Below are 57,671 nucleotides of genomic sequence, written 5' to 3'. Positions count from 1 at the left end.
CTTTGTCTCTCAACCGTATATACTTTTGCACCTAAAGCAAACAAAACAGCAGTCTGATAGCCAGAGCCTGTTCCTATTTCTAAAACTTTGTGATCCTTTTTAACTTCGAGCAATTGTGACTGAAAAGCCACCGTATAAGGCTGAGAAATGGTCTGTCCCGCACCAATAGGAAAAGCTTTATCCTGATAAGCGAAATCTTCAAAACTGGAATTCAAAAAAAGGTGTCTCGGGATTTTTTTTATCGCATCTAGAACCGCTCTATCAGTAATTCCTTTTTGCTCTAAAGTGGTTACTAATTGATTACGAAGTCCTTGATGTTTGGCAGTGTCTTTCAAAATAGGTAGGTTTTATTTTCGCAAAAATAAGAAACAAAACAGGATTTCAAATATTGATTTTTAAATAATAAATTAATACAGTCGAAAGTCATAAAGTCGAAAGTCATAAAGTCAAAAGTGAAATGTGAAATGTGAAAAGCCGAATGATATAATTAGAAACTCGCATTTAAATTTTTACAACTCACAATTCACAACTTACATTTCACAATTCACAATTCGTTAAATTCATTTTCACGTTAAACAAATAAATTATATTTTTGTTTAAAATACATTCTCATGTTAAAAGTAGGAGTTTTAGGTGCTGGTCATCTTGGTAAAATACATTTACGCTTATTACAACAATCTGACAAATACGAATTAGTTGGATTTTACGACGAAAATCAAGAAAATGCCGAAAAAATCTCAAAAGAATTTGGCTATAAAAATTTCAGCACAATTGCCAAACTCATTCACGCTGTCGACGTGATTGATATTGTAACTCCAACACTTTCGCACTACAAATGTGCAAAAGTTGCCATAAAATCAGGAAAACATATCTTTATCGAAAAACCAATTGCCAATACCGTTGAAGAAGCTGAAGAAATTATTGCTTTGGCCAAAGAGCATAACGTAAAAGGACAAGTAGGTCACGTAGAGCGCTTTAATCCAGCTTTTATCGCTACTAAGGAAATGATCGAAAATCCGATGTTTATAGAAACGCATCGTTTAGCAGAGTTTAATCCTCGCGGTACAGATGTTCCTGTAGTTTTGGATTTAATGATTCACGATATCGACGCTATTTTAAGTGTTGTAAAATCTAAAGTTAAAAGCATCAATGCAAGTGGTGTTTCGGTTATCAGCGAAACTCCGGATATTGCCAACGCCAGAATTGAATTTGAAAACGGATGTGTTGCTAATTTAACAGCCAGCAGAATTTCAATGAAAAACATGCGTAAGTCACGTTTCTTTCAAAAAGATGCCTACATTTCTGTTGACTTTTTAGAGAAAAAATGTGAAGTGGTTCGTATGAAAGATGCACCAGAAGTTCCTGGAGATTTTGATATGATTCTTCAAAATGCTGAAGGTGTAAAAAAACAAATCTATTTCACAAATCCTGATGTAGAGCAAAACAACGCCATCTTAGATGAGTTAAATTCGTTTGCAGATGCTATCAATAACGATACAACTCCAGTTGTAACACTTGAGCAGGCAACTGATGCATTACGCGTGGCTTATCAAATTATTGATTGTTTCAAAAAATAATAAAATTTAAAAAAATAAATTAGCCACGAATTCACGAATTATTTGGTGAATTCGTGGCTAAATCATAAAAAAATATCTAGCATAAAATGAAAACAATAGCTGTAATTGGAGCAGGAACAATGGGTAACGGAATTGCTCATACTTTTGCACAAAGCGGATTTACCGTAAAATTAATCGATGTTTCTGAAAAATCATTAGATAAAGGAATGGCAACTATTGCTGCCAACTTAGACCGTATGCTGTCTAAAGGAACAATCACTCAGGAAGATGTTGCTAAAACCATAACTAATATTATTACTTATACAGATTTAAAAGACGGAGTTGTTGGCGTTGATTTAGTAGTTGAGGCCGCAACTGAAAATGTTGAATTAAAACTGAACATCTTCAAACAATTAAATGAATATTGCTCGCATAATACAATTTTAGCAACTAATACATCTTCAATCTCAATTACACAAATTGGAGCTGTTGTAGCACATCCAGAACGCGTTATCGGAATGCACTTTATGAATCCGGTGCCGATTATGAAATTGGTTGAAATCATTCGCGGATACAATACAAGCGATGAAGTAACTAAAATCATCATGGATTTATCTGAAAAATTAGGAAAAGTTCCTGTAGAAGTAAATGATTATCCAGGTTTTGTGGCAAACAGAATTTTAATGCCAATGCTAAATGAGGCAATTGAAACATTATATAATGGTGTTGCTGGAGTTTACGAAATCGATACGGTAATGAAATTAGGAATGGGGCACCCAATGGGACCACTTCAATTAGCTGATTTTATTGGTCTTGATGTTTGTCTTGCCATTCTAAATGTAATGTACGACGGATTCAAAAATCCTAAATATGCTCCTTGCCCACTTTTAGTAAATATGGTGAGAGCTGGAAAACTGGGAGTGAAATCTGGCGAAGGTTTTTACGATTATAGCGAAAGCAAAAAGGCAGAGAAAATCTCTAAGCAGTTTTTATAAAAAGAAATACCATGTCGATTCAATCGAATTTAAATACAATTAAAGCAACTTTACCTGAACATGTAACTCTAGTTGCCGTTTCAAAAACCAAACCTGTATCCGATTTGATGCAGGCTTATGAAGCTGGGCAACGCATTTTTGGAGAAAACAAAATTCAGGAAATGACTGAAAAATGGGAACAAATGCCAAAAGATATCCAATGGCATATGATTGGTCATGTTCAGTCCAATAAAGTCAAATTTATGGCGCCTTATGTTACTTTGATTCACGGCGTTGACAGTTTGAAATTATTGCAAGAAATCAATAAACAAGCTTTAAAAAACAACAGAACAATAGATTGCCTTCTTCAAATTTATATTGCCGAAGAAGAATCTAAATTTGGTTTGGACGAAAATGAACTAAATGAACTTTTAACTTCCGCGGAGTTTAAAGAATTGAAAAATATTCGTATCTTAGGTTTAATGGGAATGGCCACTTTCACCGAAGACCAAAATCAGATTAAAAAAGAATTTACCCATTTAAAATCTATTTTTGATTCTATCCAAAAACTACAGATTGTTGATTTGAAAACAATTTCAATGGGAATGTCTGGAGATTATCAATTGGCAATAGAATGCGGAAGTACAATGGTTCGCATTGGAAGCAGCATTTTTGGCGGTCGTTAATTTTTTCAATATCAATTACAATTGCAAAAATCAATGTCAATTTAAAAAATGGGGAAAAATTAAATGGAAAAAATATTCAATTTTGAAGATCGATTAGTGCGATTTGCTGGAGAATGTATTTTTTTTCACTCGACAATTAGAAAGGTTATTTGAAAATGAATATTACAAAAATCAATTAATTCATTCATCTGGAAGTGCCTCTTTAAATTTTGGAGAAGCACAAGGAACGATAAGTGATAAAAATTTTGTCTTCAAAGTTTCATTAGTCGTGAAGGAGTTAAAAGAATCTAGAAACTCATTAAAAATTTTAGATTATATTAAAGAAGGCGATGACAGTAAAAGAAATAAACTTCTAATCGAAGTGGAGCAATTAATCGCAATTTCATCAAAAATGATAATAAATAAAAGATAACTTTTCAATGACAATTACAATAACAATTGCAAATTTCAATTTTCACTATTGATTTTTGAAATTGACATTGATTTTTGAAATTGACATTGACATTGAATATGTACGCAATACTTGACATAGAAACCACTGGGGGACAGTTTAATGAAGAGGGAATTACCGAAATCGCTATCTACAAATTTGATGGGCATGAAGTAGTTGATCAATTCATTAGCCTTGTCAATCCTGAAATTCCGATTCAGCCTTTCGTAGTAAAACTGACTGGAATTAACAATGCGATGTTGCGTTCTGCTCCAAAATTCTACGAAGTTGCGAAACGAATTATAGAAATCACTCAAGATTGTGTTATTGTAGCACATAATGCTTCTTTCGATTATAGAATCCTTCGCACAGAATTCCGTCGTTTAGGCTACGATTTTGAAGCCAAAACACTTTGTACAGTAGAATTAGCCAAAAAACTAATTCCAGAACAGCCTTCATATAGTTTAGGAAAACTAGTTCGTTCACTCGGAATTCCAATGGCCGACAGACATCGCGCGAGTGGAGACGCTATGGCTACGACTAAGCTTTTCAAAATGCTTTTGGAAAAAGATGTTGAGAAAACCATCGTAAAAGACTTTATAAAACTCGAAGTAGAAAAAGGTATTTCTCCGAAATTCTTGGATATTTTAAATCAAATGCCAGCTAAAACAGGCGTTTATTATATCTACAAAGAAGATGGGACTTTAATTTACATTGGAAAAAGCCAAAATATCAAAAAAAGAGTCAATCAGCATTTTACAGGAATTACAACCAAAAGCAAACGAATTCAGGCAGAAGTTTTCACCATTACTTACGATGAAACCGGAAGCGAATTAATTGCACTTTTAAAAGAAAGTCAAGAAGTTAAAGTAAATCGTCCGCGATACAATCGTTCGCAGAAAAAAACTGTATTTCCCGTCGCTTTATATTCAGAAATAGATTCAAACGGTTACATCAATTTAATACTTGAAAAAGCAGACGGACGTAAAAAAGAAATTACTTCTTATACTTCTTTACAGGAAGGCAAAAATGCGCTTTTTAAAATTACGGCAAAATATCATTTGTGCCAAAAATTAACAGGTTTATACCAAACCAAAAAAGAATGTTTTCAATATAAAATCAAAGAATGTGACGGCGCATGCATTGGTGAAGTCACTTCCGAAATTTATAATTTACGAGTGCAGCAATTTATTTCAGAAAACAGTTTCGAAAACAAAAGCATGGTATTGATAGACAGGGGAAGAAATGTAAACGAACGTAGCGCAATCCTGATCGAAAACGGAATTTACAAAGGTTATGCCTATTATGATCTAAATTATCAAATCACGAATATCGATATCTTAAAAAATATTCTGGTTCCGATGCAGCATAATCGCGACGTAAAAAACATCATTCAGAGTTATATCCGCAAAAGCAAATCATTAAAAATACTTCATTTTTAACAAAACGAAACTTTTCATTATCTTTAAGGATATGAAAAACAAAAAATCACAATACGAAATCTTTAGAGAAAAAGTCAAAATCGTCCTATATGGCACCAACACCATTCTAGGACGAATGTTCGATTTAGTGTTGCTGGGTTTAATCTTATTGAGCGTTCTTCTTATAATGTTGGATACTGTTGAAGGCGTAAGCTCAAAATATCATGAACAATTATTGATCTGCGAATGGGTAATTACAGTATTTTTCAGCATTGAATATATACTAAGAATTATCTCCATTCAAAAACCAGTCAAATACATTTTTAGCTTTTATGGGATCATCGATTTGCTGGCCGTTTTGCCCATGTATTTGTCCATCTTTTTTCCTGGCGCAAGCATTTTATCGATCGTAAGGGCCTTACGTTTTCTTCGATTATTCAAAATTTTGCATATTCCGCAAATCAACCATCAATCACTCCAATTAAAAGAAGCCATAGAAGCCAGTAAAGAAAAAATTTTGGTTTTCATTTATTTTGTTCTCGTTAGTACCGTAATCATTGGTACTATTATGTATTTAGTCGAAGGCAAAGAATCAGGATTTACCAGCATTCCAATGGCAATTTACTGGACAATTGTAACCTTAACAACAGTAGGCTACGGAGACATTTCGCCACAAACTCCGCTAGGACAGTTTATTGCGGCACTTGTAATGATTTTAGGTTATGGCATCATTGCTGTCCCAACTGGAATCGTAACTGCCGAATTTGCCAAAAGCAGTCTAAAAAACAATTCAGTAAGCGGTAAAAAAACATGCAAGAAATGCCAGTCCCAAGTCCATTTTGACAACGCTAAATATTGTTATGAATGCGGAACCGAACTGCCAAATAATTAATTTTAGAAGCTAATCCAGCTGTACATTCCAACTCCTCCTTATATTTGTAATTTTTTAAGGCATAAAAGGAGCTTCCGCTGGTCGCTCTTTTATACCAAAAAAAATTCAACAAATATAAGTCCGGGGTTTCCATTTCCATCTGGGCTAAAAAATATGAAATACCTAATTACCATTGTCGGACCAACAGCCATAGGCAAAACAGCCTTGAGCATTGCTTTGGCACAACATTTTAAATGCGAAATCGTTTCTTGTGACAGCCGTCAGTTTTTCAAGGAAATGACAATAGGAACCGCAGTTCCAAGCCAAGAAGAATTGAATTCGGCCAAACATCATTTTATTCAAAACAAATCTATTTTTGAAAATTATACAGTTGGCGATTACGAAAAAGAAGCTTTAGCCAAAATCGAAGAATTATTTCAAACCAATGATTTCGTAATTCTCATTGGCGGTTCAGGATTATATGTTGATGCCATTTTAAAAGGTTTCGACGAATTTCCCGAAATTGATCCAAAAGTTCGTGCTGAAGTAAATTCAAACTATGAAAAACTTGGAATTGAATATCTTCAAGAACAACTGAAAAATTTAGATCCAGAATATTATCAAAAAATAACAGCCGAAAATCCACAAACTTTACAAAACCCACAACGAATGATGCGTTTTGTAGAAGTTTGTATCGGAGCTCAAAAACCATATTCTTCCTTTTTAAATCAAAAGAAAAACAATAGAGACTTCACTCCTATTTTAATTGGCTTAGACGCCGACAGAGAAATCATTTACAGCAGAATCAACCAGCGTGTTAACATCATGATGAACGAAGGACTGCTAAAAGAAGCCGAAACACTTTATCCTAATAAAGCGTTAAATGCACTTCAAACGGTCGGTTATAGAGAATTATTTAGTTATTTTGAAGGAGAATTCACTTTGCCTTTTGCAATAGAAGAAATCAAAAAGAACACCAGAAGATTTTCTAAAAGACAATTAACGTGGTTCAAACGAAACGAAAACACCAAATGGTTTGATTACGCAACAAATAGAAAAGAAATCATACATTACATAGAAAATCTTACAAAGTAAGAAAGTCTTTTATCTATCCTCTTTACTCTATTTCCTAAAAAAAATAAAAAATGCCAATATCTCCCAATTTTACATCAGTTTTAAGCAAGGACTGGGAAATCAATTTCACGCAATGTACGCCAAACGGCTACTTAAAATATACAGATTTGTGTAATCTTTTACAATTAACCGCTGCAGCACATTCTGAAGTTGGCGGAATCAGTTTTTCTGATATGCAGGAATTTGATCAAGCATGGGTTTTAAGCCGAATGCGCGTTGAAATTACAGCATTACCAAAATGGCAAGATGTTGTAACCGTAAAAACATGGATTAACAGTTTAGAAAATTCACGTTCTGTCCGTGCCTTGGAAATGTATGTAAACGGAAAAAAGATTGTGGGAAGCGAAACCTATTGGGCCGTTTTCAATACCAAAGCACGTCGTCCAGAAGCTTTAGCATTGCCTTTTGAACATTTCGAATTATTTCCAGAAAAAAGAGCAACAGAAGAAGGATTTTCAAAAATCAATATCAATCACGAAAAAGAAGCCGTTTTTGAAAAAACAGTCTATTTATCAGATTTAGATATTGTAAATCACGTAAATAACGTAAAATACTTGGAATGGTGCCTTGATCATGTTGATCCAAAACGGATCATGAAACAAGAAGTTAAAAGCTTTGAAATGAATTTTATGAAAGAGCTTTCCCTCAATGATAATGTTGTAATTCACGAAAGTGAAGATGATGATCATACAACCGCAACTTTCAGCATTACAAAAGGTGAAAAAACGTGTTTTGCTTTGGAATTGCATTGGAAATAACTTTTCTTTAATCTCACAATACTATCCACAATATTGTCATTTCGACGAAGGAGAAATCTCCACAAGTAAATCCGCAACGAAAATCAAATCTTTGTCGAGCTTCTCGCGAAGATTTCTCCTTCGTCGAAATGACAAACTTGATGTATATTAAAAAAACGATGCAAATTTTGCATCGTTTTTTTATCATAATCATTTCGATTTCTTTTTAGAACCTTTCTTAGATTTCTTCACCTTCTTCTTTTTCAGCAAATCAATTTTATTTTCAATCCTCTTTTCAACATCTATAATATCAGACTCATAATTAAATTGCAACAAATGAAGTTTCGCATTTTTTATTTCTTCTAATGCTTTTTTAAACTCATTTTGCGCTTCTAAAAGAATGGCTTTCTTGACATAAATTTCTGATTTGTTTATTCCTTTAACAGTCAGAGCAAAATCAATTAATTTTTGTGCTTCTTCGTAATCCTCATTTAAAATCAACGTTTTCAAATAATACGGATATACTTCAAGAGCATGAATATTAATCGCTAAAGCTTGCTGAAAATAAGATTTTGCTTCTTCATAATTCATTAAGTGCTCCGCCTGAATTCTTCCGTACAAACACAAAACCATTGTATTTTTATCATCATAAGAAAAAGCATAATCCAAAGATTCTATTGTTCCTTCCAACCAAAACGGATAATTATCCAAGGCCTGAAAAAGGTATTTATCAGTTGTTTTCATTTCGTAAATCGTTTTTTAATTTCTGACGAGTTCCTTTGTAGCTTTTCTCCACTTTGTTCTTTTTAAAATCACTTCCTGTAAAAACTCTCACGGGATTTCCACGCTCTACATGGAGCTGATTTTCCCATTGTTTTCCAACATGATTTTTAAGCTGAATTAATTTCTCGTCTTCTATTTTTTTTAATAATCTTTCTGTTGCTAGTTTTTTGTTTTGGTGTTGCGAACGGCTGTCCATTGCTACAACAGCAATTCCAGTCGGAATATGAGTTGCACGAATTGCCGAACTCACTTTATTCACATGCTGTCCTCCTGCCCCAGAACTTCGCATTGCCTGATATTGAATATCATTTTCTGAAACTGAAGCATTCTTCTGTGGTTCAATTTCAAAAATTCCAATAAACCAGTTTTTTCTTTTATGCATTTTCCTAAACTGACTCTGGCCAATCCACTGAATTGTTCCAATCCAAGATTTCACAAACTCATCGGCATTTTTTCCTTTTACAGAAATTGAGGCAGTTTCAATAGTTCCATTTTCTTCTCCTTTCTCTCTCTGAAGTAAAACCACATCTAAATTCTGATCCTGCGCTTCTTCCAAAACTTTTTTAAGCACTTGGGCAACTACCCAAGTGCATTCTGCAGGTCCGCGACCCGCTGTTATTTGAATTATTCTTTCCATTTTAAATTTCTTCTTAACGATCCATTCTAACAATCTTTGGCGTAAAAGTTCCGAGAACTTCAACTAAGTCAGTTTGATTTGCCATTACTTTTGTGATGTCTTTGTACGCCATCGGAGCTTCGTCAATATTTCCGCCAATCAAAGTCACATCATGTTTCTTCAACTCTTTATTGATCTGACTTTGCGTAAAACTGCTTTTACATTTTGCTCTCGAGAACAAGCGTCCCGCACCGTGGGAAGCCGAGTTTAAGCTTTCAATATTTCCTTTACCTTTTACAATAAAGCCTGGAGCAGTCATCGAACCTGGAATAATTCCCAATTGCCCGTCCCCGGCAGGCGTTGCTCCTTTTCTATGTACAATACATTCCTGACCGTTTACGATTTCTTTCCAAGCAAAATTGTGATGGTTTTCAATCGTTACCACAACTCTTTTTCCAATTGCTTTAGCAATTCTTCTATGAATATCGTCGTGACAAGCTTTTGCATATTCTCCAGCCAAATTCATCGCTAGCCAGTATTCCTGACCATCATGCGTACTCAAATCCAGCCAAGCTAAATGCTGTACATTTTTTGGCAACGGACATTGTTTTGTTGCCAAATAAGTATAATGCTTTGCAATATTTGCACCTAAACCTCGAGAACCGCTATGCGAAAGAACAGCAAAATACTCTCCTTTCTCCAGTTTCCATTCGTTCTCAGGATTATCAATTTTAGCAATCCCAAATTCTACGAAATGATTTCCTCCGCCTGAGCTTCCCAATTGCTTATAAGCTTTTGGCAAAAGATTCTTTAACAACGGAATATCTTGAAATTCACTTTTATGAAAAACCTCATGATCTACACGAGAAGCGTGCGTTTCATACATTCCAAACTTTGTATTGTCTTTTAAAATGGCTTCCAATTGATGTTCTTTTCCTTTAAAATGAGAACCGGGCAAATCAAAAATCGAAAGACTCATTCGGCACCCAATATCAACTCCAACTCCGTACGGAATCACAGCATTATCAGTTGCTAATACGCCGCCAATTGGCAATCCGTAACCCGAATGCGCATCTGGCATTAAAGCTCCTGCAACCGAAATTGGCAGTTTTAATGAATCGTACAATTGAAATTTTGCCTGTTCATCAATTTCATTTTCGCCAAAAATTTTAAACGGCGCTCTGGTGCTTTTAAGCTGATGCATTCGTACTTGAACAGGTTTAATCAGCCCTTCAGCCACTTTTCCCCAAGTTCCATGTCCTTCAAATTTTTCAGGGTTCAGCAAAACCTCTTTTGCTTCTGTTAGAATAGATTCTTTTTTTTCTCTTTTTCTATATCTGTTTATCTGCCCTAAGGCGATGTTTATTGAATTATTCTTTGGAAAGCCTAACTTTATTAGGTCTTTTCCAGATAATTTATTTCCCATAAATTGTTTAATTTTTTTTATTGTGCAGAATAAATCAGATGAAATCTGGAAGAAATCAAAATGAAAAAACATGCGGAATCATTTATCTTTTTGGATAAATACTATTTTTTTTCGGGAAAATTTTGAAGTGTCTAGAATAAAAAAAGCCCGAAACTTATTGTCTTCGGGCTTTTTTATATATCTAAAAATGTATTTCTAAGATTGAAATAAGCCACGAAGAATTGCTGCACCAAATTCGTTTGGTGTGAAGCTTTGTGATGTAGATGTAAGTACAAACATTTTTTCTTCGTTTTAAAGGGTTATTATTTTTTTTCGTGTGCAAATATTCAGAATTGTTTTTTGAATTTCCAAATTTATTTTAAAGAAAATTCTTTAAACAATTCAAATCAGAAATAACATAATAAGCAAAACTAACATATTACTTTAACAATCAAAAGATTAGACTGATAAAAGCATTTCATTTTGGAGCAATAAAAAAGCTCTGAAAATCAGAGCTTAAATTTTATTTAAATGAATTTAATTATTCAGAAACTTTGCTTTTTACAACTAATCTGAAACCTTCTCCGTGAATGTTTAAGATTTCAACATCTTCATCCGCTTTTAGATATTTTCTCAATTTAGCGATGTAAACATCCATACTTCTTGAAGTAAAGTAGTTGTCATCTCTCCAGATTTTTGTTAAAGCTAATTCTCTTGGCATTAAGTCATTTTCATGAAGAATTAGCATTTTAAGCAATTCATTTTCTTTTGGAGATAATTTAATCGGTTCCTCATCTTGGAAAGTAAGGAATCTCAATTTTGAATTTAAATGGAATTTACCAATGTTAAATTCAAATTGTACTTGCTCTGCTTTTGTATCAGCTGATTTTCTTTGAATGATTGCTTTAATTTTCATTAAAAGAACTTCAGAATCAAAAGGTTTATTTAAATAGTCGTCAGCACCAGCTTTGTATCCTTTTAAGACATCTTCTTTCATAGATTTTGCTGTCAAGAATATAATTGGCACCTCACTGTTCTTCTCTCTAATTTCTTTGGCTAAAGTGTAACCATCTTTATAAGGCATCATTACATCAAGAATGCATAAATCATATACGTCCTTCTTGAATTTCTCGAAACCTTCCATACCGTTTTTAGCTAAAGTAACTTCAAAGTCATTTAACATTAGATAATCTTTAAGAACCGCCCCAAAATTTAGGTCATCTTCTACTAAAAGTATTCTTTTGTTAGTATTTTCCATATTTTAATTTATTAATGGTATTTTTATTATAAAGGTGCTACCTTTTCCTTTTTCGCTTTCTACATATACTTGACCATTGTGATCCTCCACTATTCTTTTTACGTATGCCAATCCTAAACCATGACCTTTTACATTATGAAGGTCACCGGTATGCTCTCTGTAAAACTTCTCAAAAACTCGTTTCTGAGCTATCTTACTCATTCCCAAACCATGATCTTTTACTTTTATCAGAATCATGTCCTTCACATTTTCTGTAAAAATTTCAATCTTAGGCGCATCTGGAGAATATTTAATTGCATTTTCTAAAATATTAACCAATACGTTTGTAAAATGAACTTCATTTATCAAAACTGTTGTTCTGGCTGCATTATAATGCTTTTCGACAGTTCCTTGTCTGTCTTCTAAAATTAAATTAACATGCTCTATGGCATCGTCGATTATATCAGTAACTACTGTAGGCTCTTTGGTGATATCAAGCTCCCTTTTTTCTAGTTTAGAAATACGCAATACATTTTCGACTTGAGCATGCATTCTCTTATTTTCATCCCGAATCATTTGAAGATATCGATAAACCTTTTCTTTATCTTCAATAACCTTTGGACTTCTTATCGCATCTAGTGCTAAATTTATTGTAGCGATCGGAGTTTTAAACTCATGTGTCATGTTGTTAATAAAATCTGTTTTAATTTCAGAAATATGTTTCTGACGCAACAGCTGATTTAATGCACTCGTGTAGGCCACAATTATGATTAAAGTAAAAACTATCGATAAAATAGTAATACTTAACAATTCGGATAATAAGAACTTCTTTTTATGAGGAAACGTAACCGAAAGTTCATATCTGCTGTTTCCTTCATTATCTGTATAAATTGGAATATTGTATGTAGCTTCTTTATCATAATGAAATCCGTCAGATTTTATCTTTGTCGGATTACCGCTACTATATATTCCGAATTCAAATTTGGTTTTTACACCGTATTCTTCGAGCTCTTTCTTCAATAATTTAAAAAGCTTATCTTTTGTGATCCTTCCTTCAATCGGAGTCAAAGAAGCAATATCTTTATATTGAATCTGCTGCTGAACTTTATTTAATATATCTAAGCTTCCTGATTTTTCAATTTTCAGATCAGGAATTATACTCTGTCCTAAACTATTATTATCAATTCCGTTGTTGTTATTATAAACTTCAGTTACTCTTTTTGAACTAAAATTTTTAAAACGTTCACTGCTGAATTTTTTGTTAAATACTGAACCATTGATATCATAATCTTCAGATGTCAAGGTATTAGAATAAACAATTGTTTTATTTGTTTTTGTGTTTCTCTGTACATAAAGTACTTCTAGTAAATCTTCTTTTTTTGGAATTTTACCCGTACTGTCTTTAATACGGTTGTATTTGTCGTAGAAACTGTACTCTTCTTGTTGTTCCAGCTTATCTGCAACATTTCCAATTACTTGAGTAACGTGGTATTTAAACTGCTCTTCATTATTTTTGAACGAAGAATTGAACCAAAATACTTGAACCAGAATTATCCCTATCAAGGACAGACTCATCAATAAAACAAGTATTCTAAAAAATAATTTATTCATCGAAACAAAATTAATATTTTAACAATATACTAAATAATACATTAACCAAATATTAACATTTAAGACTGTTTTTGTTTTATATTTAAAATTTTAAGAATTTTAACAACTTCTTCTCTAGCATTTTTAAGATTATTGTTATTAATCACGAAATTGCTCTTAGAAATTCGTTTTTCATCATCCCACTGCATTTTCATTCTGCTTAAAACTTGTTCGCGGGTCGTTTTATCTCGTTTTATCACTCGTTCAATTCTCACTTCTTCTGGAGCTGTAACGGTTATAATTACGTCGCATTCTTTATATCGGCCACTTTCAAATAAAATCGCGGCTTCATAAATCACATAATCAAAATTTTTATATTTTTCTAGCCAAGCTTCAAAATCTAGTTTTACTGCCGGATGCACAATGGCATTCAATTTTGCCAATTGTTCCTTATCATTAAAAACTATCTGTGCTAATTTAGCACGATTCAAAATATCACCATCAAAAATATTGCCACCAAAAGCAGATTTTACTTCATCGAGTATATTTTTTGACTGCATTACTCTTTTAGCACCGTCATCAGCGATATAAACAGGAACGCCCATTTCTTCAAAATAGTTTGCAACAGTTGTTTTACCGCTGCCAATTCCTCCTGTAAGACCAATAACTTTTGTCATTCTTATAATTTAAAAAACATACGCGGAAAAGCTTCTTGTGGTTTTTTCTTTAACAGAATAACTTTCACATATGATTTCAAAAATCCTGTTCCGTAACCATAAAACTGTTTCCAAACAGCTATTACAGACAAGTATCCAATTTTGATGCTTTTGTTTTGCACACTGGCTGTAAGAAAAATTATAACGAAATATACGAAATATAATTGTAATAAAATATCGATATTAAAAATTAACAATAAAAAAGCTAATAATAATCCGAGTATAAAAAATGTTGGAAAGAAAAAAGTAAGCTTATTATGTTCTGGGTACCAGCTATTTAAAATTGGTCTTGCAATACCAAATTTATTCACTTGAATAGAAAACTTCTCCCAATCAATTCTTCTTTTATGATACACATAAGCATCTTTAAACAGTCTTGTTTCGAAACCTAAATTCCACAAACGAATTGACAAATCTGGATCTTCTCCAGGGTGTATGTTTCCAAAACCTTTTGAAGCCTCAAAAGCTTTTTTAGAAATCCCCATATTAAAACTACGGGGCTGAAATTTATTGATTTTCTCAGAACCGCCTCTAATTCCGCCTGTTGTCAAAAAAGAAGTCATAGCAAAATTGATTGCTTTTTGAATATCTGAAAAACTATCAAGCGCTTTATCTGGCCCACCAAAACAGTCCACATAATTTGCATCTAGTTCTTTACGAACTTCTGTCAAATATTGTGAGGGAATAATACAGTCTGAGTCGAAAATGATGAAATAATCACCTCTAGCTCTCTGCATTCCGAAATTTCTAGAATCTCCAGGACCTGAGTTTTCTTTAAAATAATATGATATGTTTAATTTTCCTTGATAATTCATCACCACATCTCGACATGGAATTGAAGATCCATCTTCGACAAGAACAATTTCAAAAGCTTCATTATAATCAGATTTTGAGAGACTTTCCAAAAGCTCATCAACTTCATCCGGACGATTATACACGGGTATAATTAAAGAAAAAATCATAGCAGAATGCGCGTTATTAAGGGTATGTTTTATTGTTTTAAAATTTTAACAAAGATATGGTATATTCACAAAAAAACCATCAACTTTTGGCTGATGGTTTTTCGTTTTCCTGAGTAAATCAGTATTATTTGATGCTTTCTATCTCAACAACTTCGTTAGTGTCTGCGTTATAATCAACACCAGGAACTTCGAAACCAAATAAGTTTAAGAAATCATTTCTGTATCCTGCTAAATCACCAATTTCAGGCAATGTTTCAGTTGTAGCTTCCAACCAAAGTTTAGCCACTTTTTCTTGAACGTCTTCACGCATTTCCCAGTCATCAATTCTGATTCTTCCTTTTTCATCAACTGGAACTTCAGAACCATTGTATAATCTGTCTTGGAATAAACGTTGGATTTGCTCGATACAACCTTCGTGAATTCCTTCTTCTTTCATGATTTTGTATAAAAGAGAAATATATAACGGAATTACTGGAATTGCAGAACTTGCCTGAGTAACCAAAGCTTTATTTACAGAAACATACGCTTTTCCTCCGATAGCTTTTAAAGAATCTCCGATAGTAAATGCAGTAGCTTCTAAATGATCTTTTGCACGACCAATTGTTCCTTTACGGTAAACTGCTTCAGTCAATGCTGGCCCGATGTATGAATAAGCAACTGTTACAGCTCCTTCTGCCAATAAATCTTCATTTTTTAAAGCTTCAATCCACATTGCCCAATCTTCTCCACCCATAACAGCAACTGTGTTTTCAATATCTTCCTCATTTGCAGGAGCAATAGAAACATCAGAAACTTTTCCTGTATGGAAATCGACTGTTTTGTTTGTAAACGTCTGGCCGATTGGTTTTAAAACTGAACGGTGCGTAACTCCTGTATTTGGATTTGTACGCACTGGAGAAGCTAAACTATAAATTACAAGATCTACCTGACCTAAATCTGCTTTAATTAAATCCAGAGTTTCTCTCTTAATTTCGTTTGAGAAGGCATCTCCATTAATACTTTTTGCATATAAACCTGCTTTATGAGCCTCTTTTTCAAATGCTGCAGAATTATACCATCCTGGAGAAGCAGTTTTTCCTTCAACTGGCGGTTTTTCGAAAAACACTCCAATTGTTGATGCACCAGAACCAAAAGCACTAGTAATTCTTGAAGCTAATCCGAAACCTGTAGAAGCACCAATTACTAAAACTTTTTTAGCTCCAGCAATTTCTCCTTTAGATTTTACGTATTCGATTTGATTTTTTACATTTTGTTCAGCTCCAGTTGGGTGGGCAGTCAAACAAATAAATCCTCTCATTCTAGGTTCTATAATCATCTTGCAATTATTTTTTTTTGTATTATTTCAATTTCAGTTTTAATTTTTCAAAAATAGACATTTTATCTTTAACCCTTTTCATATTGGCCTTCATATTGTCAATAAAATTTGGGTTTAATGCGTTTTTCACAGCTTCTTTATAATACCCATAAGCCACAATATATTGGTTTTCGTATTCCGCCATCCTTCCTAATTCACTGTTATAAGAAGAGTTATCAGCATTTTCTAATGTAGCCAATGTAAAATTAATATGCTCTTTTGCCTCGGCATAACGGCCAATATCAATCAGCAAATACGTATAATTTAAGTATGGAGCAGGATATTTAGGATCAAATTTCATAGCCAATTTATAGTGATAGATTCCTCTTTCGTAATCACTTAGCTTGTTATAATAAATCCATCCCAGATGATTATGGGCTTTGCCAAAATCAGGATATTGCGATAAAATTTCTTCCAACAGTTCTTTTGCATCTGCCGAATTTCCTTCAGAAATTAACGAATCTGCTTTTATAAACTGATTTTCGTAAAAACTCAAACTTTCCATTTCTCTGTTTTAATTCAATAATTCCTTTGCGTGATTTAAAGCCGAGTCGGAAATATTAGCTCCTGACAACATCTGAGCAATCTCTATAATTCGATCTTCTTGAGCTAAAAGCTTTAACTCAGACTGTGTATCATCGCCAATAGTCGATTTAGAAACCTTGAAGTGAGAATCTCCTTTTGCTGCAATTTGAGGCAAATGAGTAATAGCAAATATCTGCATCGTTGTACTCATTTCTTTCATAATCTCTCCCATTCTAATTGCAATTTCTCCAGAAACTCCTGTATCAATTTCGTCAAAAATTAAGGTTGGCAATTTTGAATATTTAGCCAAAATTGCTTTCACAGCCAGCATTATACGAGACATCTCCCCTCCTGAAGCTACTTTTTTCAGCAAACCAAAATCGGTTCCTTTATTGGCAGAGAATAAAAATTGCAATTCGTCTTTTCCATTTTGGAAATAAGTTTCAGAAGGTAGCAATTCCATATTAAAACGAGCATTCGGCATTCCTAATGTTTCTAAAATAGCAACCAATTGCGCTGATAGATTCGGGATTGCATTTACTCTGTTTTCATGTATTTTCGATGCATAATTATCTAATTCAGCTGCTTTCTCTTCGATAATTTTAGACAAAGAAGCAATCTCTTCATCCATATTATCCAATTCCAATAAAGAATTACCCAAATCTGATTGGATTTGAAGAAGATCATCTACAGAACTCACCTGATGCTTTTTCTGCAAATTATAAATCAGCTGTAATTTTTGATTTATCAATTCTAACTGTGCAGGATCATTTAATAATTTCTCTGAACAGTTTTCCAATTCTTTAGAAATATCATCAAACTCAATAGTCAAACTTGTAATTCTTTCGAATAGATTTTGATATTCTGGCGAAAAAGGAGCCACTTTTTGCAATGCATTTTTGATTTCATTCAAATTATGAAAAACACCAAATTGTTCTTCATTGGCAATGGCTAAAGATTTATCAAGAGATTCTTTAATGATCTCAACATTATTCAGTTTTTCGTAGTCAGCCTCTAATTCTTCTTGTTCTCCAGATTTTAACTGTGCTGCAACCAATTCATTTAATAAAAATGTATGGTATTCTTGCTCCTTGCTTGCATCACTTTGTTTTTTAAGCAATGCGTTTAACTTAGATTTATCTGATTTATAAGATTTCAGCAGTTTTTGATATTCAGTGATTACATCTGAATTATTCGCAATAGCATCTATAATCTTAAACTGAACGCTCTCATCAGAAAGCTCCTGAGTTTGCTGTTGCGAATGAATATCAATTAAATACAAACTTAAATCTTGCAATTCCTGAAGATTTACAGGACTATCGTTTATAAAAGCACGAGATTTACCAGAAGGAAGAATTTCTCTTCTTATGATTGTCTCATCTTCATAATCTAAATCATTAGCCTCAAAAAAATCTTTTAAATTGTATTTTCCGATTTCAAACTGTGCTTCAATAACACATTTTTCTTCTTTATTTTTTAATGAAGTAAGATCTGCTCTTTTTCCCAAAACAAGACCGATAGCTCCCAAAATAATCGATTTTCCTGCACCTGTCTCACCTGTTATTATAGAAAAACCTTTAGAAAAATCTATGGCTAGCTTTTCAATAAGAGCATAATTTTTAATTGACAGTGATGTAATCATAGGGCGATTTGGTAAAAATAAAAGTTATAATGATAAATAAAGGATTGTAAAAAGAAACGAGATTAGTATTTAATCTGTGACCATTTGGTAGAGTTTAACGGTGAAACTTTATTCAAAACATCCGTTAAATCTGTAATTGGAATACTTGGTCCACCAGAAAAAATAGAAACAATTTCATCTGATTTTGCGTCAAAGAAAACTCGAGTTATAAAAGCATTTGGTTTTACTGAATTTAGTTTTCCTATTAACAGCAAAGCATTTTTTATTTTTTCTTTTGCAGCTTTTTGATCCAATGTCATTGCATCCAATCCTGTATGATAAGCATAAGTTGTTTGGCGTAGATCGCTATAAGTTGGCGCGATCATATCATTAATCAAATAATAACGATTTTGTAATCCGTCTGATTGATTCCACCCTTTAAATCCGCCTTGTTGCGCCACATTGGCAATATTTTGCGCAGTTTGAAGATATGGATTTCCTGCACCCATTTGAAAAGTATCAGCATCCATACCTAAAATCATATAACAATAAAAAGAGATTACAGAAACCAAATTTGAATCGTAAGTATTTGGATTAAACAGCAATGGCTCGTATTCTGTATATCTAAAGTTAAAATCTTTATCGTTATAATTTAAAACAGGAGAAGAATATGTAGAATTAAAAATTAACCTAGAAGATTGAACCTGAATGGTTCCTGTAAACTGATCTGAACTATTTGATGACAAAGTAATATACATAGAACAGTTTATTCTCTCGTTTTGTTTTAAAACTGATCCCGTCCAATCTGTTTTATTTACAAATTCAGACAAAGCAGTCTGAAGTGTTTTAAAGACCTGATTATTTGGATTTGTCAGACGTTCTGTATTGATAGTCACTGTACAATTTAGCTGTTGAGCTTGTACAAAACCAAAGCTTAAAAACACTAATAGCGTAACTAATTTATTCATAATCGTCTAAATATTTAATTTACAAACATAAATTGCTTCCAAATTATGTTTCCGGCGTATATTTTAAATTGATGATTTTGAAAAATGCTGAATAACCTTATTCAAAATATCAGCCGCTACAGATTCTTTTGATTTCAATTCCATTGGCTCAATTTCAAAATTCTTATCAATAAACGTTACTTTATTGGTATCTTTCTTAAAACCGGCACCTTTATCTTGTAAGGAATTTAGAACAATCAAATCTAAGTTTTTTTTCTGAATTTTCAACTTAGCATTTTCAATTTCATTTTCGGTTTCTAAAGCAAATCCAATTAAAAACTGATTTTTTTTGATGGCCCCCAAAGAAGACAGTATGTCTTTTGTTTTTTCCAGCTCTATTGAAAATTCTTCTGTGGTTTTCTTAATTTTCTGATCTGCAACAAATTTAGGTCTGTAGTCTGCAACAGCTGCAGCTGCAATTGCCGCATCAACTTCATTAAAATACAAATGACAAGCATCATACATTTCTTGAGCTGAAACAACATTGACCGCTTTTATTAGACTATTTTTAGCTTTTAAATGAGTCGGACCTGCAATCAAAAACACTTCTGCTCCTAAGCTCGCCGCTTCATTGGCAATATCAAATCCCATTTTACCAGAAGAATGATTTCCAATAAAACGCACAGGATCTATAGCTTCGTATGTTGGACCAGCAGTAACAAGTATTTTTTTTCCTTTTAGCGGCAACTTACTTTCTAAATCAGCTTCAAGAAAAGCAACAATATTTTCAGGTTCAGCCATTCGGCCTTCTCCAGACAAACCGCTAGCCAATTCTCCGCTTTCAGCAGGAATCATAATGTTTCCATACTGTTTTAATGCAGTAAAACTCGATAAAGTTGAAGGGTGCTTGTACATATCCAAGTCCATTGCAGGCGCAAAATAAACTGGACATTTTGCCGATAAATAGGTAGCAATTAAAAGATTATCGCAATTTCCCGTCGCCATTTTAGACAAAGTATTTGCAGTAGCAGGCGCAACCAGCATAAAATCTGCCCAAAGAGCCAATTCTACATGATTGTTCCACACCTCATCTTCATCATCTTGATTAAAGAAACTTGAATGTACTGGTTTTTTTGATAAGGTAGATAATGTAAGTGGAGTTACAAAATCCTTAGAAGCAGGTGTCATGATCACTTGGACATGTGCACCTGCTTTTATAAAAAGTCGTACTAAAGTGGCTGTTTTATAGGCTGCAATTCCACCGGAAACACCCAGTAAAATCTTTTTCCCGTTTAAAACTGACATTGTACTATTATTTGTTTGAACTTCTGTGGTAAGTTTTACCGTCTAACCATTCTTGAACGGCTAAAGCGTGTGGTTTTGGTAATTTTTCGTAAAATTTAGAAACTTCAATTTGTTCTTTATTTTCAAAAACTTCTTCTAGACTATCATTATAAGTAGCAAACTCTTCTAATTTTTCAGTCAATTCTTTTTTAATCTCTGAATTAATTTGATTTGCTCTTTTAGCCATAATGGTAATTGCCTCATACACATTTCCTGTTGGCTCTTCAATAACTGTTTTGTTGTAAGTTATTGTGTTTACAGGAGCATTCGTCTTTTTTAAATCCATGACTTTATTTTATTTAGTAAATTTTTGTAAATCTGTTTCAACTCTGGCATTCATTTCGTCTGCCTTTTCTTTGTATTTTGTATCGCTTTTAAACTTCAATAGATTAGCATAAGCAGTTTGCGCAACATGCAGACGCTCTTCCATTTTTGAAGGAACACTGTTAATTGCCAATTGATATGCTGAATCGTATTTATAAAACAATGCATCTTCTTTTAAAGGCGTTCCAGGAAAATCAGCTATAAAGTTATCAAAAGCTATTATTGCCGATTTATAATCTGAAATTGTATTGTATCCTTTAGCATTTTCATATGCTTTTTTCTCTAATTTTCCGTTCAGTTTTTGCACAGCCTCGTTTGCTTGAGGAATGTATTCTGAGTTTGGATAATTATCAATAAAAGCCTGTAATTTTTCTAATGCTTTTACGGTATCAGCTTGATCTAAACTGTAAACTGGCGATAATTTAGAATAGCTATATGCTCCTAAAAACGCAGCTTCCTGTACTTTTTCACTTCTTGGATAACCCGAAACAAATGCTTCAAACTGATAACCAGCTAGATAATATTGTTTTGTTTTGTAATACGATTGCGAAAACATGTAAAATAGCTTTTCTGCCTGAGGTTTTCCTCGGTAAGAAGTGGCTAATTGCTCAAAAAGACGAATCGCTTTATTATATTTACCGGCATCATACATTTTTGTTGCCATTTCAAATTTTGCTGCAACATCTTCATTTTTCAACGCTTTTTGATATTCTCCACAAGAATAAAAAAGAGTTACAACAATTAATAGCGATAGTATTTTTTTCATTTTCTTACTGTTATTACAATCTCTCAGACAATTATGCCAAAGTGAAATTGCACCGAAGTTTCGGTGGCAAATTTAGTTATTAATTTAGCTACTGCAAAATAATTTTTTAGTATCTTAAAATACTAACACTTTAACAATTATTTAATGCTGTTTTTTACAAACTCATTAAGTCTTGTTGCCAGAGAATCATCAACAGATACTAATGGAAGACGAACAGTATTCTCAGCAATTCCAAGTGCTTGGAAAATTTGTTTGATTCCAGCTGGATTGCCCTGCTCAAAAATCATATCGATACTGTCTGATAAAAAGTAATGTGTTTTGAAAGCGTCTGCTGCTTTTTTATTCAATCCTAAACGAATCATTTCTGAAAATTCTTTAGGAAAACCTTGTCCGATTACAGAAATAACTCCTGCTCCACCCGCTAAAACGATTGGAAGCGCCAGCATATCATCTCCAGAAATCACCAAGAAATCTTTCGGAGCATTTTTAATAATCTGCATTGCCTGAGCCATATCTCCTGCTGCTTCTTTAATTGCTACAACATTTTTAAAATCGTTAGCCAAACGCACCACTGTCGAAGGAAGCATGTTGCTTGCCGTTCTTCCTGGAACATTATATAGGATTACAGGAACTGGAGAAGCTTCAGCAATTGCTTTAAAGTGCTGATAAATTCCTTCCTGAGTAGGTTTATTATAATATGGAGAAACAGATAATATCGCTTCAAAAGCAGAAAAATCTCTTGTTTTTAACTCTTCTACAATCTGCATAGTATTATTACCTCCAACTCCTAAAACTAGAGGCAGTCTTCCCTTATTCACATCGATTACAGTTTTTATAACCAATTCTTTCTCCTCTGCTGTAAGGGTTGCATTTTCAGCTGTTGTTCCCATCACAACAAGATACTCCACTCCACCATCTATAGAAAAGTTTACAATACGCTGTAAAGCTTCGATGTCAACAGAAAAATCTTTTTTAAATGGCGTTACAAGCGCAACACCCGTACCTATTAATGATTGCATATTATTAATTAAAATTTATTTTATATTTTTTAAATACCGAAACAATTCCGAAATGAATAGTTTATAGTTTCCTAATTCTGTACTAATTGTCAATCGGTTCAGATTTTGATCTACAGCGGAAAATCCGACTTTAAATTTAGCTTTTGAATTGCTGGTTACCAACATTAAAAAAACATTTTCAATATCGTAGTAACTTAGCAAAAGATCAAATTCTGAATTTATAAATTCATTTAAGAAACCTTCTGTAATTTCTCCGTTCCAATTGATGTGTTTTTTACCAAAAGTTGGACGCGAATAGGCTTCTTTTTCCTTAAATTTTTCTTTGTAGGCAAGAACTTTTATATTTTCTAAAGCAATTCCGTGGAGCACTAACTCTTTTATTACGGCTTCTGAATATTCAAAAGTGCTCTCATCTATCAATAAACCAATTGTTTGAACGTTTTTAGTAAATACTTCGCTTTTTTCATTATTTAAATTAACATTTAATGATTTTTTTACAAAAAACTCCTTTATATAATTCAAAAACATAGTACTTTTACCAGATTACAAAATTAATTATTTAAGTTGCATTTAAAATGGTAAAACTAAAAAAGTATAACGGATTTTTAAAACTTTTTGTTATATTCTTAACACTTTTTTCAATCTCTTCTTGTGGTACGAAAAACTACAATCTAACGAAAATTGAAGGAAAACAACTTCCAGTTACTGAAAAGACTGGCGAAACTACTGAAATTGAAAATTTTATTAAACCTTATCGCGATCACATTAATAAGGATTTGGATAATGTATTGGCGTATTGCCCTGAAACTCTTGACAAAAGCACAGGAAAGTGGCAAACTGGGATTGGAAGCTTAATGGCAGATGTTTGTGTGCAAAGAGGAAACATCGTTTTTAATGCTCGCGAAAAGAAAGATATTGATGTATGCCTTCTGAATCATGGCGGTATTCGCGCTATTCTTCCTAAAGGAAATGTTACAACTAGAACAGCTTTTGAAATTATGCCGTTTGAAAACAGTTTGGTTGTGATGGCTCTAAAAGGAGATCAGCTCTTAGATATTGCTTCTTATATTATTAAAGAGAAAAAACCTCAACCGTTGTCTGGAATGACGTTTACTATTACAAAAGACAACAAAGCAAAAGATATTATGGTTCAAGGTAAACCGCTTGATCTAAACAAAACGTATTATGTTGCTACAAACGATTATTTGGCAAATGGCGGAGACAGCATGACTTTCTTTGCAAAAAGCACTCAAAAGTTTGACTTAAACTACAAACTTAGAGATGTTCTGATTGACTATTTTAAAGAGGTAGACACAGTTGTTGCTCCAAAAAATATCAGAATAACAGAAGAATAAAAGAGTTTGTCGCGACTCGAGCGATAGCGAACAGGCGAAGCAATTACACAAATTTGCACAAATTTTTAAATGATTGAAAAACCAATTCGTGTAAATTTGTGAAATTGGTGGCTAAAAAAAAAAAAAAAAAAAAAACGACATAGCGCCTCTGGCAAAAAAATATATAAAATGAAAAGAAGAGAGTTTATCGAAAAAACAGCAGCAAGTACTGCCCTACTAAGTTTAGGATTGTCTTTGAGCAGTTTTGAAAGTAACGATATTAAGCATCTAACAATTCTACATACGAATGATGTGCACAGCCACATTGACCCATTTCCTGCTGATGATCCGCGTAATCCTAATAAAGGCGGTGTTTCTCGTCGTGCAGCTTTGATTGAAACTATCCGTAAAGAAAATCCTAATGTTCTTTTGCTAGATGCTGGAGATATTTTTCAAGGAACACCATACTTTAATTATTATGGGGGTGAATTGGAATTTAAACTCATGAGCATGATGAAATATGATGCTTCAACAATTGGAAACCACGATTTTGACAATGGTCTTGACGGTTTATATGCACAGCTTCCGCACGCGACTTTTGACTTTATCAATTCTAACTACGATTTTAAAAATACGGTTATGGACGGACATGTTAAACCGTACAAAATCTTTAACAAAAACGGAATTAAAGTTGGTGTTTTTGGTGTTGGAATTGAACTTCAAGGTTTAGTAGACAAAAAATTATACTTAGAAACGGTTTATAATAATCCTGTTGAAGTTGCTCAGGATATGACAAAACTTTTAAAACAAGAACAAAAATGCGATTTAGTAATTTGTCTTTCACACTTAGGCTACAAATACAAAGATGAGCCAACTAAAATAAGTGATTTGACATTTGCTGCACAAACTCAGGATATAGATCTTATTATTGGAGGCCATACTCACACCTTCTTAGACAAACCTACTGTTGTAAAAAATAAAGCTGGAAAAGATGTCTTAGTAAATCAAGTAGGATGCTACGGAATCAATTTAGGCCGTATCGATTTCTATTTTGACAAAGATAAAGCTCATACCAATCAAAGCGCCACTATTGTAGTGTAGTCTTTTTTTGAATTCTAGCTTTTTCTAAAAAGTATTCTACCATAAAGAAATAAGCTAGAATTTGAGTTGTATCTCGTATTAGGACTAGAACGACCGAATACGAGAAATATTCATTAAAAATATAAAAGATATCAGAGAAGATGTAGCTTATTGCCATGAGCGACATCAATAAAGCGATATGCGTTCCTTTTGTGATGTAGCTTACGAAGCAGAAATAGCTTAATATACTCAGAACAATTCCGTATACAGTGTAAATCCAAATAAATTTTCTCATACTGTCAAGCTGCAGACTCAAAACAGAAATCAATAAATACACTATAAAAACAACTACAATAGAAATTGGCAAAATATCTCGTTTAGTTAGTTTTATCCGTTCATGTTCCCTAATAAATAAGGTAACAATTAAGCTATAGACCACCAGAAAGCAAAGCACTCCTCCTAGTTCGGAACTTTCTACATCCATCAAATCATAAACTTGTCCAACAAAACAAAAGAGAAAAATGACACCTTCTGTTTTTTTTATTTCGAACTCACTGCTAATTAAATAATAAATAAAAATAGCAGGAAGAACAATCGCTTTTGAGTATGTCGCAAAAACTTCTTGCTGAGTCCAATCAAAAATAATTGTACACAACAAGGCAAAAAAGAACAAAATTAATGACGGTTTATTAAGCTTCATTCAGTTTGTTTATAAAATCTTCTTCTGATAATATAGGGATGTTCAGTTTTGTTGCTTTTTCCAGTTTTGCTGGCCCCATATTATCTCCTGCCACTACAAAATCTGTTTTTGCAGAAATTGAGCTTCCTACCTTTCCTCCATTATCTTCGATGGTTTTCTTTAGCTCGTCTCTAGAAAATTGACTAAAAACGCCAGAAACCACAAAAGTTTTTCCAACAAATTTATCAGTAGCATTTGGGTTTATTTTTTCTTCAATTTCAAATTGAATTCCATAACTTTTTAAACGTTCAATAATTTTTCGGTTTTCTTCATTTTCGAAGAATTCGACAACGCTTTTAGCTATTCTTTCTCCGATTTCATCAACCAAGACTAGATCCATTAGAGAGGCTTGAGCCAATGCATCGATATTTTTATAATGTTTCGCTAGTTTTTTAGCTACAGTTTCCCCAACATAACGGATTCCAAGCGCAAACAATACGCTCTCAAATGGAATTTCTTTTGATTTCTGAACACCATTTACCAAATTTTCTGCTGATTTCTGAGCCATTCTTTCTAGATGGAGAATATTCTCAACTTTCAATTCATACAAATCTGCATAATTATGCACCATACCATTTTTAAATAACAATGCAACCGTTTCGCCTCCAAGGCCTTCAATATCCATTGCTTTTCTTGAAATATAATGCTGCACTCTTCCGATAATCTGCGGAGGACATCCGTAGAAATTAGGACAATAATGGTTCGCTTCACCAACATTTCGAACCAATTCTGTATGGCATTCTGGACAATACGCAATATAATGGGTTGGTTCTGAATTTTCAGGACGTTTTTCTAAATCTACTGCAATGATTTTTGGAATGATTTCTCCTCCTTTTTCAACAAAAACAGTATCGTTTATTCTGATGTCTAATTTTTCTATCTGATCAGCATTATGAAGAGAAGCTCTTTTTACAATTGTTCCTGCAAGCTGTACAGGCTCCAAATTCGCCACTGGTGTTATAGCTCCCGTTCTTCCGACTTGATACGAAATTGATTTTAATACAGTTGAAACTTGTTCTGATTTGAATTTGTAAGCAATTGCCCAACGTGGTGATTTTGCTGTATAACCTAATTCTTCCTGATGCTGAATACTATTGACCTTTATCACAACTCCATCCGTTTCATAAGGTAAATTATGGCGGTGAGTATCCCAATGATCAATAAAGTCAAAAACCTCATCCATACTGTTGACTAGTTTTGCTTCCATAGGCACTTTAAAACCCCAGCTTCTAGCCAGTTCCAATCCTTCATATTGAGTCTTGAATGGCAAATTATTCCCTGTTACAAAATAAAGAAGACACTCCAGCGGACGTTTGGCAACCTCAGCGCTGTCTTGCAATTTCAAACTTCCTGAAGCTGTGTTTCTTGGATTTGAATAAGGTGTTTCACCAATCTCTATTAATTCCTGATTCATCTTTTCAAAACCAGCAAATGGCAGAATTATTTCGCCTCGAATATCAAATTTATCCGGATAATTTCCTTTCAAACGCAAAGGAACCGATTTTATAGTTTTTATATTGGTTGTTACCTCATCTCCTTGAAAACCGTCTCCACGTGTTAAAGCTTGGACTAATTTTCCATTTTCATACGTAATGCTTATTGAAGCTCCATCGTACTTTAATTCACAGGTATACTGCAATTGTACGTTTCCTAAAACTCTCTGAATGCGGTTTTCCCAATCTAAAAGATCTTCTTTAGAATACGAATTGTCTAAAGAGTACATTCTGTATTGATGTGCAATTGTTTTAAAATTTTTGGTAACGGCTCCTCCAACTCGCTGCGTTGGTGAATTTTCGTCAAAAAACTCTGGATGTTTATTTTCTAAATCCTGAAGTTCTTTCAGCTTAATATCAAATTCATAATCTGAAATTGTGGCATTGTCTAACGCATAATAATTATAGTTATGCTGATTAAGTTCATTTCGTAATGCTTGAATAGTCTCTTGAATGCTCATAAATTGTAAAATATTGCAGATTATTGTGATGAAAAACTGAATATCAAAATTAGAATTTATTTTTGTTCCTATGCAGAAAAAATAAAAGTTTTAGAAATCAAAAATCAGACTGCAAATTCATGCAGTCTGATTTTCTCCTTGTCCATTATTCTTAAAAAAGAATTAAAAAAAACCAACTTCCAAATGGTTTCGACGTTTTATATTTTTAACTGAAAACCAATATCTTGCAGAGAAAATATAAAATTATTTTTGAATAATGATAAAGTCTGAACGTCTATTTAAGAGATGCTCTTCTTCAGAACATTTTACACCATTTTTACATTTATTAATTAAACGGGTTTCTCCGTATCCAATAGCACTTTCAATTCTAGAAGCATCTATGCCTTGCGAAAGAATATAATCTCGCGTTGATTTTGCTCTATTGTCTGAAAGTTTCAAATTGTACGAATCTTTTCCGCGAGAATCGGTATGAGATTCAATCTTGATTCTGATGTTTGGGAATTTCTGCATGATGAACACAACCTTAGATAATTCTTCAATTGCTTTTGGTGTAATGTTATACTTGTCGTAGTCAAAATAAATTGGATTTACATCTACTTTTTCTACTCCTTGTTTTTTAACAACCAAATCATCATAATTGCTCAATTCAAAATTTACATCTTTTATTTCGTCTCCATTTTGATCGGTGGTTTCGACAGTTTTGTCATCGCTGCTGTAATTTGGTTTCGCAGCAATCATTTTGATTACTTTGTTGCAAGGAACTTCTATAGCATATTTCCCATCAAAATTTGTTTTGGTTTCGCCTAAAACTTCGCTAAAAGAGTTGTACGCCATTATAGTCACATCTGTCAAAGGCTTTTTCGTTTTACGATCTATTGCCATTCCAGAAATGCTTTGGTTGCAAACTGGTTTTCCTTTTACGAAAGAATAAATGTCATCATCTCCTTTTCCTCCTTCTCTATTTGAAGAAAAATAACCATAAGCATCTGTTTTGTCAATGATAAAAGAAAAATCGTCTTTGTTGCTATTGATGGGCGCTCCAAGGTTTTTTGGTACTGAAAAAGTTCCATCTGCCTGAAGCTTGCTTTCATAAACATCTAAATCTCCCCAGCCGTAATGTCCATCAGAAGAAAAATATAAAACTCCGTTTTGAAAGAATGGAAACACCTCATTCCCAATAGTATTAATATTAGGGCCGAGATTCTGAGGCGAACTCATTGTGCCGTCTGCCGCAATTTTTACCATGTACAAATCGGTTTCTCCTTGTCCGCCTGGCATGTCTGAGGCAAAGAAAAGCAATTTTCCATCTTCGCTTAACGATGGATGTCCTACAGAATAATCGTCACTGTCAAAAAATACTTTTTCTGGATTTTCTAATTTATTGTTGACGATGGATCCTTTTACAATCTGAAAATTATTTACTCTAGCCTCGTCAACTACCAATTTGTTTTTCTTTACAATATTGGTCGAATAATAAATCGTTTTTCCCTGATTGTCAAAACTTGCGGTTGCTTCGTGATATTTAGTCATTACATTCGGAAGAAAAACCGTTTCGTTGAATAAACTTCCATCTGCCGGATTTCTTTCTGCGATATACAGATTTAGAAAAGGCTGATTGTTCCAAGTATACAATTTCTCACTAAACTTTGTCGTATCGCGAGCCGACGTAAATACTATGTTATCTTTGAAAAATGTTGCTCCAAAATCTGATTTACTGGTATTGATATCCAAGTTTTTAATCGTATAAAGAGGTTTTGCCTTTGCAACGCTGTCCATGTATTTCTTTTGGGCAACATATCGGTTAATTTCTGCTTTATCACCTTTTTTATTCAGATATTCTTTTGTGATTTTATCTGCTTCATCATAATCCATAACCGCTTTCATGGATTGGATGTAACGCAAATAGTAAATATCAGTCAGATTATTTCCCTGCACTTCATATAATTTTTTGTACCATTTTAGTGCATTTCTAGAATCAGAAATAAAATAATAGGAATCTGCCGCATTCTTCAAAGTCTGCGCTGATGGATCTTTTATGTTTTGCAAACATTCTTCGTAAGCTTTGGAAGCATCCACATAAGAAAAGCTTCTAAACAAAGCATCAGCTTTCTTTAAGTTAGTTTTTTGAGCGAAACTAAACGTAACGCTCAAAATTAAACATAGGATATATAGTTTTCTCATAAGTTTTGTTTTTAGAAGAATCGAGGAGATTTAATTTTACTTTGTTTTTGCACAAATTGATAACGCAAGATGAATTCGTGAGAACCATCGTTGTATTTGTTCAATTCGCTTACAGTGTAATCAAAAGAATATCCGAGAAAGAAACTTGGTGAAATTTGAAAACCTGCCAGTATAGCTATCGAATCATCTGTTCGATACGCTCCTCCTATAACAAACTTTTCTTGAATCATGAAATTTGCTGATATATCTGCAGTGATGGGAGCCCCGCTTACTGCTTTCACTAAAAATGCTGGTTTAAATTTCAAATTTGGATTCAAATCAAAAACATAACCTCCCATTAAATAGTAATGCATACGATCATAATCAATAGATTCGCGAACATCGTCATAGTAATCATTCTGAATAAAACTCGGAATAGAAAATCCTACATACCACTTTTCTGTATAATAGTAAATCCCTGCTCCTACTGCTAATTTCATCTGATTGTTAATGTTCTGATTTAACAAAACATCATCATCATCGTAATATCTCCCTTTAGACCAGTCGATGTTTAACATCCTAGTACCTGCTTTAACACCAAACGCCAATCTTTGTTCGTAGCCAAGAGGTATTGAATAAGAGAAATTTCCATCCAGATACAGCTCATTTGAAGGCCCAATTTTATCATTTACAACGCTTAAACCTACTCCTAGTTTTTCATTTCTAAGTGGAGAATGAACTGAAAAAGATTGTGTTTCTGGAGCGCCTGGCATTCCTACCCATTGCGAACGATATAAAAGTGCTGCCTCTATGGTTCCGGTAGATCCAGCATACGCTGGATTTACCGCCATAGTGTTATACATATACTGCGTATATTCGGGATCTTGTTGTGCCGAAGCGCAAACCGTAATAAAAGAACATATTAAAATGAAATATGTTTCTAATGATTTTATATATAGTTTCATAACGATACTTATTTAGTTTAATTAATTAGATGATTAATAGAAGTGGGTTATCTCATGATAGACAACCAGCCTTTTTTAACCGTTCCATCTCCAATGGTTATCACATAAAAATAAGTACCTGTTGGCAGCATATCTCCTCTATTAACTACACCAGAAACATTTGCTGTTCCGTTCCAATCATTTTCATAATGTGCTTTACTATACACTAACGCTCCGTATCTGTTAAATACTCTCAGCTCGTTGTTCGGATAAGACTCAATACAGTCTATTCTGAACAAATCATTTTTACCATCATTATTTGGAGTAAACTCATTGTAAACCGTCAAACAAATTGGTTCTAATGTAACTGAAGCTGAATTGTTTGAAGCATCAACATCTAAAGGAGTTGAAGTTTCTACAGTTGCTACACTTGTATAATTACCGTTTGGCAATACTTCTGCAACAATTGTTAATACTACACTCTGACCTGCATTTAGCGTTGGTATTGTCCAAAGCTGCGTCGCTGGATCATATGTTCCTGATGTTGCAGATGAACTAACTAATTGCAAACCGCTAGGAAGTAAATCACTTACAATAGTATTTATGAAATCACCTTCTCCCACATTGTTTACTGTAATAGTAAAGGTTACTTGATCACCAAAATTTGGAGTTGGATTATCAACTGTATGAGTAATCGTTAGATCTGAACAACTTGCTACAGTAACATTTAAAGTCTTCATTGTTCTTTCGTCACAATTGTTAATATAAGCTACGGTTACAGTTCCTGGTCCAATGTCTGACCAAGAAACGGTTACAGATCCATCGTTTGTACCTCCACCTGAGATAATAGTACCTCCGTTAATAGTCCATACATAATTAGATTTACCATTTGCAATTGAATACGTTACACCTTTGAATACACATGGAGTATCGTCTGTAGAAGTAAGTTGAACTGCAGCATCATTTTCAAATGCAATGGTAATTCCTAATCTTGGTCCGTTATCGCAGCTATTAAATGTATTGGCTAATGATCCTGCATAGTAAGTCGTTGCGGTAAGCGGAGTATTATTTGCTAATGGTGCTCCGCCAGTTGCAGAAGCATACCAAACCACATTTGGTTCGTTTACCAAAATATTAGCTAATGTTGGCAAAGCAGACAAACAGAATGTCTGTGTGGTTCTTGGTGTTGTAATCACACTTGGTGAATTTACATTTACCGTAACAGCTAATCTTGTTGGATTTTCACAACCTATAGCGCTTGAAACCGCTCCATAATAAGTACCTGTCGCAAGAGCTGTTGTTGGTGGAATTGCAGTTCCTCCCGCAGCTGTGCTATACCAAACCACATTTGCTTCGTTTACTTGAATATTTGCCACCGTAGGCGAATTTAAAGTACAGAAGTTTTGAGTTGTATTAGCTGTAGTTGGCGTAGGGCTCGGATCTACTACTGTTACCGTTACCTGAAGACGAGTTGAGCTTTCACAACCTGCTGGATCAACAATACTTCCAAAATATACTCCAGAAGTAAGCGCTGTTCCTGCAGGAATAGCAGTTCCTCCAGTTGAAGCTGTAAACCATGTTACATTGCTTTCATTTACTTGAATATTTGCAATAGTTGGTGCATTAGCAGAACAGAAAGTCTGTGCTGCATTGTTTGTTGTTGGATTTATTGTATTACCAACCGTTACAGCGACTTGCAATCTCACGCTACTTTCGCATCCTGTTGCTGGATCTTTAATTGCTCCAAAGTAAGTAGCTGTTGTTAATGCAGCTGTCGAAGCTAAAGCAGTTCCACCAGTTTGAGTTGTGTACCAAACTACATTGCTTTCATTCACTTGAATATTAGCAACTGTCGGATTTGTTGCTGTACAGAAAGTTTGTGCTGCAGCATTTGTTGTTGGTGTAGCTGGATCTGTTACATTAATAACAACTGTCAATCTTAAATTGCTCTCGCAACCTGTTGCCGGATCTCTTAATGCTGCATAATATGTACCACTTGTTAAAGTCGTAGTAGACGCTATAACATTTCCTCCATTCAGTGCATCATACCAAACAATGTTAGTCTGATTGAATTGGACGCTTGCAAATGTTGGAGCATTTACTGTGCAGAAATTTTGTGTTCCTGCTGTTACTAAAGTTGGTGTTCCTGGATCACTTACAATTACGTCAACTGTTAATCTTGAGGCGCTTTCGCAACCTGTTCCAGCATCTGTCAAAGCAGCATAATAGGTACCACTTGTTAAAGCTGTTGTCGGCGCTATAACATTTCCTCCTGTCAGAGCATCATACCAAACAATATTAGTCTGGTTGAATTGAACACTCGCAAATGTAGGAGCATTTACTGCACAGAAGTTTTGCGTTCCTGCCGTGACTAAAGTCGGTGTTCCCGGATCGTTTACAATCACATCAACCGTCAATCTTAAAGCGCTCTCACAGCCTGTTGTTGGATCTGAGATTGCTGCAAAATATTGGCCTGTTGCTAAAGCTGTTGCTGATGGAATCAATGTTCCGCCTGTCAAGGCATCGTACCAAACAACATTGGCTGGATTAGTCTGAATACTAGCAAATGTTGGAAGGTCTTCTTTACAGAAATTTTGTGTTCCTGCTGTCACTAAAGTCGGTGTTCCCGGATCGCTTACAATTACATCAACCGTTAATCTTGTCGTGCTTTCGCAGCCTGTCGCTGGATCTGAAATTGCTGCAAAATACTGTCCTGTTGTTAAAGCTGTTGTAGATGGAATCAATGTTCCGCCTGTTAGAGCCGTATACCAAACAATATTCGCTTGATTAAATTGAACGCTCGCAAAAGTAGGCGCATTCACTAAACAGAAGTTTTGTGTTCCTGCGGTTACTAAAGTCGGTGTTCCCGGATCGCTTACAATTACATCAACTGTCAGTCTTGCGGCGCTTTCGCAGCCTGTCGCTGGATCTGAAATTGCTGCAAAATATTGCCCTGTTGTTAGAGCTGTTGTTGGAGCAATTACTGTTCCGCCTGTTAAAGCCGTGTACCAAACAATGTTTGTTTCATTAGTTTGGATGCTTGTGAATGTCGGAGCATTAGCCAAACAGAAGTTTTGTGTTCCTACTGTTACCAAAGTCGGTGTTCCAGGATCGTTTACAATTACATCAACTGTCAGTCTTGCAGCACTTTCGCAGCCAGTCGCTGGATCTGAAATTGCTGCAAAATATTGGCCTGTTGTTAAAGCTGTTGTTGGAGCAATTACTGTTCCGCCTGTTAAAGCCGTGTACCAAACAATGTTAGTTTCATTAGTTTGGATGCTTGCAAATGTCGGAGCATTAGCCAAACAGAAATTTTGTGTTCCTGCTGTTACTAAAGTTGGAGTTCCCGGATCGCTTACAATCACATCAACCGTTAATCTTGAAGCGCTCTCACAGCCTGTCGTAGGATCTGAGATTGCGGCAAAATATTGTCCTGTTGTCAAAGCTGTAGTAGATGGAATCAGCGTTCCGCCCGTTATGGCTGTATACCAAACTATGTTGGTTTCATTTGTCTGAATGCTTGCAAATGTCGGCGCATTTGCCAAACAGAAGTTTTGCACTCCCGCAGTCACCAATGTTGGAGTTCCAGGATCGCTTACAATCACATCAACTGTCAATCTTGCAGCGCTTTCGCAGCCTGTTGTCGGATCTGAGATTGCTGCAAAATATTGCCCTGTTGTTAGAGCCGTAGTAGATGGAATCAATGTCCCGCCTGTTAAAGCCGTGTACCAAACAATGTTAGTTTCATTAGTTTGGATGCTTGCGAATGTCGGAGCATTAGCCAAACAGAAGTTTTGTGTTCCTGCTGTTACCAAAGTCGGTGTTCCAGGATCGTTTACAATTACATCAACTGTCAGTCTTGCAGCGCTTTCGCAGCCTGTCGCTGGATCTGAAATTGCTGCAAAATATTGGCCTGTTGTTAAAGCTGTTGTAGATGGAATCAATGTTCCTCCGTTTAAAGCCGTATACCAAACAATATTGGTTTCATTAGTTTGGATGCTTGCGAATGTCGGAGCATTAGCCAAACAGAAATTTTGTGTTCCTGCAGTCACTAATGTTGGAGTTCCCGGATCGCTTACAATTACATCAACCGTTAATCTTGCAGCGCTTTCGCAGCCTGTAGCTGGGTCTGAAATTGCTGCAAAATACTGTCCTGTTGTTAAAGCTGTTGTAGATGGAATCAATGTGCCGCCTGTTAGAGCCGTATACCAAACAACGTTAGTTGGATTTGTCTGAATGCTTGCAAATGTTGGAGCATTAGCCAAACAGAAGTTCTGTGTTCCTGCCGTTACTAATGTTGGAGTTCCAGGATCGTTTACATTTACCGTTACTGCCAATCTTACCGAACTCTCACAGCCTGTAAGCGCATCTGTAACAGCTCCGTAGTAAATCCTGCTTACCAATAGATCTGCTAGAGCAAATGCTGTTCCGCCTGTAGCGGCATCATACCAAACCACATTGCTTTCATTTACTTGAATATTTGCAACTGTTGATGCAGAAGACAAACAGAAATTCTGAGTACTGTTTGTAGTTGTTGGCGTATTTGGATCACTAACAATAATTACCGCGTCTTGCAATGTTCCTGCTAAATTTTCACAGGTATTCGTACTTGCAACAGCTACATAATATGTTATCGGACTTACTGCTTTTGTTAAACCAGTAGCGGTTAATACACCAGCAGCATCTATTGCATAAGTAACTCCTGCTATCACAGATCCATTTGTAATTGGCTGTGTTTTATTAGCATCTAAGTACCAAGTGAATACTGGACTAGTTAATGTTGGCGCCGATGGAGTTAAGGATGCTGGAACACCATTACAAATTGTCACGTCATCAACCAAAATATCATTTACTGTTGAAGGAGGTAAAATTGTGAATGTAATTTGTTTTCTGTCCGCTGCTGCGGTTTCACAAAATTCATCTGAACTCACTCCAACAAAATAAGTATAAGTTCCCGGAGCCAATCCGTTTACTACCAACTGTGCAGTCGTTTCACCTGGAATTAACTGACTAGTCGTTCCATCAAAACGATACCAATGGTAAACAGGATTTGTTAAAACTGGCGTTCCGCTTAAGCTTGTTGCTAAAGTTACAGTTCCAGAAGCAGAACAAACTGAAGTTGCTGTTCCTCCGTTTAAAGTAATATCTGTTAAAGCGTTTACTGGAGCAGAAGCTTTCACTTCTACAGTAACTTCTCCTCTTGCGTAATTTTCACAACCATAACGTACTGGCTGAACGTAATATCTGTAGATTCCTGCAGTTAAGTTATCTGGCAACGTAAAGGTTGGTCCGCTTGCAACTAAGTTTCCTCCTGTTTCTGCGTCGTACCATCGATAAGTTGAGCAAGCCACTTCAGGAATTTGGAGCGTAATATCGGATCCTGGACAGACCGTAATTTTATTCTGTGGATCTGTACCAATGACAGTTGTATTGGCTGTTCTTTGTACAGTATGAACTCTCAAGAAATCTAATACACCTGCAACACCTCCTAAACGAATTCTTACTCTATCGTAAATTTCTGTTGGAGAAGATACTAAAACCATTGCCAAAGAATTTCCTGGCAATAATTTTATACTTAATAATGTACTTGTATTTTGAATTGGAGCACCAACTGCCACATTTCCTAAATAACGTTGAATTGAAAACCCTGTAAGTGCATTAACACTTAAAAGAGTTCCTGGTTTCGAAACCACAATTCTTAATGTATCACTAAGAACAGAAGGCGTTTTAAATTGCACGGTCAAATCTGCAGCTGCCAAAACTCCTGCCCCGCTATACATTGTTGCGAAAGTAGTTACATCATTGTCAGCAATATTCCAAGCATCACTTACTCCTACCAAAGCAGTTGCCGCTCCGATTCCTAAATCTGTTGCACCATAAAAAACATCCTGAATATCTCCTGAAGTACAAGTTACTGCTGTAACTGGTTTATTATAATGAGCATCAAATACTTTTGTATTTTGAGCAACACTTAAAAGTGAAGCTGATTGAATACGAATACCATCATAATCTTGTGGTCCAGATGCATCTGAAGGAACAAAGGTAAATTCATACGTGTTATCTCCTGAAAGCAAATTTAACAATGACCCAGAAACAGGCTGCATTGCTCCTATAGGAGTTCCTCCAATAGTTCCTACTACTGATAAATTCTGGCCAACAGCCAATAAACTATATTCAGAACCTAATTTAACCGTTACTGGAGTACCTTTAGCAATAGGAGCTGACCAAGTTAAATTCTGCCATGTTGTCCCAACACCCAAAAGCCCTAATCCTGTTGTAATGGTTGAGAATGTTTGAGGATTTCCGTCAACAGCATTCGCACCGTTTGAAACACCTCCAGTGATTATGGAACCTTGAGATTGTGCAGAAGCATAAACTCGTTCTGTTAAGTTTTGACAGCTTGTAAGATCAATTACATTGATTATTTTAGTTGCGGTTGTAGTACAAATTCCGTCACTTGCAACAGCTGTATAAGTATAAACCCCTGGAATATTTAATGGGCCAGTTGTAAATGGAGGCCCAGCAATTGGATTTCCTTGTGGATTAAACCATGTAATTGTTCCCGAAGAAACTGCATTTAACGGAACATCTGTTCCTACGTTTACAGATTCTTGTGGAGTAGTTACTGTCAAGCTTGGTAATGCATTAATTGTTACCGTTACAGATTGTCTAGCTGAAGGACAAGTACTTGTTGCACTTTGCGCTTCTATAGAATAAACTCCGCTTACTGTAATATTTGCAGCTGCATCGGCAGTTATAACATTATTTGAAGGATCATAAAAAGTATAAGTAGTGGCTCCTGTCGAATCAAAATTAGTGATTGCATTTACCAAATTAGCGCTTCCACAAGCTTGCAGTGGAGTCGTGATAACTGTTAAAGGTGTTGTTGAAGGAAAATTAATTGTCACTTGTTTTAAATCTCCGTTCACGTTTTCACAAGTACCACCATTTAATGCAGAGATATAGTAATTATAAGGAGCCCCAGTGGCATTTAAACCGCTTAATGAAAGAACTCCAGTTAGAGCGTCTTTCGCAAATGTTACTCCCGCAATTATACTTCCATCTACAATTTCCGTAGTTTTATTTTGATCTGTATAATATTTAAACTGAACACCAGCTATAGCTGAAGACGGAGCTAAGACAGCTGTTCCTGCACAAGTAGCTTCAACAGGACTTGTAATAACAATATCCGTTGCAGTTGGAATTGGTAAAACATTAACTGTAACTGCTTGACGCAAGCTGTTAACACAAGTCCCACGAGTCGTTTCTAAGTAATATGTAGTATTAGCTGTTAAAGCGGCTGTAGGAGCTACAGCTACAATATTTCCGCCAGTTGGAGCATCATACCATACATAAGTTTCTCCTCCTGATGAATTTGCAGATAAATTAGCTGTTTGCCCAGCACAAATTGGTGTTGATGCTCCAGTAATTGTAGCATTTGGATATCTATAAGCTGCTTGGTAAATATATAAATTACTTAATAAAGTTGCAGTACCTCCCAATCGCACTTCTATACGATCAAACGGTGCTGTTGCAGTAAAACTAGCTTTAAATTTATTTCCAAATAATAATTGAATGCTTAACAATCCGCCATTTACCGCTGTTCTGTCATTATTATAAGTGGCGCCATTATAAGTTGCAAGAGTAACATTAGATAATGCCCCTATATCTAAAAGCCCTCCTGGAACTTCTAAATCGACATCGATGATATCTCCTGCCAAACCTGGAGTTGCAAAAATTAATTGCTGTTGCAGATATGCGCCCACACCAACTGGCACACTAAGCTGTGAAAAAGTTGTGATATCGCCATCAACAGCTAGATTTGGATTAGTGGGTGCACATAAGACGCATAATATACCATCATTTGATGATGTTTGAGAGCTAGCTTGCAAACATGTGCTTGCACTAGCTATTACAGTAACCGTTACAGCACCTCTTGCAGTATTAGCACAATCAGTAGCTATACTAGAAGCCTCTACATAATAAGTTTGATTACTTGTTAATATTGGAGTCGTAAAGGAAGTAACATTACTAGCCACTAGATTTCCATTTGTTGCCGCATCAAACCAATTGTATCTTACTCCAGCAACTGGATTTGCAATAGTCAATGTAGCACTTTGACCAGACTGAATAATTACATTAGATGATGTAAAAGTTGGTGTTGCAGGTATTGGACTTACAGTCAAATTTACTGCTGTGCGTGTTGGCGTTGTACATGCACCAATAGCAGCTTCTACAAAATAAGATGTATTGACAGTTAATACAGGAGTCGTAAAAGAATTACCTGTAAATAGTAAAGTTCCGCCTGTGGCAGCATCGTACCAATTATATGTAGTACCAGCAACAGGTGCTTGGACAGTTAAAGTCGTAGTCTGACCACTACAAATAGTTGTAGGCGATGCAGTAACAGTAGGCAATACAGGATTATCAATTAATACTTGAACTGGATTTCTTTCGCTATTTACACAGCCATTTCTTGTAACCTCAACGTAATAAGTCGTTGGCGCTGTTAAAGCTGGAGTTGTAAATGCAGCTGTAGAAGCTAATGAAGCTCCTCCTGTGGCAGTACTATACCAATTTACAGTTTCTCCTACTGCTAATGCTGCTGTCAAAGTCGTGCTTGATCCGCTGCAAATAGTTGTATCTCCAGTTATAGTAGGTGCTTTGTATCTATATGCAACCTGATAAATATCTACGCTTGTCAAAACTGTTGCTAGACCTCCTAGTCGAATCTCTACCCGATCAAAATTGGCTCCCGCTATAACGCTTGCTCTAAATCTATTGCCACTTAATAATTGCAAAGTAATAAGAGGATTATTTATAGCAACTCGATCATTATTATAAGTTAATCCATTATATGTTGCTAAACTAACTGCGCTTAATAACTGTACGTCAGCTAAACCTCCTGGCAATTCTAATTCAACGTCAACAATATCTCCAGCTTTTCCCGGATTATTAAATTGTAATGTCTGCTGAATATAGCCATTCACCAATCCAACTGGAACAGTTAATCGAGTTGCAGTTGCCGTATTTCCATCTACAGAAAAATTCGGATTTGCAGAACTACATAATAAACACAAACCGTTTTGAGCAATCTGCTGACTTCCTGCTTCAAGACAGCCCATTAGTGAAGCTGGCTGAACTGTTACAGTAACCGGTACTCTAGTTGCACTTACACAATTTCCATTTGGACTTTGCGCTTCAACATAATAGGTTTTCGTAGCTGTTAAAATTGGCGTTGTAAAAGTAGCTGTATTTGTCGCAACTGCTGTTCCGCCAGTAGCCGTTTCATACCAATTTAATTGTGCTCCAACTTCTGAAGTTGTGGCATTTAAAGTTGCATTCTGACCAGATTGAATTGTTACACTTTGTGTCAAGACCGTAGGTGTGGCTGGAACTGCTGTAGAAACAACATTAACTTGAGTACGAGTCGGGCTAACACAACTTCCTATAGAACCTTCCACAAAAAATGGAGTAGTTCCTAAAGGAACAGTTGGCGAATAAGTTGTACCTGTTGCTAATGCGGTGCCTCCATTTGAAGCAGCATACCAAGAATAAGTTGTTCCTGGAACAGCATTTACGACTGACAAAGTAGTCTGTTGTGTAGATCCTGTAGAACAAACGGTAAGTCCTGTGTTACTAATTGCAGGTGCAACTGGATTAGAAACATTTAAAACCACTGGCACACGAACATTTCCTTCGCAACCTGCAGCTCTAGTTATTCCTATATAATATGTCGTATTTGATGTTAAGGCAGGTGTTGTATATGTATTTCCCACTGCTAAAGCAGTAGTAGAAAATTCGGAATTATACCACGTTAGAGTGGTACCTGCTGCTGGTGTAGCCGTAAGAGTTATGGGAGCTCCAGCACAAACAGTCTGTGTTAAACCACCTGAGACAGTTGGCTGCGCAAATTCCAGTCTAACATCGTAAACTCTTAAGCTTGTTAGAAGAGCTAACAAACCTCCTCCAACTTGAATTTGAATTTGGTTGGTATCACCCGTAATAGGAAATTTTGCAACGGCAACAGTATTGCCGCTTAACAAACTCAAATTCAAAAGCGGACTATTTAAAGCCACACTTGAACCTACATTGGTTCCAGAATTTTTAGCCTGAACTGTTGCATTTGATAACAAACTTAAATCAAGCAATCCGTTGCCAGTACCAATGTATATTGCAACTTGATCACCAGCTCGGGCCGTTTGGTTTAAAGTCATTGTTTCTTCTGCAAAACACCCAGCTACTGCGACACCATTTGATAAGGTCGCATAAGTGGATAAGCCATCGCTATCAAAAGCATTGGCGGGACTATTAACATCAACTCCTAAACACAAAAGCCCTCCTCCCGCACTATTTGTCTGAGACACAGGTCTACAAATAGTCTGAGAGAATGCATTAGTGCATATCAAGAATAAAGTTAAAAGTCCTAATAATCTCATTTGAGGAATGAGATTACAAAAAGTAAATTTTTTTTTCATAATTTGGAAGATTAGAAAATGGACAATAAAACACCTCTCGCAGTAAGTGCAAGCACCTACGCAATTAAACAATCAATTAAAAATCAAACAGTTAAAACAAAATACAGCAACTCATAAAAAAGCTGTTAAACTCTGTTTTAATAAAAAAAATTATGCTGAATTCGGTATACCAAAATATACCGGAGAACAAATTCGATCTCTTTGAGACAAAATAAGTTCCGCTTTTTCAGGAAAAATGATTGTTGTCAGTTTTCCCAGAGGAGTGATTTGTTGTAGGTATAATTTTCATAATGAAAATTTTTAAGTTGAAGTAGAACTGGGGAATTCTATATATATGGCCAATTCATTTTTTAGAGAAAGTTGATTAGTCTTTCCTAAAATATCAAGCTGTAAGCTTGATTAGAATCTTCAGTATATCCAATAAAATTATTGCTCCTTATAATTGGCACACCCAATGGGGTAATTATAAGACAGCACACCAAAAGGTAAACCTTTTGACAAAAATTTAAATATATTGTAACGATTAAAATTATTGTTAAGATGAAGTAAGCTTAATAGGGTAAAAAATAAAGCTAAAATAAGGCAAACAACTAAAGTAAATTTGATAAAGAAAGTAATTGTCAATTCCATAAGCAGACTTATTAAGTTATTATTTAATTGTTCTAATTTCAATCTCAACAATTAGTAAAATAATTTTACCTGTATGTTTAGAAACCAAAAGAAAAACTTTGTTTAACTTTTGTTACCTAAAATTAGGAAAAACAAAAACATAAAACAAGCCTAAAATTCTTATAATTTATTCTTAAAACTTTAATTTGAAAACTCCAGAGGACTTAAAACATTAGAAAAATCGCTACATTTAACATAATTCCATTGCCATTTATTCACTAAACAAAATAATGAATAAAATATGTTAAATCGACAAAAACAAAGTAAAATCTTACATATATAAAAGATTTTAATGGCAAAATTGTCTATTATGAAGTGTTTATTAACAATAATTTCTAAAAAAAGTTCAATTTAAAAATACATTGAAAGATTGTAAATAATCACGTAGAAATACGGGGTGAAAATTAACAAAAACATTAAACAAAAGTTAAAAAATAAAAATGGCAAACAATTATTTGTGAATTGATTGCCATCTAAAAATTTCCTAAAAACTAGAATTAAGATTCGATAATGGTATTAATTTGATTAAATAATTGACCGTCACTTAAAAAAGCACCTTGTTTAATCAATTCAAAAATTGAAGTATTTCGTTCTTCTGTAAATACTTTCTTCCCTACCTTCATTTCAATATTGTCGGTAAACATGTTATCGCTCAACCATTGAAGTCCGTCTTTAGTTAAAAAATCAACTTCAGGAGAAAATGATTTCAAAACAATAGATTGAATGTACGTATCAAAACAATGAAATAAAAAGATATGATTCTTAGAAAAGTGCTCCAAATATTCTGCTCTAGTCAATACGCCTTCCCAGATCAAATCTGAAAAAACATCAAGTTCCTGTTCTGCAACTTCTGGTTTATTAACTTTAAGTTCTTCCCACTCCTTTCTATCTATTGCTTGTGTAGCCAAAAAACTTGCAAATTCAGCATGTAATTCATCAAACTGCTCTTTTGTTAATCTCGCGTATTTCATTTCCCTTTAAGTTTTAAACTTTACGCTGCAAGCTCTAAGCCTCAGCCATAAATCTAATTGTTAGTGTCAGTTTTTTTAAGCAAAAAAAATCCCGATTTACATCGGGATTTTAATATAGGTTTTAAAACTATTACTTTTCAGCAACAATTTCGTATGGTAACTCAACAATTACATCTCTGTGTAAACGGATACTTGCATTGTATTTTCCAATACGTTTTACGATACCACTAGTGATGAATTTTCTATCGATAGTGTTTCCAGATTTTTCTAAAGCTTCAGCAATGTCGATGTTTGTGATAGAACCAAAAAGTTTCTCTCCACCAGCTTTTGCAGAAATTTTAATTTCAAGAGCTTTAATCGCTTCTGCTAATGCTTTTGCATCAGCAACAATTTTAGCTTCTTTGTGTGCTCTTTGTTTTAGATTTTCAGCTAAAACTTTTTTAGCAGAAGGAGTTGCTAAAGTAGCGAATCCTTGAGGAATTAAAAAGTTACGTCCGTAACCAGGTTTTACAGATACTACATCATCTTTAAATCCTAAGTTCTGTACGTCTTGTTTTAAAATAATTTCCATGTTGTTGTCCTTATATTTTAGAAGTTAGGTTCTGTTCTAACAGAAACCAGCGACTAGATTTTTATACTATTTTAATAAATCGGCCACGTATGGCATTAAAGCTAAGTGACGAGCTCTTTTTACAGCTACAGAAACTTTTCTTTGGTATTTTAATGAAGTTCCAGTTAAACGACGAGGAAGAATTTTTCCTTGCTCATTAACGAATTTCAATAAGAAATCAGCATCTTTATAATCGATATATTTGATTCCAGATTTTTTAAAACGGCAATACTTTTTAGTTTTGTTAGTTTCAATGTTTAAAGGCGTTAAATATCTGATATCTCCGTCTTTTTTTCCTTTTGCAGATTGCTCAATTGTAGACATAATAATTACGCTTTAGTAGATTTTAATTTTGCTCTTCTTCTTTCCGCCCACGCAATAGCATGTTTATCTAAACTTACAGTTAAGAAACGCATAACTCTTTCGTCACGTCTAAATTCAGTTTCAAAAGCAAGTAGAACTTCTCCTGGAACTTTGAATTCGAATAAGTGATAAAAACCACTTTTTTTGTTTTGGATTTCGTAAGCCATTTTTTTAAGACCCCAATCCTCTTTCGATACCATTTCAGCTCCTCTACTAGTAAGAAATTCTTCAAATTTCGTTACTGTTTCCTTCACCTGAACCTCAGATAAAACGGGATTTAAAATGAAAACAGTTTCATAATGATTCATAAATAAAAAATTTATTTGTTAAAATTGGGTGCAAAAGTAAGCATTTAATTTATATATACAACATTTTTTTCCTTTTATTCGTCGTAATGCAAAAAAGATGCCTCAACTTTAGTTTTTTTTACAAAAAAATAATACATTTACTACTGCTATCCTGAATTTATTCTAAATTTAAATGTTATGAAACTAAACTGTGTTGTTGTAGATGATAGTTCTATACAAAGGACAATTATTGCCAAATTGGTTAATAATCACCCAGGCTTGCATTTAATCGGGGATTTTTCTAATGCAATTGAAGCAAAAAGTTGTATCTCATTAAATAATATCGATTTAATATTTCTTGACATAGAAATGCCTGTAATTAACGGCTTTGATTTCCTTGACGGACTAAAATCAAAACCGCAGATTATATTTATAACCTCTAAAGCCGAATATGCTTTAAAAGCTTTCGACTATGATGCTACCGACTATCTTCAAAAACCAATTGCAGTAGACCGCTTTAATGCCTCTGTAAAAAGAGCAATCGATATGCATCTGCTTAAAAAAGACATCAAAGAAGAAGAAGGCGAGCATATATTCATCAAAAGTAATCTAAAAAAACTTAAAATCTTCACTTCAAAAATAAAATGGATTGAAGCTTTTGGAGATTACGTGAGAGTAGTAACTGAGGACGACAGCAACCTGGTTCTTTCTACCATGAAATCTTTTGAAAATGATTTATCGAAAGACAAATTTATCCGTGTTCACAAATCATATATTATTAATATAGACAAGGTTGAGCGCTTTAACAGCAAATTTGCCGAAATAGGAATTACCAAAATACCATTAAGCCGCAACAAAAAAGAAGATTTAGTAAAAGCACTTTCAACTTCTTCTTAATTGCTGGTTAATAGAAATCTACATTAATCACAACTTTTATAGCTCTATATTGAGCCACAGCTTCAAAACTATTCAGCATTTTCTGAATAGTTTTTTTTGTGTTCCCTAAATGAAGATTTTGAGGAATTTTAATCAAAATAGTTCTAATATATTCATTCCGAATTCTGCTTATAGCAGGCTCTTCTGGACCTAAAACCGGCATTCCCAAATTCTGGCTCAAAACCTGATATAACCACATTGCCCCCTCTTTCAGTTTGTCAAAATCTTTGTGCTTTAGCGTAAGCTTTATAATTCTGAAATAAGGCGGATATCTATAAATTTGCCTGTCATACAATTGCTCTTTATACATACCTATATAATTATGATCTGTAACTTGTTGGATTGTATTATGATTCGGATTATAAGTCTGAATAACGACCTTCCCCTGTTTTTCAGATCTTCCTGCTCTTCCTGCCACTTGAGTCATCATCTGAAAACTACGCTCAAAAGCTCTAAAATCTGGATGATGAAGCATATTATCAGCATTCATAATTCCAACCAAACCAACATTATCAAAATCAAGTCCTTTGGCCAACATTTGCGTTCCTACCAAAATATCGATTTCACGATTTTTAAATGTATCGATTATTTTTTCAAAACCAAATTTGCCTCGAGTCGTATCTTGGTCCATTCTTGCCGTTTTCGCTTTCGGAAAAAGAGAAGTCAGCTCCTGCTCTATCTGCTCTGTTCCAAATCCTTTTGTGGTCAAATCTATACTCGAGCAGCTGTGGCAATTAGTAGGTTTTGCAATTGAATAGCCGCAATAATGGCAACGAAGCTGATTTTTGTGTTTATGATAAGTCAAACTCACATCACACTGCTGGCAATGCGGAACGTGACCGCAAGTCAAACATTCGATTATAGGCGAATATCCTCTCCTATTTTGAAATAAAATAACCTGCTCCCCTAACGACAACGATTCTGCGATTTCTTCAATTAAAAGATCACTAAAATGCCCTGTCATCCTTTTCCTGAAATGCTTGTCTTTTAAATCAACCAAAATCACTTCAGGCAAACGAACATTTTTATAACGTTCGGAAAGAGTTACCAATCCGTATTTATCATTTTGAGTGTTAAAATAAGTTTCGATGCTAGGCGTTGCTGAGCCTAATAAGACCTTAGCCTTATGAAAATTAGCCAAAACTATAGCCGCATCTCTCGCATGATATCTGGGCGCAGGATCAGTCTGTTTGAAAGTCTGCTCATGCTCTTCGTCAACAATTAATAGTCCCAAATCGTTAAAAGGCAAAAACAAAGCCGATCTCGCTCCTATTACAATTTGTGCTTTAGGCGAATTCTCAAGCGTTTGCCTCCAAACCTCAACTCTTTCATTATTGCTGTATTTAGAATGAAAAACAGCTACTTTATCGCCAAAATGAAGACGTAATCTCGAGACCAGCTGCGTAGTAAGTGCAATTTCCGGCAACAGATACAAAACTTGTTTTCCTGTATGCAGATATTCTTCGATTAACTTAATATAAATCTCAGTCTTTCCGCTCGATGTTACACCATGCAGCAAGCAAACTTCTTTCTCTACAAAACTGTTTTTTATCTCAGAGAAAGCATTTTCTTGCGCCTGACTCAACTTCAATTCCTTTTCCGATTTTTCTCCATCAAATGTAACACGGTCATGCTGTAAATAATATTCTTCAAATATTTCTTTTTCGACTAATGATTTTACCGCTGCAGATCCTGCATTTGAGACTTCAGTAAGCTTCTTTACCGTAATTGGCTTTTTTTCTGAGGCGCTGATTTGAAAATAAGCCAAAACAATTTCTTTTTGTTTATTAGCATTTTTCAGCACGCCCATCAATTCTTCCAAACCATTATCAGATTCATATTTGGAATGTAATTTTACATATCGAACCAATTTGGGCTTGTAGGTTTCTTTTATTTCTTCATCCAAAAAAATAATATCCTTCGCAATCAGTTTTTGCAGAATCGGAAGTATGTTTTTTTTGTTTAAAATCGAAACAATTTCCTGAACCTTCAATGAACTCTGATGGTGCAAAGCTTCATAAATCAAAAACTCGTCATCAGAAAGCTCGCTGTCGTTTACCACAACATCAGACTTATGAGAAATAATGGTTTCACTTTCCAGTAACAATCCGCTTGGAAATGCCCCTCGATACACATCGCCAATACCGCACATGTAATAATTCGCTATCCAAAGCCAATGTTTAATTTGAATTTCGGTAGCAATTGGTTTTTCGTCTAAAATCTGATGAATTTCTTTCGCTTCATACAATGTTGGTGCATTTTCATGAACATCCAAAACCAGCGCTGTGTATATTTTGCTTTTGCCAAATGGCACAGCAACTCGCATTCCTTTTTTAATGAAATGAAATTCAGCTTCAGAAATTCTATAGGTAAATGTCTTCGCTAAGGAAAGCGGTAAAATGACTTCGATGAAATGCATGAAAATATTGTATAAGCCAGTAATTATTTCTGGCCAGTTTTAAGAGAAGCGCTTTTTGAAAAATTATAATCTTGAACCAGCTTTAAAGTATGATTTATAGATTTATTGGTAGTTCCGCCATCATGTCCCGGAATAACATATTTGGGATTTTTAAATTTTGACTGAACTCTTTTTATCGATTTTTCCCATTCTTTCACATCGGCATCTCCTAAATAGCCTAAATCTTTTGCTTCAACACTTTTTATAAAACATCCGCCATAAAGGACTTTCTCTTTCCCAAACCAGACTACGATATTATCTGGCGCATGTCCTTTTCCAGGATAATATACTTGAAATTTATACTGTCCAACGGTAAAAACGGTATCGTTTGGAATTACAAATTCAGCTCTTGGTTCGTTTTTACTTTTCAGAATCTCATCAGTTAATTTGCCAGAATAGGTTTTAATTCCCTTTTTTCTATAAAAATCAAACCCTCCCGCACGATCGTCATGAGAATGCGTGCCAAAAAGCATAACAACCTCTTTATTATGTTTTGCTTTTATGCTATCCAATAATGGCTGAAACTGCGTTTTGTCCCAAGGCGCATCAAAAAGCACAACGCCTTTGTCTGTAACTACATACATGGCATTGGCAGAAATCAGTGTCCCGTTGTAATCATGAAATGTTTTATAAACATAAAAGTCACCTGTTAGATGACTTATTGGTAATGGCGAATTCTTAGATTGTCCAAAACTATTTGAAACTGCGACTAAGAATAAAATTATCGAAGTTAATTTTCGCATTAGATTGTAATTAATTTTTTACTCTCGTCCAGTATTGCGTTCTTCCCATCAAAGAAATTCCAACGTAACCGCGAAGTTTCAATTTATCTGAAGATTCTAAAGTAACATAACATTTGTATTTTTTACCGCTTGTAGGATCCAAGATTGTTCCTCCGTTATATTCAGAACCATCCTTTTTAAGTCCGTTCATAATAACCATTCCTAAAATAGGTTTGTTTTTTTCGGTACCATCACATTTTACACAAACATCTTTTTTGTGGCCTTCACGAAGAATATCTACGACCTTACCATATATTTTTCCTGATTTCTCGTAAATCTCAACAATCGATTTTGCTTCGCCAGTTTCATCGTCAATTGTCTTCCATTTTCCAATTACACTTTGACTTTGCATGGTTAGGGCAAAGAAGAACACTCCGATAGTTAGCATCAAATTTTTCATATTATTTTTCTTTTTTTTGTTTTAATTTTCTGATAGAAGCATTCAATTCGAACCCTAAAAGCAGAATCATACAGTTTATCCAAATATAAAACATTAGAATTAATAATGTCCCAATTGAACCATAAAGTTCGTTGTATTTTGAAAATTTTATAACCCAAATCCCAAAAAAGAACGAAGATATAACAATTAAGACCGTCGTAAAAACAGAACCAATACTAATAAAAGGCACTTTATTATACTGCTTTGTTCCATAACGCAATAATATTGAAGATGTTATCAAAATCATTAAGATCACGAATAAATATCGTCCTAAAATAATCAGCGGAATACGATCGCTCAGCACATCTTGAATAATGGTTTTTTGAATGAAAACCTCAAAAACTACAATCGTAGCTACTGTTACAAACAAAATAACTGTCATTACAAGAGAAATTGCTAGTGCAACAAGATATTGTTTAAAAAATCCGCGTTTATCAAAAACATGTTTTGAAGATTCAAAGCCACTTAAAATCCCATTAATTCCATTTGCCATCAAAAAAATCGAAAGCAAAAAACCTGATGATAATAATCCTGAGTGACTATTATTTAAGATATCGCTGATAATTTTACTAATTGCATCAAATGTATTTGGAGGAACACTCTGCTGCACAAACTGCAGAAAATCTTCCTGAAAATTATCTATCGGAATAAACGGTATTAAGTTTAAAATAAATAAAGCAAAAGGAAATAATGCCATGAAAAAGCTAAAAGAAACAGCACTTGCATGATATGAAAAAGCCCCTTCAAGAATTCCTAAAGAGTACATTTCGAGCAAATCATACAAAGAAAATCCCTCTAACCAAGGGAATTTTATTCTTTTAAAAAGTCGGGCCAGATTGCGTATTACAGGCAGCTTCTCAATCTGATCTTCTATCTCTTTCGACATTTTTTTAGATTTTTAGACTTCTTAGATGTTAGACTTTTAGATTTTTAAATTAATAATTGATAATTTACAACTAACAATTTTAAAAAGCTTTTAGGCTCAAATCCATATTATAGACAGAATGCGTCAAAGCACCAGACGAAATATAATTTACACCGCACAAAGCATATTCGCGAACTGTTTTTTCACTGATATTTCCAGAAGATTCTGTCTGACATTTTGAACCAATCAAATTTACTGCCGTTTTTGTATCTTCATAGTTAAAGTTGTCTATCAGAATTCTATGAACTCCATCGCTCAATAAAATTTCTCTGATTTCATCCAAATCACGAGCTTCAACAATAATTTTCAAGTCAAGATTATTCTCTTTCAGATATTCTTTAGTTTTTGCAATAGCGCGTGTAATTCCGCCAGCAAAATCAATATGATTGTCTTTTAGCATGATCATGTCATACAACGCATAACGATGATTTTCGCCTCCGCCAATTTTGACAGCCCATTTTTCTGCCACTCTAAAATTTGGAGTCGTTTTACGCGTATCCAAAATTTTTGCGTTTGTACCTTCCAAAAGCTGCATTAAATGATTGGTTTTTGTAGCGATTGCTGACATTCTTTGCATAGTGTTCAAAACCACTCTTTCGGCTTTTAAAATAGATTGCGAGCTGCCAGAAACTTCAAAAACAATTTCACCATATTCTACACGCGTACCGTCTTCTATAAAAGTTTTTACTTTCAATTTCGGATCTACATGTTCAAATATCATTTTGGCAAGTTCAACTCCGGCAATGATTCCCTGATCTTTTACCAATAGTTTCGCCTGACCATGAGCAGTATCTGGAATACAAGCCAGCGAACTATAATCGCCCGGTCCGACATCTTCTCTTATGGCATTTTCTATTAAGAGTTTTAATTCTGCTTGAAATTGAACTTTGCTTATCATTTTGCTATTTTTATTAATAATGCTAAATTAGGATATATTTTATGGATTTGAAAATTCCAATAACATGAAAAATTATACAAAACATTAAATATCTCTTTTTTAACCCTTAAGATATTCTGAAAAATAAAGTTACAATTCTTAACAACACTTAATCTCTTAATAAACGTTCAATTAAATATCTTTGAGCTTCAATCAAACAAAATATGGGATTAATTAAAGACATTTACTCCGTTTCTTTTTACGAAAATTTCAGTAAGGCTGTTGCCGAAGTTTATCCAGCGTTCAATAAAGAAAAATTTATTGAAGCGATTTATGAAGGCGATTTTGCTCAAAAGGAATGGAAAGAAAGAATGAAACATACAACAGTAGTGTTACATCAATTTATGCCTCAAAATTTTCCCGAAGCTGTTTCATTGATTGATAAAATCATAGAAAGTTTAAAGAAAAATAGTTTTACAGAAGGAAACCTTGCTTTCATTTTCTTTGCCGATTATATTGAAATGTACGGTTTAGACGATTTTAAAACTTCAAAGAAAGCCTTTGTTTCTGTAACCCAATTTATAAGCTGTGAATTTGCCGTTCGTCCTTTCATTTTAAAATATAAGGAGAAAATGATTGACGAAATGATAAAATGGTCATTGCACAAAAATCATCATGTTCGACGTTTAGCAAGCGAAGGTTCGCGCCCGAGATTACCTTGGGCAATGGCGATTCCATTTTTAAAGAAAGATCCTTCTTCTATTATACCGATTTTGGAGAATTTAAAAAATGATCCTTCAGAATATGTCCGCAGAAGCGTAGCCAATAATTTAAACGATATTGCTAAAGATAATCCGCAGATTGTGCTCGGAATTGCTTCGAAATGGAAAGGCCACAGCAAAGAAACTGACGGAATTATCAAACATGGCTCGCGAACTTTATTAAAACAAGGTCATCCTGAAATTTTAAGCCATTATGGTTTAGAAAGCACCAATATTAAACTTTCTTCTTTCGAAATCAAAACGCCTGTCGTAAAAATTGGTGATTATCTTCAGTTTCAATTTCATTTAAACAATAAAAATGAAGAGCCAAAAACAGTTCGTTTAGAATATGCCGTCCATTACAAAAAAGCAAAAGGACATTTGGCAAAAAAAGTCTTTAAAATTAGTGAAAAGGTGTATCATCCAAATCAATTAACCAAAATTGAAAGAAACCAATCTTTTAAGTTAATCACAACGAGAGTTTTTCATACTGGGGCGCATCAATTATCGATTATTATTAATGGAACTGAAAGTGAAGTTTTGGAATTTGAGTTGATTGATTAAACGTAATGATAATGAATCCTCGCATTTTTTTGTCATTCCGAGGAACCCATAATAAGGAGCATTTGAATTATTCCACATTTTCCTTAATTTTATAGATAATACTAAAAACAACTTTTCTTAATCTAAATTAAGTTATAGAAAAGCACAACTACTGTAATTTTGTTTTCAAATCAAATAATACCATGTCAAATATCAGTTTAATAATCGAAGAACGTGCTGCCAATATTGGCAACTTTTTGGTAGGCCGTTTATTGCCTTTCCGTGAAAAAAGAGCCGTTGGTCCATTTGTATTTATCGACCATATGGGACCTGCACATTTAAGTGACCACGAAAATATGGATGTTCCTCCGCATCCGCATATCGGACTTTCTACACTAACATTTTTGTTTGAAGGAAGCATTATGCACCGTGATAGTTTAGGAACAGAATTGGAAATAAAACCTGGAGCCGTAAACTGGATGACAGCTGGAAAAGGTATTGTTCATTCTGAAAGAACTCCAGAATATTTAAGACATTCAGACAAAATGCTTCACGGATTGCAGATTTGGGTGGCGCTTCCGAAAGAATTGGAACAAATGGATCCGAATTTCACGCATGTGGAAGCAGATGATATTCCAGCTTGGGAAGAAGACGGTGTTTCATATAAATTAATTGCTGGTGAAGCTTTTGGCAAAAAATCGCCAGTTCCTGTTTATAGTCCGTTATACTTTATTGAAATTAAAAGTAAAGAAGCTAAAAAAATCAATATCGGTCATCATTTATTTGGCGAAAGTGGTTTATATATTTTGGAAGGAAGCATCAAAAATGGCGAACATGTTTACGATCCAAAACAGATTTTAATTACAACTGAAGCTTCACTTTGCGAGTTCGAAATTGCTGCTAACTCTACTGTTTATCTTTTTGGCGGAGAACCTTTTCCTGAAGAACATTTTATCTTTTGGAACTTCGTTTCTTCTGATAAAAACCTCATCGAAAAAGCCAAAACTGACTGGACAAATCAAACTTTCCCGAAAGTTCCTGGCGAAACCGAATTTGTTCCATTACCAGAACCAAGAATTAAATAATTATGGATACAATTTCAGCAAAAATAGATACGCGTCTGTATCGAACGGAAATTACATCTGCCAGCGGAAATGTTTTAATTTCTGACGAACCTCAATCATTAGGCGGAAAAAATTTAGGTTTAAATCCTACTGAACTTTTAGCGTCATCATTAGCTTCTTGCACCTTGATTACTTTACGAATGTACATTAATCGCAAGCAATGGAACGTTGAAGAAATCAATATCAAAATTGATTTTGAAAGAGACTCAGAGCGAAATTGCACCTCATTTACCAGAAGAATTGAAGTAATCGGTGAAGTAGACGAAACGCAAAGACAAAGATTAGAAACGATTGCAAACAGTTGTCCAATCCATAAAACATTGACACATTCAATCGAAATTAAAACGACATTAATATAATTACAATGGAAATTCAGCAAATAAACGATACAAAAAGAGGATATTTTGAAGCAGTAGAAGACGGAAAAGAAGCAGGAAAAATGACTTATACTTGGGCAGGAGACACTAAATTTATAATCGATCATACCGAAGTAAATCCTGATTTTAACGGAAAAGGTGTTGGTAAAAAATTGGTTATGGCTTCTGTAGAATATGCGAGAGCAAATAATTTGAAAATCATTCCGCTATGTCCTTTTGCAAAAAGTGTTTTTGATAAGGTTGAGGAAATTCGTGATGTACTTTTTTCGTAAGTTACAAAGGTTCAAAGTTAGGACAAAGGCTTATTGTAGAGACGCACTGCTGTGCGTCTTTTTTTATTTAATTGCTATTAATCGTTTATTCTAAACTTTGCCCCTATGTAACTTTGCAACTTTGAACCTCAAAAAAAAATCGTATATTTGCGCGTAATTTAATCTTAGAGTATGACAAGAATAATTACGCTTTTCTGTTTTTTTATAGCACAAATCGGCTTTTCTCAATCGGCTGAGAGTTATTTGGAAAAAATCAGAAATAATGAAGCTCTCTTAACCGCTTTCTTTCAACAAATGCCTAAAGGAGGCGATTTACACCACCATTTTTCAGGATCAGTTTATGCAGAACCGCTTTTAGAAAGAGCTATTGCAGAAGACTTTTATTTGAATCTGGAAACTATGGCCGTTTCTAAAACTAAACCTTCAAACGGAAACTGGGAGAACTTTTCATCTATCAAAAACAAAGGAAAATTAGAGTATTACGAACAGCAGATTATGCAGACTTGGTCAATTAAAGACTATAATGGGTCTGTACCTTCTGATGATCAGTTTTTTGATTCTTTCGTGAAATTTGAGCCAACAATTGCTGGTCATTTTGCAGAAGGAATGTTGGAATTAAAAAAACGCGCCATTGCTGAAAATGTAAGCTATATCGAAACACAATTATCAACAATTCCTTGTGATATGAATGTTTCTGATTTAGATGATTTTAACGCCAAATTACGCCAGGCTTCAACTCAAAAAGATGAAAAAGCAGTTTTAAAACTTTTGGATGAATTGTACAAATCGCTTCAGAAAAAAGATGCCAAAAAATATGCCGATGATTTCAATACCAATTTCATTGCAAAACTGCATAAGGATTTAAAAATAGATGACGAAAAGTTCACCATGCGTTATCAAAATTTTGTGCTTCGTTTTATGGAACCTGTAGATTTATTCAAAAATCTAGTTATTGCTTTTATTTCCTCAAGCGAAAGCAAACTAACTGCAGGTGTAAACATCGTTTCTCCAGAACATGGTGAAAATTCTATGAAAGATTATTGGCTACACATGGTTATGTTCAAATATTGCCATTCTAAATTCCCTGACGTAAAATATACGCTCCACGCGGGTGAATTGACTTTAGGTTTGGTTCAGCCTGAAGAATTAACGTGGCATATTAACGATGCCATTTATTTGGCAGGCGCCAACAGAATTGGTCACGGAGTTGATATTGCTTACGAAGCCAATTCGTATGATTTATTGAAATATATGGCTCAAAAAAATATTCCGATTGAAATCAATTTAGTGAGTAACGAATTCATTTTGAAAGTAAAAGAAAACAGACATCCATTTACCCTTTATAAAGAATTTAATGTTCCAATTGTAATCAGTACAGACGATGCGGGAATTTTAAGAAGCAATATGACGGAGCAATATGTTTTACTGGCAAAAAGATATCCTGATGTAAACTACGAAACCATTAAAAAATATGTTTACAACAGCATCAATTATAGTTTCATCCAAGATGCGTCGGTAAAAAAACAATTGATTAAAGATTTAGATAATCGTTTTAAAACTTTCGAAGCGAAGTTTTCTAAAAATTAGATTTATTGCGTAGATAAGGTTTCACGCAGATTTAAAATAGATTGAAGCAGATACAAACAGATTTTTTTATAAATGAATTAAAAATAAATCTGCTAAATCTGCGAGAGCAAAAATTATTCTCCGCAGATTTTGCAGATCGAGCAGATAAAATATATTAAATAATGATACTAGAAGCCGCATTTCTATATGTAAAACCAGAATTGGCAAATCAATTTGAAGCTGATTTTGCAAAAGCAAGCCAATACATTTCTTCAATTGATGGCTACTTAGGACATCGTTTAGAAAAATGTCTTGAAGTTGAAAACAAATACCTTTTATTGGTCGATTGGAATACACTTGAAGATCACACAGTGGGTTTCAGAACTTCTGAAGAGTATTTGGAATGGAAAAAGATTTTGCATCATTATTACGAACCTTTTCCAATTGTAGAACATTTCGTAACGGTTTTTGAGAATAAAAAATAGTTTTTTTAGCCACAGATTAAAAAGAATTAAAAGGATTTTTACTTAGCGTAAAATAATTTAATCTGTGTTAATCTGTGAAATCTGTGGCTAAAATTATTTTAAAATTAATTCGTGAATTCGTGGCTTAAAAAAAACTTAACCAATGAACATCAAACTCATCGCAATAGGCAAAACAGATAATAAATCGCTTCAAACTTTGATTGACGATTATACCAAACGTCTGTCGTTTTACATCAAATTTGAATTGGAAATTATTCCAGATATCAAAAACGTAAAAAACTTATCTGAAAGCCAGCAAAAAGAAAAAGAAGGCGAATTGATTCTTTCAAAACTTTCAGCAACCGATCAATTGATTTTATTAGACGAAAACGGAAAAACGTTCTCCAGCGTCGGTTTTTCTGAAGAACTGCAAAAGAAAATGAATTCTGGCGTAAAAACGTTGGTTTTCGTAATTGGCGGACCTTATGGATTTTCTGAAACGGTTTACAAAAAAGCTCAAGGAAAAGTTTCGCTTTCGCTAATGACCTTTTCACATCAAATGGTTCGTTTATTTTTTATCGAACAATTGTACCGCGGATTTACGATTTTACGAAATGAACCTTATCATCATCAATAAACCTCTTTACTTCCTAATCACCAAATCACAAACAACTAAAAAACAGCATTTTACCACAACAAAAACAGTTTGTTCTGAAAATAAAATCGTAATTTTATAGTGATTTATTAAATCTTAATAAAATTTAATAATTATAGTTTTTTAATATTCTTCTAACCTAAAAAGCATATAATTATGAAATCTTTATTTCGCCTTTCGGCAATCCTACTATTGCTTTTAATTGGGACTTCGTGTTCTAATGGTTACGACGACAATTACACATCACCAGTAATTGTGACATTTACTGCTAATTTGACCCCAGTTACAGGCGCAACTTCTTCAGCTTCAGGCAGTGCAACACTAAAATTAAATCAGACTGCTAAAACATTTGATCTTAAAGTAAATTTTTCAGGATTGGTACCAATACATGGTCATATACATGCGGCAGACGGCACAATTGTTATTCCGTTTCCTGATGCCAGTGTATCTACCTCTCCCATATCTGTATCTGGTTCTATTACTGATGCACAAATTACTGAACTGATGGCTAATCATTATTACGTGAACTTACACACTACTGCTTATCCTAATGGCGAAATCAGCGGTACTCTGACAAAAACCGGCACTTCTGGCGGAGATGGCGGTGGCGGAGGCGGTGGTTATTAAACTTCTAAAACTAAAAAAGCCTTTCTTGAATCAGAAAGGCTTTTCGTTTTTTATGTTAACGTATTAAAAAATAAATTCTACAGGAAGTCTATCGAGATTATAAGTTACCTCTTTTTGCAATAGGATTTTGTATTGAATGTACTCTTCATAACTCATATCCTTATCAAATAAAAACACCAAATCTGGTACTTTTTCAAACTTTATGCTATAGAATTGTTTTAATATTTCTGATATTTTTATCTCCTTATTTCCCATAAA

Annotated in this window: 51 protein-coding genes (2 of these 51 running past the window's edge); 19 read left to right on the top strand and 32 right to left on the bottom strand. The window is 34.3% G+C overall.

Features of this window, described 5'->3' with window-relative positions; genetic code table 11:
• Window positions 1–335 carry the 5' portion of a protein-L-isoaspartate(D-aspartate) O-methyltransferase gene (locus GR162_RS13765; RefSeq protein ID WP_008463097.1) on the bottom strand. Its footprint begins 307 nt before the window's first position, so 335 of the gene's 642 nt are visible here — the first part of the coding sequence; its start codon is at window positions 333–335; its stop codon lies beyond the left edge, outside the window.
• Window positions 336–611: 276 nt separating this feature from the next.
• Between GR162_RS13765 and GR162_RS13760 the strand changes: the two genes are divergently transcribed.
• The 8 genes from GR162_RS13760 (at window position 612) to GR162_RS13725 (ending at window position 7,830) form a co-directional block, all read left to right on the top strand.
• Window positions 612–1,577, top strand: coding sequence for a Gfo/Idh/MocA family protein (locus GR162_RS13760; RefSeq protein WP_008463096.1), 966 nt, complete (start codon window positions 612–614; stop codon window positions 1,575–1,577).
• An 86-nt stretch (window positions 1,578–1,663) separates the two neighbouring features.
• Entirely contained in the window at window positions 1,664–2,551 is an 888-nt protein-coding gene (locus GR162_RS13755; protein WP_066035008.1) for a 3-hydroxyacyl-CoA dehydrogenase family protein, read from the top strand.
• Window positions 2,552–2,562: 11 nt separating this feature from the next.
• On the top strand, window positions 2,563–3,216 hold the full coding sequence (locus tag GR162_RS13750; protein ID WP_160782641.1) for a YggS family pyridoxal phosphate-dependent enzyme: 654 nt from the start codon (window positions 2,563–2,565) through the stop codon (window positions 3,214–3,216).
• Window positions 3,217–3,319: 103 nt separating this feature from the next.
• A complete protein-coding gene (locus GR162_RS13745) occupies window positions 3,320–3,628 on the top strand; it encodes a four helix bundle protein (RefSeq protein WP_237421362.1) in 309 nt (102 codons plus the stop codon).
• Between the two features lie 98 nt (window positions 3,629–3,726).
• Window positions 3,727–5,088, top strand: a complete 1,362-nt coding sequence (locus tag GR162_RS13740; protein ID WP_008463088.1) for an exonuclease domain-containing protein — start codon at window positions 3,727–3,729, stop codon at window positions 5,086–5,088.
• Window positions 5,089–5,119: 31 nt separating this feature from the next.
• Complete coding sequence (locus GR162_RS13735) at window positions 5,120–5,959, top strand: ion transporter (protein WP_008463086.1); 840 nt, start codon at window positions 5,120–5,122, stop codon at window positions 5,957–5,959.
• 153 nt (window positions 5,960–6,112) lie between these two features.
• Window positions 6,113–7,033, top strand: a complete 921-nt coding sequence (gene miaA, locus GR162_RS13730) for a tRNA (adenosine(37)-N6)-dimethylallyltransferase MiaA (RefSeq protein ID WP_160782640.1) — start codon at window positions 6,113–6,115, stop codon at window positions 7,031–7,033.
• A 50-nt stretch (window positions 7,034–7,083) separates the two neighbouring features.
• Window positions 7,084–7,830 (top strand): acyl-[acyl-carrier-protein] thioesterase, encoded by a 747-nt coding sequence (locus GR162_RS13725; protein ID WP_008463084.1) that lies wholly within the window; start codon window positions 7,084–7,086, stop codon window positions 7,828–7,830.
• 189 nt (window positions 7,831–8,019) lie between these two features.
• Here GR162_RS13725 and GR162_RS13720 read toward each other — a convergent pair whose 3' ends face one another.
• From GR162_RS13720 to GR162_RS13645, 16 genes are all read right to left on the bottom strand, one after another.
• Entirely contained in the window at window positions 8,020–8,553 is a 534-nt protein-coding gene (locus tag GR162_RS13720; RefSeq protein ID WP_160782639.1) for a hypothetical protein, read from the bottom strand.
• The gene (gene prfH / locus GR162_RS13715) at window positions 8,540–9,229 is read right to left on the bottom strand and encodes a peptide chain release factor H (RefSeq protein WP_160782638.1); all 690 of its coding nucleotides are present in this window, start codon (window positions 9,227–9,229) and stop codon (window positions 8,540–8,542) included. The genes GR162_RS13720 and prfH overlap by 14 nt, the downstream gene beginning before the upstream one ends.
• 13 nt (window positions 9,230–9,242) lie before the next feature.
• On the bottom strand, window positions 9,243–10,634 hold the full coding sequence (locus tag GR162_RS13710; RefSeq protein ID WP_160782637.1) for an RtcB family protein: 1,392 nt from the start codon (window positions 10,632–10,634) through the stop codon (window positions 9,243–9,245).
• Between the two features lie 520 nt (window positions 10,635–11,154).
• Window positions 11,155–11,871, bottom strand: coding sequence for a response regulator transcription factor (locus GR162_RS13705; protein WP_008463080.1), 717 nt, complete (start codon window positions 11,869–11,871; stop codon window positions 11,155–11,157).
• A 3-nt stretch (window positions 11,872–11,874) separates the two neighbouring features.
• Window positions 11,875–13,461, bottom strand: a complete 1,587-nt coding sequence (locus GR162_RS13700; protein ID WP_008463079.1) for a sensor histidine kinase KdpD — start codon at window positions 13,459–13,461, stop codon at window positions 11,875–11,877.
• A gap of 59 nt (window positions 13,462–13,520) precedes the next feature.
• Window positions 13,521–14,117, bottom strand: a complete 597-nt coding sequence (coaE, locus tag GR162_RS13695) for a dephospho-CoA kinase (protein WP_160782636.1) — start codon at window positions 14,115–14,117, stop codon at window positions 13,521–13,523.
• 2 nt (window positions 14,118–14,119) lie between these two features.
• Window positions 14,120–15,118 carry a glycosyltransferase family 2 protein gene (locus GR162_RS13690; RefSeq protein ID WP_160782635.1) on the bottom strand — a complete coding sequence of 333 codons (999 nt, stop codon included), beginning with the start codon at window positions 15,116–15,118 and terminating at the stop codon, window positions 14,120–14,122.
• A gap of 124 nt (window positions 15,119–15,242) precedes the next feature.
• Complete coding sequence (fabV, locus tag GR162_RS13685; RefSeq protein WP_160782634.1) at window positions 15,243–16,433, bottom strand: enoyl-ACP reductase FabV; 1,191 nt, start codon at window positions 16,431–16,433, stop codon at window positions 15,243–15,245.
• Window positions 16,434–16,455: 22 nt separating this feature from the next.
• Window positions 16,456–16,977, bottom strand: coding sequence for a tetratricopeptide repeat protein (locus tag GR162_RS13680; RefSeq protein WP_008463071.1), 522 nt, complete (start codon window positions 16,975–16,977; stop codon window positions 16,456–16,458).
• A gap of 9 nt (window positions 16,978–16,986) precedes the next feature.
• Window positions 16,987–18,639, bottom strand: coding sequence for a DNA repair protein RecN (gene recN / locus GR162_RS13675; RefSeq protein WP_160782633.1), 1,653 nt, complete (start codon window positions 18,637–18,639; stop codon window positions 16,987–16,989).
• A 62-nt stretch (window positions 18,640–18,701) separates the two neighbouring features.
• Window positions 18,702–19,586 carry a DUF4835 family protein gene (locus GR162_RS13670; protein WP_008463067.1) on the bottom strand — a complete coding sequence of 295 codons (885 nt, stop codon included), beginning with the start codon at window positions 19,584–19,586 and terminating at the stop codon, window positions 18,702–18,704.
• A 63-nt stretch (window positions 19,587–19,649) separates the two neighbouring features.
• A complete protein-coding gene (coaBC, locus tag GR162_RS13665) occupies window positions 19,650–20,870 on the bottom strand; it encodes a bifunctional phosphopantothenoylcysteine decarboxylase/phosphopantothenate--cysteine ligase CoaBC (protein ID WP_160782632.1) in 1,221 nt (406 codons plus the stop codon).
• A 7-nt stretch (window positions 20,871–20,877) separates the two neighbouring features.
• The gene (locus tag GR162_RS13660) at window positions 20,878–21,195 is read right to left on the bottom strand and encodes a DNA-directed RNA polymerase subunit omega (protein ID WP_008463064.1); all 318 of its coding nucleotides are present in this window, start codon (window positions 21,193–21,195) and stop codon (window positions 20,878–20,880) included.
• 9 nt (window positions 21,196–21,204) lie between these two features.
• Window positions 21,205–21,999, bottom strand: a complete 795-nt coding sequence (locus GR162_RS13655) for an outer membrane protein assembly factor BamD (protein ID WP_160782631.1) — start codon at window positions 21,997–21,999, stop codon at window positions 21,205–21,207.
• Between the two features lie 137 nt (window positions 22,000–22,136).
• Window positions 22,137–23,018 (bottom strand): 4-hydroxy-tetrahydrodipicolinate synthase, encoded by an 882-nt coding sequence (gene dapA / locus GR162_RS13650; protein ID WP_160782630.1) that lies wholly within the window; start codon window positions 23,016–23,018, stop codon window positions 22,137–22,139.
• 15 nt (window positions 23,019–23,033) lie between these two features.
• The gene (locus GR162_RS13645) at window positions 23,034–23,546 is read right to left on the bottom strand and encodes a hypothetical protein (protein ID WP_160782629.1); all 513 of its coding nucleotides are present in this window, start codon (window positions 23,544–23,546) and stop codon (window positions 23,034–23,036) included.
• Window positions 23,547–23,593: 47 nt separating this feature from the next.
• Between GR162_RS13645 and GR162_RS13640 the strand changes: the two genes are divergently transcribed.
• Window positions 23,594–24,373 (top strand): 5'-nucleotidase C-terminal domain-containing protein, encoded by a 780-nt coding sequence (locus tag GR162_RS13640; RefSeq protein WP_160782628.1) that lies wholly within the window; start codon window positions 23,594–23,596, stop codon window positions 24,371–24,373.
• Window positions 24,374–24,541: 168 nt separating this feature from the next.
• Complete coding sequence (locus tag GR162_RS13635) at window positions 24,542–25,453, top strand: bifunctional UDP-sugar hydrolase/5'-nucleotidase (RefSeq protein ID WP_160782627.1); 912 nt, start codon at window positions 24,542–24,544, stop codon at window positions 25,451–25,453.
• Here GR162_RS13635 and GR162_RS13630 read toward each other — a convergent pair.
• The 9 genes from GR162_RS13630 to rpsF all read right to left on the bottom strand — a co-directional run bounded on the left by GR162_RS13630 (window position 25,440) and on the right by rpsF (window position 44,628).
• On the bottom strand, window positions 25,440–26,132 hold the full coding sequence (locus GR162_RS13630; RefSeq protein ID WP_160782626.1) for a hypothetical protein: 693 nt from the start codon (window positions 26,130–26,132) through the stop codon (window positions 25,440–25,442). The genes GR162_RS13635 and GR162_RS13630 overlap by 14 nt on opposite strands.
• Window positions 26,122–28,125: an NAD-dependent DNA ligase LigA gene (gene ligA, locus GR162_RS13625; protein WP_160782625.1), complete on the bottom strand. Its 2,004-nt coding sequence runs from the start codon at window positions 28,123–28,125 to the stop codon at window positions 26,122–26,124. The genes GR162_RS13630 and ligA overlap by 11 nt, the downstream gene beginning before the upstream one ends.
• 243 nt (window positions 28,126–28,368) lie before the next feature.
• The gene (locus GR162_RS13620; RefSeq protein WP_160782624.1) at window positions 28,369–30,306 is read right to left on the bottom strand and encodes an OmpA family protein; all 1,938 of its coding nucleotides are present in this window, start codon (window positions 30,304–30,306) and stop codon (window positions 28,369–28,371) included.
• Window positions 30,307–30,317: 11 nt separating this feature from the next.
• A complete protein-coding gene (locus GR162_RS13615; protein ID WP_160782623.1) occupies window positions 30,318–31,250 on the bottom strand; it encodes a type IX secretion system membrane protein PorP/SprF in 933 nt (310 codons plus the stop codon).
• 47 nt (window positions 31,251–31,297) lie between these two features.
• Window positions 31,298–41,707 carry a gliding motility-associated C-terminal domain-containing protein gene (locus tag GR162_RS13610; protein ID WP_160782622.1) on the bottom strand — a complete coding sequence of 3,470 codons (10,410 nt, stop codon included), beginning with the start codon at window positions 41,705–41,707 and terminating at the stop codon, window positions 31,298–31,300.
• A gap of 1,166 nt (window positions 41,708–42,873) precedes the next feature.
• Entirely contained in the window at window positions 42,874–43,347 is a 474-nt protein-coding gene (locus GR162_RS13605; protein ID WP_160782621.1) for a DUF6495 family protein, read from the bottom strand.
• Window positions 43,348–43,477: 130 nt separating this feature from the next.
• Window positions 43,478–43,918, bottom strand: coding sequence for a 50S ribosomal protein L9 (gene rplI, locus GR162_RS13600; protein ID WP_160782620.1), 441 nt, complete (start codon window positions 43,916–43,918; stop codon window positions 43,478–43,480).
• 66 nt (window positions 43,919–43,984) lie between these two features.
• The gene (gene rpsR / locus GR162_RS13595) at window positions 43,985–44,281 is read right to left on the bottom strand and encodes a 30S ribosomal protein S18 (RefSeq protein WP_002987043.1); all 297 of its coding nucleotides are present in this window, start codon (window positions 44,279–44,281) and stop codon (window positions 43,985–43,987) included.
• Window positions 44,282–44,286: 5 nt separating this feature from the next.
• Window positions 44,287–44,628, bottom strand: a complete 342-nt coding sequence (gene rpsF / locus GR162_RS13590) for a 30S ribosomal protein S6 (protein ID WP_008463027.1) — start codon at window positions 44,626–44,628, stop codon at window positions 44,287–44,289.
• A 177-nt stretch (window positions 44,629–44,805) separates the two neighbouring features.
• Between rpsF and GR162_RS13585 the strand changes: the two genes are divergently transcribed.
• Window positions 44,806–45,504 (top strand): LytTR family DNA-binding domain-containing protein, encoded by a 699-nt coding sequence (locus GR162_RS13585; protein WP_008463025.1) that lies wholly within the window; start codon window positions 44,806–44,808, stop codon window positions 45,502–45,504.
• A gap of 7 nt (window positions 45,505–45,511) precedes the next feature.
• Here GR162_RS13585 and priA read toward each other — a convergent pair whose 3' ends face one another.
• The 5 genes from priA to nadC form a co-directional block, all read right to left on the bottom strand.
• Window positions 45,512–47,962: a primosomal protein N' gene (gene priA / locus GR162_RS13580; protein ID WP_160782619.1), complete on the bottom strand. Its 2,451-nt coding sequence runs from the start codon at window positions 47,960–47,962 to the stop codon at window positions 45,512–45,514.
• A 23-nt stretch (window positions 47,963–47,985) separates the two neighbouring features.
• Entirely contained in the window at window positions 47,986–48,744 is a 759-nt protein-coding gene (gene bla-B1-FLAV, locus GR162_RS13575) for a subclass B1 metallo-beta-lactamase (protein ID WP_160782618.1), read from the bottom strand.
• Between the two features lie 10 nt (window positions 48,745–48,754).
• Entirely contained in the window at window positions 48,755–49,183 is a 429-nt protein-coding gene (locus GR162_RS13570; RefSeq protein WP_160782617.1) for a DUF2147 domain-containing protein, read from the bottom strand.
• A gap of 1 nt (window position 49,184) precedes the next feature.
• Window positions 49,185–50,108, bottom strand: a complete 924-nt coding sequence (locus GR162_RS13565; protein WP_160782616.1) for a YihY/virulence factor BrkB family protein — start codon at window positions 50,106–50,108, stop codon at window positions 49,185–49,187.
• 79 nt (window positions 50,109–50,187) lie between these two features.
• The gene (nadC, locus tag GR162_RS13560) at window positions 50,188–51,045 is read right to left on the bottom strand and encodes a carboxylating nicotinate-nucleotide diphosphorylase (RefSeq protein ID WP_160782615.1); all 858 of its coding nucleotides are present in this window, start codon (window positions 51,043–51,045) and stop codon (window positions 50,188–50,190) included.
• A gap of 203 nt (window positions 51,046–51,248) precedes the next feature.
• Here nadC and GR162_RS13555 point away from each other — a divergent pair, with 203 nt between their 5' ends.
• The 8 genes from GR162_RS13555 (at window position 51,249) to GR162_RS13520 (ending at window position 57,413) form a co-directional block, all read left to right on the top strand.
• Window positions 51,249–52,349: a DNA alkylation repair protein gene (locus tag GR162_RS13555; protein ID WP_160782614.1), complete on the top strand. Its 1,101-nt coding sequence runs from the start codon at window positions 51,249–51,251 to the stop codon at window positions 52,347–52,349.
• Window positions 52,350–52,531: 182 nt separating this feature from the next.
• Complete coding sequence (locus GR162_RS13550) at window positions 52,532–53,413, top strand: pirin family protein (RefSeq protein WP_160782613.1); 882 nt, start codon at window positions 52,532–52,534, stop codon at window positions 53,411–53,413.
• Between the two features lie 2 nt (window positions 53,414–53,415).
• On the top strand, window positions 53,416–53,811 hold the full coding sequence (locus GR162_RS13545) for an OsmC family protein (protein ID WP_160782612.1): 396 nt from the start codon (window positions 53,416–53,418) through the stop codon (window positions 53,809–53,811).
• Between the two features lie 5 nt (window positions 53,812–53,816).
• Complete coding sequence (locus GR162_RS13540; RefSeq protein ID WP_160782611.1) at window positions 53,817–54,101, top strand: GNAT family N-acetyltransferase; 285 nt, start codon at window positions 53,817–53,819, stop codon at window positions 54,099–54,101.
• A gap of 171 nt (window positions 54,102–54,272) precedes the next feature.
• Entirely contained in the window at window positions 54,273–55,688 is a 1,416-nt protein-coding gene (locus GR162_RS13535; RefSeq protein ID WP_160782610.1) for an adenosine deaminase, read from the top strand.
• 161 nt (window positions 55,689–55,849) lie between these two features.
• A complete protein-coding gene (locus GR162_RS13530) occupies window positions 55,850–56,152 on the top strand; it encodes an antibiotic biosynthesis monooxygenase (protein WP_160782609.1) in 303 nt (100 codons plus the stop codon).
• A gap of 142 nt (window positions 56,153–56,294) precedes the next feature.
• Window positions 56,295–56,768: a 23S rRNA (pseudouridine(1915)-N(3))-methyltransferase RlmH gene (gene rlmH, locus GR162_RS13525; RefSeq protein WP_111283719.1), complete on the top strand. Its 474-nt coding sequence runs from the start codon at window positions 56,295–56,297 to the stop codon at window positions 56,766–56,768.
• A gap of 174 nt (window positions 56,769–56,942) precedes the next feature.
• Window positions 56,943–57,413: a CHRD domain-containing protein gene (locus GR162_RS13520; protein WP_160782608.1), complete on the top strand. Its 471-nt coding sequence runs from the start codon at window positions 56,943–56,945 to the stop codon at window positions 57,411–57,413.
• 63 nt (window positions 57,414–57,476) lie between these two features.
• Here the strand turns inward: GR162_RS13520 and GR162_RS13515 are convergent, their stop codons facing one another.
• Window positions 57,477–57,671, bottom strand: partial view of a hypothetical protein gene (locus GR162_RS13515; RefSeq protein ID WP_160782607.1) — the 3' end only. The gene runs 438 nt beyond the window's last position; the window shows 195 of its 633 coding nt (coding positions 439–633); its start codon lies beyond the right edge, outside the window; its stop codon occupies window positions 57,477–57,479.

Origin of the sequence: Flavobacterium sp. HBTb2-11-1 (assembly GCF_009826975.1) — a bacterium.
GTDB lineage: Bacteria > Bacteroidota > Bacteroidia > Flavobacteriales > Flavobacteriaceae > Flavobacterium.
Note: the sequence above shows the minus strand (reverse complement) of the source record. Positions and strands in the feature narration are given on the sequence as shown.

Excerpts from the sequence above, each read along its gene's own strand:
- GR162_RS13760 (WP_008463096.1), top strand. The coding sequence starts at position 612 with ATGTTAAAAGTAGGAGTTTTAGGTGCTGGTCATCTTGGTAAAATACAT.
- GR162_RS13755 (WP_066035008.1), top strand. The coding sequence starts at position 1,664 with ATGAAAACAATAGCTGTAATTGGAGCAGGAACAATGGGTAACGGAATT.
- GR162_RS13750 (WP_160782641.1), top strand. The coding sequence starts at position 2,563 with ATGTCGATTCAATCGAATTTAAATACAATTAAAGCAACTTTACCTGAA.
- GR162_RS13740 (WP_008463088.1), top strand. The coding sequence starts at position 3,727 with ATGTACGCAATACTTGACATAGAAACCACTGGGGGACAGTTTAATGAA.
- GR162_RS13735 (WP_008463086.1), top strand. The coding sequence starts at position 5,120 with ATGAAAAACAAAAAATCACAATACGAAATCTTTAGAGAAAAAGTCAAA.
- miaA (WP_160782640.1), top strand. The coding sequence starts at position 6,113 with ATGAAATACCTAATTACCATTGTCGGACCAACAGCCATAGGCAAAACA.
- GR162_RS13725 (WP_008463084.1), top strand. The coding sequence starts at position 7,084 with ATGCCAATATCTCCCAATTTTACATCAGTTTTAAGCAAGGACTGGGAA.
- GR162_RS13720 (WP_160782639.1), bottom strand. The coding sequence starts at position 8,553 with ATGAAAACAACTGATAAATACCTTTTTCAGGCCTTGGATAATTATCCG.
- prfH (WP_160782638.1), bottom strand. The coding sequence starts at position 9,229 with ATGGAAAGAATAATTCAAATAACAGCGGGTCGCGGACCTGCAGAATGC.
- GR162_RS13710 (WP_160782637.1), bottom strand. The coding sequence starts at position 10,634 with ATGGGAAATAAATTATCTGGAAAAGACCTAATAAAGTTAGGCTTTCCA.
- GR162_RS13705 (WP_008463080.1), bottom strand. The coding sequence starts at position 11,871 with ATGGAAAATACTAACAAAAGAATACTTTTAGTAGAAGATGACCTAAAT.
- GR162_RS13700 (WP_008463079.1), bottom strand. The coding sequence starts at position 13,461 with ATGAATAAATTATTTTTTAGAATACTTGTTTTATTGATGAGTCTGTCC.
- coaE (WP_160782636.1), bottom strand. The coding sequence starts at position 14,117 with ATGACAAAAGTTATTGGTCTTACAGGAGGAATTGGCAGCGGTAAAACA.
- GR162_RS13690 (WP_160782635.1), bottom strand. The coding sequence starts at position 15,118 with ATGATTTTTTCTTTAATTATACCCGTGTATAATCGTCCGGATGAAGTT.
- fabV (WP_160782634.1), bottom strand. The coding sequence starts at position 16,433 with ATGATTATAGAACCTAGAATGAGAGGATTTATTTGTTTGACTGCCCAC.
- GR162_RS13680 (WP_008463071.1), bottom strand. The coding sequence starts at position 16,977 with ATGGAAAGTTTGAGTTTTTACGAAAATCAGTTTATAAAAGCAGATTCG.
- recN (WP_160782633.1), bottom strand. The coding sequence starts at position 18,639 with ATGATTACATCACTGTCAATTAAAAATTATGCTCTTATTGAAAAGCTA.
- GR162_RS13670 (WP_008463067.1), bottom strand. The coding sequence starts at position 19,586 with ATGAATAAATTAGTTACGCTATTAGTGTTTTTAAGCTTTGGTTTTGTA.
- coaBC (WP_160782632.1), bottom strand. The coding sequence starts at position 20,870 with ATGTCAGTTTTAAACGGGAAAAAGATTTTACTGGGTGTTTCCGGTGGA.
- GR162_RS13660 (WP_008463064.1), bottom strand. The coding sequence starts at position 21,195 with ATGGATTTAAAAAAGACGAATGCTCCTGTAAACACAATAACTTACAAC.
- GR162_RS13655 (WP_160782631.1), bottom strand. The coding sequence starts at position 21,999 with ATGAAAAAAATACTATCGCTATTAATTGTTGTAACTCTTTTTTATTCT.
- dapA (WP_160782630.1), bottom strand. The coding sequence starts at position 23,018 with ATGCAATCATTAATAGGTACGGGTGTTGCGCTTGTAACGCCATTTAAA.
- GR162_RS13645 (WP_160782629.1), bottom strand. The coding sequence starts at position 23,546 with ATGTTTTTGAATTATATAAAGGAGTTTTTTGTAAAAAAATCATTAAAT.
- GR162_RS13640 (WP_160782628.1), top strand. The coding sequence starts at position 23,594 with ATGGTAAAACTAAAAAAGTATAACGGATTTTTAAAACTTTTTGTTATA.
- GR162_RS13635 (WP_160782627.1), top strand. The coding sequence starts at position 24,542 with ATGAAAAGAAGAGAGTTTATCGAAAAAACAGCAGCAAGTACTGCCCTA.
- GR162_RS13630 (WP_160782626.1), bottom strand. The coding sequence starts at position 26,132 with ATGAAGCTTAATAAACCGTCATTAATTTTGTTCTTTTTTGCCTTGTTG.
- ligA (WP_160782625.1), bottom strand. The coding sequence starts at position 28,125 with ATGAGCATTCAAGAGACTATTCAAGCATTACGAAATGAACTTAATCAG.
- GR162_RS13620 (WP_160782624.1), bottom strand. The coding sequence starts at position 30,306 with ATGAGAAAACTATATATCCTATGTTTAATTTTGAGCGTTACGTTTAGT.
- GR162_RS13615 (WP_160782623.1), bottom strand. The coding sequence starts at position 31,250 with ATGAAACTATATATAAAATCATTAGAAACATATTTCATTTTAATATGT.
- GR162_RS13610 (WP_160782622.1), bottom strand. The coding sequence starts at position 41,707 with ATGAAAAAAAAATTTACTTTTTGTAATCTCATTCCTCAAATGAGATTA.
- GR162_RS13605 (WP_160782621.1), bottom strand. The coding sequence starts at position 43,347 with ATGAAATACGCGAGATTAACAAAAGAGCAGTTTGATGAATTACATGCT.
- rplI (WP_160782620.1), bottom strand. The coding sequence starts at position 43,918 with ATGGAAATTATTTTAAAACAAGACGTACAGAACTTAGGATTTAAAGAT.
- rpsR (WP_002987043.1), bottom strand. The coding sequence starts at position 44,281 with ATGTCTACAATTGAGCAATCTGCAAAAGGAAAAAAAGACGGAGATATC.
- rpsF (WP_008463027.1), bottom strand. The coding sequence starts at position 44,628 with ATGAATCATTATGAAACTGTTTTCATTTTAAATCCCGTTTTATCTGAG.
- GR162_RS13585 (WP_008463025.1), top strand. The coding sequence starts at position 44,806 with ATGAAACTAAACTGTGTTGTTGTAGATGATAGTTCTATACAAAGGACA.
- priA (WP_160782619.1), bottom strand. The coding sequence starts at position 47,962 with ATGCATTTCATCGAAGTCATTTTACCGCTTTCCTTAGCGAAGACATTT.
- bla-B1-FLAV (WP_160782618.1), bottom strand. The coding sequence starts at position 48,744 with ATGCGAAAATTAACTTCGATAATTTTATTCTTAGTCGCAGTTTCAAAT.
- GR162_RS13570 (WP_160782617.1), bottom strand. The coding sequence starts at position 49,183 with ATGAAAAATTTGATGCTAACTATCGGAGTGTTCTTCTTTGCCCTAACC.
- GR162_RS13565 (WP_160782616.1), bottom strand. The coding sequence starts at position 50,108 with ATGTCGAAAGAGATAGAAGATCAGATTGAGAAGCTGCCTGTAATACGC.
- nadC (WP_160782615.1), bottom strand. The coding sequence starts at position 51,045 with ATGATAAGCAAAGTTCAATTTCAAGCAGAATTAAAACTCTTAATAGAA.
- GR162_RS13555 (WP_160782614.1), top strand. The coding sequence starts at position 51,249 with ATGGGATTAATTAAAGACATTTACTCCGTTTCTTTTTACGAAAATTTC.
- GR162_RS13550 (WP_160782613.1), top strand. The coding sequence starts at position 52,532 with ATGTCAAATATCAGTTTAATAATCGAAGAACGTGCTGCCAATATTGGC.
- GR162_RS13545 (WP_160782612.1), top strand. The coding sequence starts at position 53,416 with ATGGATACAATTTCAGCAAAAATAGATACGCGTCTGTATCGAACGGAA.
- GR162_RS13540 (WP_160782611.1), top strand. The coding sequence starts at position 53,817 with ATGGAAATTCAGCAAATAAACGATACAAAAAGAGGATATTTTGAAGCA.
- GR162_RS13535 (WP_160782610.1), top strand. The coding sequence starts at position 54,273 with ATGACAAGAATAATTACGCTTTTCTGTTTTTTTATAGCACAAATCGGC.
- GR162_RS13530 (WP_160782609.1), top strand. The coding sequence starts at position 55,850 with ATGATACTAGAAGCCGCATTTCTATATGTAAAACCAGAATTGGCAAAT.
- rlmH (WP_111283719.1), top strand. The coding sequence starts at position 56,295 with ATGAACATCAAACTCATCGCAATAGGCAAAACAGATAATAAATCGCTT.
- GR162_RS13520 (WP_160782608.1), top strand. The coding sequence starts at position 56,943 with ATGAAATCTTTATTTCGCCTTTCGGCAATCCTACTATTGCTTTTAATT.